Annotated in this window: 50 protein-coding genes and 3 pseudogenes (1 of these 53 cut by a window edge); 29 read left to right on the forward strand and 24 right to left on the reverse strand. The window is 71.0% G+C overall.

Annotated elements, in window-relative coordinates; all coding sequences use genetic code 11:
* The coding region (locus SSOG_RS43345) for a PucR family transcriptional regulator ligand-binding domain-containing protein (RefSeq protein WP_039940156.1) at positions 1-381 on the reverse strand (381 nt) is incomplete at its 3' end.
* A 213-nt stretch (positions 382-594) separates the two neighbouring features.
* On the opposite strand from SSOG_RS43345, the gene SSOG_RS43350 reads away from it, so the two are divergent.
* From SSOG_RS43350 to SSOG_RS43365, 4 genes and pseudogenes are all read left to right on the forward strand, one after another.
* A complete protein-coding gene (locus SSOG_RS43350) occupies positions 595-1,857 on the forward strand; it encodes an aspartate aminotransferase family protein (RefSeq protein WP_009720673.1) in 1,263 nt (420 codons plus the stop codon).
* Between the two features lie 107 nt (positions 1,858-1,964).
* Positions 1,965-3,446: an NAD-dependent succinate-semialdehyde dehydrogenase gene (locus SSOG_RS43355; protein WP_050800191.1), complete on the forward strand. Its 1,482-nt coding sequence runs from the start codon at positions 1,965-1,967 to the stop codon at positions 3,444-3,446.
* Positions 3,447-3,561: 115 nt separating this feature from the next.
* Positions 3,562-4,161 carry a TIGR03086 family metal-binding protein gene (locus SSOG_RS43360; RefSeq protein ID WP_039940158.1) on the forward strand — a complete coding sequence of 200 codons (600 nt, stop codon included), beginning with the start codon at positions 3,562-3,564 and terminating at the stop codon, positions 4,159-4,161.
* Between the two features lie 308 nt (positions 4,162-4,469).
* Positions 4,470-5,762, forward strand: a pseudogene (locus SSOG_RS43365) (CAP domain-containing protein).
* Positions 5,763-5,819: 57 nt separating this feature from the next.
* Here SSOG_RS43365 and SSOG_RS50625 read toward each other — a convergent pair.
* Complete coding sequence (locus SSOG_RS50625; RefSeq protein WP_245606519.1) at positions 5,820-6,557, reverse strand: peptidoglycan-binding domain-containing protein; 738 nt, start codon at positions 6,555-6,557, stop codon at positions 5,820-5,822.
* Positions 6,558-6,742: 185 nt separating this feature from the next.
* Between SSOG_RS50625 and SSOG_RS43375 the strand changes: the two genes are divergently transcribed.
* Complete coding sequence (locus SSOG_RS43375) at positions 6,743-7,984, forward strand: FAD-dependent oxidoreductase (protein WP_009720678.1); 1,242 nt, start codon at positions 6,743-6,745, stop codon at positions 7,982-7,984.
* A 104-nt stretch (positions 7,985-8,088) separates the two neighbouring features.
* On the opposite strand, the gene SSOG_RS43380 is transcribed toward SSOG_RS43375, so the two are convergent.
* Positions 8,089-9,609: an amino acid permease gene (locus tag SSOG_RS43380; RefSeq protein ID WP_009720679.1), complete on the reverse strand. Its 1,521-nt coding sequence runs from the start codon at positions 9,607-9,609 to the stop codon at positions 8,089-8,091.
* A gap of 81 nt (positions 9,610-9,690) precedes the next feature.
* Positions 9,691-10,698: a hypothetical protein gene (locus SSOG_RS43385; RefSeq protein ID WP_009720680.1), complete on the reverse strand. Its 1,008-nt coding sequence runs from the start codon at positions 10,696-10,698 to the stop codon at positions 9,691-9,693.
* Positions 10,699-10,993: 295 nt separating this feature from the next.
* Between SSOG_RS43385 and SSOG_RS43390 the strand changes: the two genes are divergently transcribed.
* From SSOG_RS43390 to SSOG_RS43400, 3 genes are read left to right on the forward strand one after another with little or no spacing between them, the layout of a single operon-like run.
* Positions 10,994-12,469 carry an FGGY family carbohydrate kinase gene (locus SSOG_RS43390; RefSeq protein WP_050800192.1) on the forward strand — a complete coding sequence of 492 codons (1,476 nt, stop codon included), beginning with the start codon at positions 10,994-10,996 and terminating at the stop codon, positions 12,467-12,469.
* Between the two features lie 30 nt (positions 12,470-12,499).
* Positions 12,500-13,930 (forward strand): NAD(P)/FAD-dependent oxidoreductase, encoded by a 1,431-nt coding sequence (locus SSOG_RS43395; RefSeq protein WP_009720682.1) that lies wholly within the window; start codon positions 12,500-12,502, stop codon positions 13,928-13,930.
* Positions 13,927-15,180, forward strand: a complete 1,254-nt coding sequence (locus SSOG_RS43400) for an NAD(P)/FAD-dependent oxidoreductase (RefSeq protein ID WP_009720683.1) — start codon at positions 13,927-13,929, stop codon at positions 15,178-15,180. The genes SSOG_RS43395 and SSOG_RS43400 overlap by 4 nt, the downstream gene beginning before the upstream one ends.
* Positions 15,181-15,205: 25 nt before the next feature.
* Here the strand turns inward: SSOG_RS43400 and SSOG_RS43405 are convergent, their stop codons facing one another.
* A complete protein-coding gene (locus SSOG_RS43405; RefSeq protein ID WP_009720684.1) occupies positions 15,206-15,580 on the reverse strand; it encodes an RNA-binding S4 domain-containing protein in 375 nt (124 codons plus the stop codon).
* A gap of 30 nt (positions 15,581-15,610) precedes the next feature.
* Between SSOG_RS43405 and lpdA the strand changes: the two genes are divergently transcribed.
* Positions 15,611-17,011: a dihydrolipoyl dehydrogenase gene (gene lpdA, locus SSOG_RS43410; protein ID WP_039940161.1), complete on the forward strand. Its 1,401-nt coding sequence runs from the start codon at positions 15,611-15,613 to the stop codon at positions 17,009-17,011.
* A gap of 426 nt (positions 17,012-17,437) precedes the next feature.
* On the opposite strand, the gene SSOG_RS43415 is transcribed toward lpdA, so the two are convergent.
* Positions 17,438-17,968, reverse strand: a complete 531-nt coding sequence (locus SSOG_RS43415) for a GNAT family N-acetyltransferase (protein WP_039940162.1) — start codon at positions 17,966-17,968, stop codon at positions 17,438-17,440.
* Between the two features lie 480 nt (positions 17,969-18,448).
* On the opposite strand from SSOG_RS43415, the gene SSOG_RS43420 reads away from it, so the two are divergent.
* On the forward strand, positions 18,449-19,054 hold the full coding sequence (locus tag SSOG_RS43420) for a dihydrofolate reductase family protein (protein ID WP_039940164.1): 606 nt from the start codon (positions 18,449-18,451) through the stop codon (positions 19,052-19,054).
* Positions 19,055-19,171: 117 nt separating this feature from the next.
* Here the strand turns inward: SSOG_RS43420 and SSOG_RS43425 are convergent, their stop codons facing one another.
* Positions 19,172-19,690, reverse strand: coding sequence for a winged helix-turn-helix transcriptional regulator (locus SSOG_RS43425; RefSeq protein WP_208867452.1), 519 nt, complete (start codon positions 19,688-19,690; stop codon positions 19,172-19,174).
* Between the two features lie 99 nt (positions 19,691-19,789).
* Here SSOG_RS43425 and SSOG_RS43430 point away from each other — a divergent pair, with 99 nt between their 5' ends.
* Positions 19,790-20,575 (forward strand): SDR family oxidoreductase, encoded by a 786-nt coding sequence (locus tag SSOG_RS43430; RefSeq protein WP_009720689.1) that lies wholly within the window; start codon positions 19,790-19,792, stop codon positions 20,573-20,575.
* Between the two features lie 761 nt (positions 20,576-21,336).
* Here the strand turns inward: SSOG_RS43430 and SSOG_RS43435 are convergent.
* The 3 genes from SSOG_RS43435 to SSOG_RS55230 are packed head-to-tail and all read right to left on the reverse strand — an operon-like array spanning position 21,337 to position 22,449.
* Positions 21,337-22,083: a phosphotransferase family protein gene (locus tag SSOG_RS43435; protein WP_009720691.1), complete on the reverse strand. Its 747-nt coding sequence runs from the start codon at positions 22,081-22,083 to the stop codon at positions 21,337-21,339.
* Positions 22,076-22,285, reverse strand: coding sequence for a DUF1349 domain-containing protein (locus tag SSOG_RS55225; protein ID WP_009720692.1), 210 nt, complete (start codon positions 22,283-22,285; stop codon positions 22,076-22,078). Before SSOG_RS55225 ends, SSOG_RS43435 begins: the two co-directional genes overlap by 8 nt.
* Positions 22,282-22,449, reverse strand: a complete 168-nt coding sequence (locus SSOG_RS55230; protein WP_208867453.1) for a DUF1349 domain-containing protein — start codon at positions 22,447-22,449, stop codon at positions 22,282-22,284. Before SSOG_RS55230 ends, SSOG_RS55225 begins: the two co-directional genes overlap by 4 nt.
* 294 nt (positions 22,450-22,743) lie before the next feature.
* Between SSOG_RS55230 and SSOG_RS43445 the strand changes: the two genes are divergently transcribed.
* Complete coding sequence (locus tag SSOG_RS43445) at positions 22,744-22,935, forward strand: hypothetical protein (protein WP_009720693.1); 192 nt, start codon at positions 22,744-22,746, stop codon at positions 22,933-22,935.
* Positions 22,936-22,992: 57 nt separating this feature from the next.
* On the opposite strand, the gene SSOG_RS43450 is transcribed toward SSOG_RS43445, so the two are convergent.
* On the reverse strand, positions 22,993-23,673 hold the full coding sequence (locus tag SSOG_RS43450) for a TetR/AcrR family transcriptional regulator (RefSeq protein WP_009720694.1): 681 nt from the start codon (positions 23,671-23,673) through the stop codon (positions 22,993-22,995).
* Between the two features lie 101 nt (positions 23,674-23,774).
* Here SSOG_RS43450 and SSOG_RS43455 point away from each other — a divergent pair, with 101 nt between their 5' ends.
* A complete protein-coding gene (locus tag SSOG_RS43455; protein ID WP_039940166.1) occupies positions 23,775-24,740 on the forward strand; it encodes an NAD(P)-dependent alcohol dehydrogenase in 966 nt (321 codons plus the stop codon).
* A 160-nt stretch (positions 24,741-24,900) separates the two neighbouring features.
* On the opposite strand, the pseudogene SSOG_RS58805 reads toward SSOG_RS43455, so the two are convergent.
* Together SSOG_RS58805 and SSOG_RS43460 are read right to left on the reverse strand one after the other, a co-directional pair.
* Positions 24,901-24,969 (reverse strand): annotated as a pseudogene (locus SSOG_RS58805) (transposase); the annotation flags it as partial.
* Between the two features lie 139 nt (positions 24,970-25,108).
* Positions 25,109-25,720 carry a DUF4232 domain-containing protein gene (locus tag SSOG_RS43460; protein WP_009720696.1) on the reverse strand — a complete coding sequence of 204 codons (612 nt, stop codon included), beginning with the start codon at positions 25,718-25,720 and terminating at the stop codon, positions 25,109-25,111.
* A gap of 297 nt (positions 25,721-26,017) precedes the next feature.
* Here SSOG_RS43460 and SSOG_RS43465 point away from each other — a divergent pair, with 297 nt between their 5' ends.
* Positions 26,018-28,468: an ABC transporter ATP-binding protein/permease gene (locus SSOG_RS43465; protein ID WP_039940167.1), complete on the forward strand. Its 2,451-nt coding sequence runs from the start codon at positions 26,018-26,020 to the stop codon at positions 28,466-28,468.
* A 22-nt stretch (positions 28,469-28,490) separates the two neighbouring features.
* On the opposite strand, the gene SSOG_RS43470 is transcribed toward SSOG_RS43465, so the two are convergent.
* Positions 28,491-29,504 (reverse strand): phosphotransferase family protein, encoded by a 1,014-nt coding sequence (locus SSOG_RS43470; RefSeq protein ID WP_009720698.1) that lies wholly within the window; start codon positions 29,502-29,504, stop codon positions 28,491-28,493.
* A gap of 463 nt (positions 29,505-29,967) precedes the next feature.
* Here SSOG_RS43470 and SSOG_RS43475 point away from each other — a divergent pair, with 463 nt between their 5' ends.
* The 4 genes from SSOG_RS43475 to SSOG_RS43490 all read left to right on the forward strand — a co-directional run bounded on the left by SSOG_RS43475 (position 29,968) and on the right by SSOG_RS43490 (position 33,933).
* On the forward strand, positions 29,968-30,672 hold the full coding sequence (locus SSOG_RS43475; protein ID WP_039940169.1) for a FadR/GntR family transcriptional regulator: 705 nt from the start codon (positions 29,968-29,970) through the stop codon (positions 30,670-30,672).
* 173 nt (positions 30,673-30,845) lie between these two features.
* The gene (locus SSOG_RS43480; RefSeq protein ID WP_009720700.1) at positions 30,846-31,715 is read left to right on the forward strand and encodes a sugar phosphate isomerase/epimerase family protein; all 870 of its coding nucleotides are present in this window, start codon (positions 30,846-30,848) and stop codon (positions 31,713-31,715) included.
* Positions 31,712-33,460: a dihydroxyacetone kinase family protein gene (locus SSOG_RS43485; RefSeq protein ID WP_009720701.1), complete on the forward strand. Its 1,749-nt coding sequence runs from the start codon at positions 31,712-31,714 to the stop codon at positions 33,458-33,460. The genes SSOG_RS43480 and SSOG_RS43485 overlap by 4 nt, the downstream gene beginning before the upstream one ends.
* Positions 33,457-33,933: a ribose-5-phosphate isomerase gene (locus SSOG_RS43490; RefSeq protein ID WP_009720702.1), complete on the forward strand. Its 477-nt coding sequence runs from the start codon at positions 33,457-33,459 to the stop codon at positions 33,931-33,933. The genes SSOG_RS43485 and SSOG_RS43490 overlap by 4 nt, the downstream gene beginning before the upstream one ends.
* Positions 33,934-33,959: 26 nt before the next feature.
* Here SSOG_RS43490 and SSOG_RS43495 read toward each other — a convergent pair whose 3' ends face one another.
* Entirely contained in the window at positions 33,960-34,637 is a 678-nt protein-coding gene (locus SSOG_RS43495) for a GntR family transcriptional regulator (protein WP_009720703.1), read from the reverse strand.
* Positions 34,638-34,896: 259 nt separating this feature from the next.
* Between SSOG_RS43495 and SSOG_RS43500 the strand changes: the two genes are divergently transcribed.
* From SSOG_RS43500 to SSOG_RS43515, 4 genes are all read left to right on the forward strand, one after another.
* The gene (locus tag SSOG_RS43500) at positions 34,897-36,261 is read left to right on the forward strand and encodes an MFS transporter (protein WP_009720704.1); all 1,365 of its coding nucleotides are present in this window, start codon (positions 34,897-34,899) and stop codon (positions 36,259-36,261) included.
* Positions 36,262-36,281: 20 nt separating this feature from the next.
* Positions 36,282-37,235 carry a transketolase gene (locus SSOG_RS43505; RefSeq protein ID WP_078510544.1) on the forward strand — a complete coding sequence of 318 codons (954 nt, stop codon included), beginning with the start codon at positions 36,282-36,284 and terminating at the stop codon, positions 37,233-37,235.
* Positions 37,232-38,257: a transketolase family protein gene (locus SSOG_RS43510; protein ID WP_009720706.1), complete on the forward strand. Its 1,026-nt coding sequence runs from the start codon at positions 37,232-37,234 to the stop codon at positions 38,255-38,257. The genes SSOG_RS43505 and SSOG_RS43510 overlap by 4 nt, the downstream gene beginning before the upstream one ends.
* Positions 38,258-38,318: 61 nt before the next feature.
* A complete protein-coding gene (locus tag SSOG_RS43515; protein WP_009720707.1) occupies positions 38,319-39,086 on the forward strand; it encodes an SDR family NAD(P)-dependent oxidoreductase in 768 nt (255 codons plus the stop codon).
* A gap of 164 nt (positions 39,087-39,250) precedes the next feature.
* Here SSOG_RS43515 and SSOG_RS57100 read toward each other — a convergent pair whose 3' ends face one another.
* The 5 genes from SSOG_RS57100 to SSOG_RS43540 all read right to left on the reverse strand — a co-directional run bounded on the left by SSOG_RS57100 (position 39,251) and on the right by SSOG_RS43540 (position 42,872).
* Positions 39,251-39,535: a putative citrate lyase, beta subunit gene (locus SSOG_RS57100; protein WP_009720708.1), complete on the reverse strand. Its 285-nt coding sequence runs from the start codon at positions 39,533-39,535 to the stop codon at positions 39,251-39,253.
* 243 nt (positions 39,536-39,778) lie between these two features.
* Entirely contained in the window at positions 39,779-40,993 is a 1,215-nt protein-coding gene (locus tag SSOG_RS43525; protein ID WP_110092159.1) for a hypothetical protein, read from the reverse strand.
* Positions 40,993-41,358, reverse strand: a complete 366-nt coding sequence (locus SSOG_RS43530; protein WP_208867454.1) for a thiamine pyrophosphate-dependent enzyme — start codon at positions 41,356-41,358, stop codon at positions 40,993-40,995. Before SSOG_RS43530 ends, SSOG_RS43525 begins: the two co-directional genes overlap by 1 nt.
* Positions 41,358-41,852 (reverse strand): sulfopyruvate decarboxylase subunit alpha, encoded by a 495-nt coding sequence (locus SSOG_RS43535; protein WP_009720711.1) that lies wholly within the window; start codon positions 41,850-41,852, stop codon positions 41,358-41,360. The genes SSOG_RS43530 and SSOG_RS43535 overlap by 1 nt, the downstream gene beginning before the upstream one ends.
* Before the next feature lie 66 nt (positions 41,853-41,918).
* Positions 41,919-42,872, reverse strand: a complete 954-nt coding sequence (locus tag SSOG_RS43540; RefSeq protein WP_009720712.1) for a LysR family transcriptional regulator — start codon at positions 42,870-42,872, stop codon at positions 41,919-41,921.
* A gap of 130 nt (positions 42,873-43,002) precedes the next feature.
* On the opposite strand from SSOG_RS43540, the pseudogene SSOG_RS43545 reads away from it, so the two are divergent.
* Positions 43,003-43,863 (forward strand): annotated as a pseudogene (locus SSOG_RS43545) (CaiB/BaiF CoA transferase family protein).
* A 45-nt stretch (positions 43,864-43,908) separates the two neighbouring features.
* Complete coding sequence (locus SSOG_RS43550) at positions 43,909-45,075, forward strand: acyl-CoA dehydrogenase family protein (protein ID WP_009720713.1); 1,167 nt, start codon at positions 43,909-43,911, stop codon at positions 45,073-45,075.
* 12 nt (positions 45,076-45,087) lie between these two features.
* On the opposite strand, the gene SSOG_RS43555 is transcribed toward SSOG_RS43550, so the two are convergent.
* Complete coding sequence (locus SSOG_RS43555; RefSeq protein WP_009720714.1) at positions 45,088-46,050, reverse strand: LLM class flavin-dependent oxidoreductase; 963 nt, start codon at positions 46,048-46,050, stop codon at positions 45,088-45,090.
* Between the two features lie 165 nt (positions 46,051-46,215).
* Between SSOG_RS43555 and SSOG_RS43560 the strand changes: the two genes are divergently transcribed.
* The 5 genes from SSOG_RS43560 (at position 46,216) to SSOG_RS43580 (ending at position 53,790) form a co-directional block, all read left to right on the forward strand.
* A complete protein-coding gene (locus SSOG_RS43560; RefSeq protein WP_009720715.1) occupies positions 46,216-47,739 on the forward strand; it encodes a sulfatase family protein in 1,524 nt (507 codons plus the stop codon).
* 32 nt (positions 47,740-47,771) lie between these two features.
* Positions 47,772-48,890, forward strand: a complete 1,119-nt coding sequence (locus SSOG_RS43565) for an ROK family transcriptional regulator (RefSeq protein ID WP_245606521.1) — start codon at positions 47,772-47,774, stop codon at positions 48,888-48,890.
* A gap of 50 nt (positions 48,891-48,940) precedes the next feature.
* A complete protein-coding gene (locus SSOG_RS43570; RefSeq protein WP_039940171.1) occupies positions 48,941-49,666 on the forward strand; it encodes a response regulator transcription factor in 726 nt (241 codons plus the stop codon).
* The gene (locus SSOG_RS43575; protein WP_050800195.1) at positions 49,663-51,171 is read left to right on the forward strand and encodes a sensor histidine kinase; all 1,509 of its coding nucleotides are present in this window, start codon (positions 49,663-49,665) and stop codon (positions 51,169-51,171) included. The genes SSOG_RS43570 and SSOG_RS43575 overlap by 4 nt, the downstream gene beginning before the upstream one ends.
* Positions 51,172-51,267: 96 nt before the next feature.
* On the forward strand, positions 51,268-53,790 hold the full coding sequence (locus tag SSOG_RS43580) for a SpoIIE family protein phosphatase (RefSeq protein WP_009720718.1): 2,523 nt from the start codon (positions 51,268-51,270) through the stop codon (positions 53,788-53,790).
* Here the strand turns inward: SSOG_RS43580 and SSOG_RS43585 are convergent.
* The 3 genes from SSOG_RS43585 to SSOG_RS43595 all read right to left on the reverse strand — a co-directional run.
* Entirely contained in the window at positions 53,783-55,042 is a 1,260-nt protein-coding gene (locus SSOG_RS43585) for a hypothetical protein (RefSeq protein ID WP_039940173.1), read from the reverse strand. The genes SSOG_RS43580 and SSOG_RS43585 overlap by 8 nt on opposite strands.
* A 66-nt stretch (positions 55,043-55,108) precedes the next feature.
* Complete coding sequence (locus SSOG_RS43590) at positions 55,109-56,446, reverse strand: hypothetical protein (RefSeq protein WP_009720720.1); 1,338 nt, start codon at positions 56,444-56,446, stop codon at positions 55,109-55,111.
* Between the two features lie 79 nt (positions 56,447-56,525).
* Positions 56,526-56,643, reverse strand: the final stretch of a protein-coding gene (locus SSOG_RS43595) for an ATP-binding protein (protein WP_050800422.1). 1,778 nt of this gene lie beyond the right edge of the window; the window shows 118 of its 1,896 coding nt (coding positions 1,779-1,896); the start codon falls outside the window, past its right edge; the stop codon is at positions 56,526-56,528.

The raw sequence follows: 56,643 nt of genomic DNA on the forward strand, positions 1-56,643 counted from the left end.
GATCTGGGTGACCTCCACGAAGTTCACGTTCCGGGACAGCAGAACGAGCGGGAAATCCCGCGCCCGGCAGGCGTCCACCAGCTCCGACGGCGGCTCGTGGTACCGCCGGACCAGCTCGATGACCAGGCCCGCGGCACCGATGTCCGCCAGCTCCTCCACGTACCGGCGCACCAGCGCGGGGTCCTCGGGCAGCGGCATCCCGGTGGTGAGGACCAGCTCCCCGCCCTTGAGGAAGGACGCCGGGTCGAGCAGTTCGGTGATGTGGACCCAGCGGACCGGACGGGACAGCTGATCATGGCCGGACACCACCTCCGGTTGCCCGGCGGCCAGCACCGGCAGCCGCAGCGCGTCGCCGAGGGTGAGCGGAGCGGAGCCGTTCATGCAGGCCACTCTGGCAAGCCGGCCGACCGGGCGCAACCATCGGTCACGGGTCTCCTTGACAAAGTGTCCACCCGGTTCCGGTTGACACAACGTCCATCCCGATCAGCTGCCCGCGACACAATGATCATTGTCTTTCCCCGGTCCGCTCCCGCACGCTCGTATAAGCCCGAAGCAGTCCGGTCCACCGCCGTTCCGTGGGTGTTGGGAGAGATCATGACCAATCTGTCGCCGCAGCTCCGCCAAGCCACTCCGGTGGTCGCCGTCCGCGGAGAGGGGGCCTACCTCCACGGCGAGGACGGACGGCGCTATCTGGACTTCACCGCGGGCATCGGCGTCACCAGCACCGGGCACTGCCACCCGAAGGTCGTCGCCGCCGCCCAGGAGCAGGTCGGCACCCTCATCCACGGTCAGTACACGACCGTCATGCACAAGCCGCTCCAGCGGCTGACCGCCAAGCTCGGCGAGGTGCTGCCCGAGGGCCTCGACAGCCTGTTCTTCAACAACTCCGGCTCCGAGGCCGTCGAGTCCGCGCTGCGCCTCGCCCGCCAGGCCACCGGCCGCCCGAACGTCCTGGTCTGCCACGGCGGCTTCCACGGCCGCACCGTCGCCGCCGCGTCCATGACCACCTCCGGGACCCGCTTCCGCTCCGGCTTCTCGCCCCTGATGAGCGGCGCCATCGTGACCCCGTTCCCCACCGCCTACCGGTACGGCTGGGACGAGGAGACCGCGACCCGGTTCGCGCTGAAGGAACTGGACTACGTCCTCCAGACCATCTCCTCGCCCGACGACACCGCGGCGATCATCGTCGAGCCGGTGCTGGGCGAGGGCGGCTACGTACCCGCCACCGAGGGCTTCCTCCAGGGGCTGCGCGAGCGGGCCGACCGCCATGGCTTCCTGCTCATCCTGGACGAGGTCCAGACCGGCGTCGGCCGCACCGGGCGGTTCTGGGGCCATGACCACTTCGGGGTCCGCCCCGACATCCTGATCACCGCCAAGGGCCTGGCCAGCGGCTTCCCGCTGTCCGGCATCGCCGCCTCCGAGGAACTGATGGCCAAGGCCTGGCCCGGCTCCCAGGGCGGCACCTACGGCGCCAACGCGGTCGCCTGCGCCGCCGCCGCGGCCACCCTCGACGTCGTACGCGAGGAGAACCTCGTCGCCAACGCCGACGCCATGGGCGCCCGGCTGCGCTCCGGCCTGGAGGACGTCGCCGCGAAGACCCCCGCCATCGGCGACGTACGCGGCCTCGGCCTCATGCTGGCCAGCGAATTCGTCACCGAGGACGGCGAACCCGACCCGGCGACCGCGGGCCGCGTGCAGCGCGCCGCCGTGGACGAGGGACTGTTGCTGCTCCTGTGCGGCGCCTGGAACCATGTGGTCCGGATGATCCCCGCGCTGGTCGTCGACGAAGCGGCGATCGACGAGGGACTGCGCGCCTGGTCCGCCGCCGTGAGCGCCGGTACCTCCGGCACGGCCTGACGCGGCCGCGCGCCGCCCCTCAGCGGCCGCGCCGCCCATCACCCTCGGGAACCCCGGCCGCCGCCCGCCACCTGCGCGGGCGGCGGCCACAGAAGGAGAATGCCGCCATGTCTGCCCAGCCCACCCCTTCGTTCCCCGCAGCGGGCGACGTCCTCGCGACGGTGCCCAAGAAGCTGTACATCGCCGGATCGTGGTCCGACGCGGCCGGCGGCCTGACCATGCCGGTCGACGACCCGGCCACCGGCGAGGTGCTGTGCGAGGTCGCCGACGCCAGCCCCGCCGACGGACAGCGCGCGCTCGACGCCGCCCTGGACGCCCAGGAGAAGTGGGCCGCCACCGCGCCCCGCGCCCGCAGTGAGATCTTGCGCCGCGCCTACGAACTCATCATGGAGCGCGCCGACGCGCTCGCCGCCCTGATGACGGCCGAGATGGGCAAGCCGCTGGCCGAGGCGCGCGGCGAGGCCGCGTACGCCGCCGAGTTCTTCCGCTGGTTCTCCGAAGAGGCCGTCCGCATCGACGGCGGATACGCCACCATGCCCGACGGCAAGAACCGCATGCTGCTCATGCGCCGCCCCGTCGGCCCCTGTCTCCTCGTCACCCCGTGGAACTTCCCGCTGGCCATGGGCACCCGCAAGATCGGCCCGGCGATCGCCGCCGGCTGCACCATGGTGCTCAAGCCCGCCCCGCAGACACCCCTGTCCTCGCTCGCCCTCGCGGGCATCCTGGAGGAAGCCGGGCTGCCCGCCGGGGTGCTCAACGTCGTCACCACCTCCCGGGCCGGTGAGGTCGTCGAACCACTGCTGACCGGCGGCCACATCCGCAAGCTGTCCTTCACCGGCTCCACCCAGGTCGGCCGCGTCCTGCTCGGCCAGTGCGCGCCCGCCGTGGTCCGCACCTCCATGGAGCTCGGCGGCAACGCCCCCTTCATCGTCTTCGACGACGCGGACCTCGACGTCGCGGTCGAGGGCGCCATGACCGCCAAGATGCGCAACATGGGCGAGGCCTGCACCGCCGCCAACCGCTTCTTCGTCCACTCCTCCGTCGCCGCCGACTTCGCCGACCGCCTCGCCCGGCGCATGGGCGCCCTCGAGGTCGGCCCCGGCAGCCGCCCCGGCGTCGACGTCGGCCCGCTGATCGACCGGACGGGCCGCGGCAAGGTCGAGGAACTGGTCGCCGACGCCGTCGCGCGCGGCGCCGAGGTCCTGGTCGGCGGCAGCACTCCCGAAGGCCCCGGCTGCTTCTACCCGCCGACCGTGCTCACCGGCGTCTCGCCCGCCAGCCGGCTGATGGAGACCGAGATCTTCGGCCCGGTCGCCGCCGTCCTCACCTTCGAGGACGAGGACGAAGTCGTCGCCACGGCCAACAGCACCGAATGGGGCCTGGTGGGCTACGTCTTCACCCGCGACCTCAACCGCTCACTGCGGGTGAGCGAACGGCTGGAGGTCGGCATGGTCGGCCTCAACACCGGCCTGGTCTCCAACCCGGCCGCCCCCTTCGGCGGCGTCAAGCAGTCCGGCCTCGGCCGCGAGGGCGGGCGCGTCGGCATCGACGAGTTCCTCGAGTACAAGTACATCGCCACCCCGGCCTGACCTGTCCTCCATCGCCGCCGGGCGGGCCGTACACCGGCCCGCCCGGGCCCCCGGCACGAGCTCGGCGGCCGATTCCCGCCAGCACACCGCCTCCGGTGCCCAGCATGCTGGGGCCATGTCTCACCCCTTCGTCGGCATCATCGACCGCTATCTGCTCTCCGGTTCCGAGTTCGCCCGCAGGCTGCGCACGGTACGGTCGGACCAGTGGACGGCGCCCACCCCCTGCGCGGAATGGGACGTCCGGCACCTCGTCAACCACATGACCCGGGGCAACCTCAACTACATCGCCCTGCTGGACGGCGGCTCGGCCGCCGATTTCCTCCGGCTCCGGGACGAGGACGCCCTGGGCGGCGATCCGGTGGGCGCGTACACCCGCTCGGTGCGGGACTGCGCCGAGGCGTTCCGCAGGCCCGGCGCCCTCCAGCAGATCCTGGACTACCCCCTCGGCCCGGTGACCGGTGATCAGGCCCTCGCCGTCCGGACCACGGATTCGCTCATTCACACCTGGGATCTGGCCCGGGCCCTCGACGCTCCCGAGGGACTCGAACCGGGGCTCGTCGCCTGGGTCGAGGACCACCTCGCCGAGATCTACGCCGGTTTTGCGGAGTCGCCCGTCTCCGCCGACACCACCCACCGCTTCTTCGCCGCCCCAGGGTCCCCGCCCCCGGCCGGGGAGACCCGGCAGGCCCGATTGCTGCGGCTGATGGGCCGCTGAGCCGTGCCCGTACCTGCGAATCCGGATGATCGTGCCGCCCCGGCCCATCGGCGCGCTGACTCGACGGGTCGTGACCCTCGTCTACCGGGCAGCTCAGCGCGGCCTGGCTGCGGTGCGCGGCCAGCTGCTGTTCCGGGCGACCACGCGTCAGCCCGTCCGGCGATTGAGGACCGGGGTCCGGGGCGGAGCCTCGGTTGCGGGAAGGGGCGGGTAGGGGAAAAGCCCCCGCCCGGAACACCGGGACAGCCCGGGAACCGCCGCCGGGGGCGGGCCGTTGGCCTGGTGGGTACGGCACGAGGAGGGGACCCATGGCCGAGTTGGTGCCCGGCGGTCAACCAACCGCTGCCGGACGGCACGCTGACCATCCGCGTCCCAGGCCCCTTCGACCTGTCCGCACTGATCACCGGCGACGACGGAAAGGTCGCGGGCGACGCCGACTTCGTCTTCTTCAACCAGCCCACCGCCCCCGGCACCCGGGTCGACGGAGACACCATCACCGTGCGGCCCGGGCAGCTGCGCCCCGGCGCCAGCCGGGTCACCGTCGTCGTCAGCCCCGCCGACCCCGGCACCCCGCTGGGGCGGCTGCCCGTGCCCGTCATGAGCGTCACCGGAAGCGGCGGCGGCGCTCCGCTGGCCCGCTTCGCCCCGCCGCGCCCCGGGGCGGAGACGGTGCTGCTGCTCGCCGAGATCTACCGGCGCGGCACCCGGTGGAAGGTGCGGGCGATCGCCAGGGGTACGCGGACGGGCTGGCCGGGGTGGCGCGCGACTTCGGCGTGGACGTAGCGGACGACGGCACCGCGGAGCACCCGCCCGCGCCACCGCCCGGCGACGACGGATTCCTCGGGCTCGTCAACGCCGCCCGGTCCCGGCACGGCGTACCACCCGTGACCCTCGACCCGCGGCTCATCCGCGCCGCCGAGGCCCATGCGGCGGCCATGGCCGCCCACGGCGCGCTCGGCGCCGAGTGCCCCGACGGCACGTCGCTCTTCCACCGGATCGCCGCACACGGCTACGCACCGCTCACGGTCGCCGAGCACCTCGTCTCCGGGCCGCGCACCCCGGACGCGTTCGTCGACTACTGCCTGTCCGGTGAGGAGCGCCGCGGCCCGTTGCGGGACCCGGCGGTCACCCATGTGGGCATCGGCCGGGCATCCGGCGCCGGAGACGTGTTCTGGACGGCGGTGTGGGCGCAGCCCTTCACCCCGGACGGGCTGCGCCGCTTCGCGTCCGAGGTGATCACGCTCACCAACGCCGAGCGCGCCGCCGCCCGGCTGGCGCCGCTGGCCCCCGACCCGCGGCTGACGGCTGCGGCGCAGGCGCACAGCGACGACATGGTCGCCCGCGACTTCTACGACCACACCAGCCCCGAGGGCCGTCAGCCCTGGGACCGGGCGGCCACCGCCGGGGCCACCCACCGCGGTATCGGCGAGAACATCGCGTGCGGGCAGCGCGGCCCGGCGGAGGTGGTCCGCGGCTGGATGAACAGCCCCGGCCACCGTGCCAACATCCTCAAGCCCGCCTTCACCCACATAGGCGTCGGCTACGCCACGGGCAGCCGCGCCGGTACGTACTGGACCCAGGTCTTCGGCGCGAGCCGATAGAGCCGATAGAGCCGAGAGAGCCGATAGAACCGACGGAACCGAGAGGACCGACGGCCGTCAGGTGATGGCGCCGGTCCGGGACTCCAGGTCGCGGCGCGTGGCATCGCCGTACACCCCGTCCTCGTCGCCGCGGATCCCGTACCACAGCTGGAAGCGGGCCACGGCCTCGGTGAGGGTCTGGTCGTACCGGCCGTTGACCTGTCCGTCCCGATAGACGTCGGGAATCTTCAGCAGCCGCGTCTGGAGCTCGGAGACCTGCGGACCGCTGTCCCCCTGGCTCAGCACACCGGCCTGGCTCCCCGGCGGCGCGGGGACCGCCGTCGTGGGAGCGGCGGACGCGGTCGGCGAACGGCCGGGATCCGACGCCGTGGGGCCGCCGCCCGGCGAGGCGACGTTGATGGCCGCGCCGCCGGGGAGGAGCAGGACGAGCGCGAGGGCGACGCCCAGCCCGACCCCCGCGACGATCAGCACCGCGGTGCGGGGATGGCGCCGTACGGTCGCGGACGGCGGGACAGCGGGCTCGGGCGGCGGGTTCGCGGCGCCCCAGGAGTCGGACGCCGAGACGCGGGCGGGATCGATCTCCTGGGTTTCGTCCTCGGCGAACCGGTCCGCCTCCGGAGGAGGCACGTCACCCGTTTCCCCCGGGGGCCGGAACAGATGCAGGTCCTCCATCCATTCCTCCACCGGCCCGTCCGCGTCCTCGCCGGACTCCGGATCCGGCCCCGCACGGAAGATCGCGGTCGGCTCGATCACGTGACGCCCGCCCGTCCGGTCGGGATCGGTTTCGGCTGCCATACAGACCTCCTTGTGCCCCACGCCATTCAGCGGGGGATACGGACGGAAGTCCGGGAAGACTCAAGCCGATCGCCATTCAGCGATCGCGGAGCCGTGACGTTCACCCGACTGCCGCGCCCGGTGCCGGGCGCCCGGAGGGAATCGATACGGAGCGGCCCCGGAAGCACGCCGAAGGGAGCACATCGATGGAGCGGACCACATGTTGCGTGGTGGGCGGCGGTCCCGCCGGGATGGTCCTCGGGCTGCTGCTGGCCCGGGCGGGCGTGGACGTCACCGTCCTGGAGAAACACGGCGACTTCCTCCGCGACTTCCGCGGCGACACCGTGCATCCCAGCACCCTGGCACTGCTGGAGGACCTGGGCCTGGCCGAGCGGTTCGCCGCGCTGCCGCAGCGTCATGTCCACTCGGTCCAGCTGCCGATCGGCGTGGACGGGGAGCTGTTCACCGTCGGCGATCTGAGCGCGCTGCCGGGCCCGTACAACTACGTAGCGATGGTGCCGCAGTGGGATCTGCTGAACCTGCTGGCGGACGAGGCCGGGAAGGAGCCGTCGTTCCATCTGCGGATGAACACCGAGGCCACCTCCTTCATCGAGGAGCGCGGCCGGATCACCGGGGTGCGCTACCGCACCGCCGAGGGCGACGCCGGTGAGCTGCGGGCCGCCCTCACGGTGGCCTGCGACGGCCGTGGTTCGCTGGCCCGGCAGCTGCCCGAGCTGGGGCTGCGGGAGTTCACCTGCCCGATGGACGCCTGGTGGTTCCGGCTGCCGCGGCAGGAAGGCGATCCGAGGGGGCTGGTGGGCAACGTCGGCGACCGCTTCCTGACCGCCATGATCGACCGCGGTGACTACTGGCAGTGCGCCGTGCTGATCCCCAAGGGCGCCGACGCCACCCGCCGCGCGGGCGGTCTGGACCGGTTCCTGGCCGCGTTCGCGGACGCCACCCCGTGGATGGGCGACCGCGAGCCGGAGCTGCGCTCCTGGGACGAGGTGAAGCTGCTGGACGTACGGCTGGACCGGCTGCGCCGCTGGCACCGGCCCGGGCTGCTGTGCATCGGCGACGCGGCGCACGCCATGTCGCCCGTCTTCGGCATCGGCATCAACCTCGCCGTCGAGGACGCCGTCGCCGCCGCCCGGCATCTGGCCGGGCCGCTGCGCGACGGCACGGTGGGCCTGCACGCCGTCCGCGCCGTCCAGCGCCGCCGCTGGCCCACCGCCGCAGGCACCCAGGCGCTCCAGCGCATCGCCCACGCCCGGGTCATCGCGCCGCTGCTCGAGGGGCGGTCACCGCTCGGCGACGGCAGGAAGCCGCTGCGGCTGGCGGAGGTGCTGACGAAGGCGCCGTGGCTCAAGCGGGCCCCGGCGTACTTCCTCGCGTACGGCGCGAAGCGCGAGCGGCCGCCGGTCGCGTCGCTGCTGCGCGGGGATTAGGGGCCGCGTACGACGACGGGCCGCGTACGACGACGGGGCCGGGTGCGCAGAAACGTATCTGCACACCCGGCCCCGCGGCATCGCGGTTCCGACGAGCCCTCGGCTCAGACGATGCCCTCGGCGATCTCCGCCTCCTCCCGGGCGGACCCATAGGCGGAGGGCGTGTTGTACGAACGGCGGGCGACGAACCACCAGACGGTGGCCAGGATCAGCACCGCGGCCAGGGCGATCGACGCGTAGTTCATCGAACCGACCGTCACCGGGCTGGACTGCGGCAGGCAGAACAGCACCGTCACCAGCGCCACCCACACCACCGCCACCCAGCCGATCGGCTTGCTCCAGCGGCCCAGATGCCACGGCCCCTTTTCGAACCGGTCCCCGGCGCGCAGCCGCAGGAAGACCGGGATCGCGTAGGCGGGCGTGATGCCGATGACGTTGATGGCCGTCACGGCGCCGTACGCGGTCTCCGAGTACAGGGACGGCAGCGCCAGCAGACATGCCACCCCGACCGACAGCCACACCGCGAGCACCGGGGTCTGGGTACGGGTGCTGACCCGCTGCCACAGCCGCGAGCCCGGCAGCGCGCCGTCCCGGCTGAACGCGAACACCATCCGGCTGGCCGCGGCCACCTCCGCGTTGCCGCAGAACAGCTGCGCGGTGATGACGATGAGCAGCATGGCGGTGGCGCCGCTGGTGCCGAGGGCATCGATGAGGATCTGTGCGGGCGGGACACCGGTGGCGCTCTTCTGCGTCCCGGCGTAGTCCTGGATGGCGAACGTGAGCCCCGCCAGCAGCACGAAACCGGCCACCCAGGACACCCAGATGGCGCGCACGATGCCGCGGGCGGCGGACACGGATGCGTTGGAGGTCTCCTCGGACAGATGCGCCGAGGCGTCGTAGCCGGAAAAGGTGTACTGGGCGAGCAGCAGGCCGATGGCGGTGACATAAAGGGGATTCGACCAGCCGGTGTTGTTGACGAACTCGGTGAACACGAATTCCGGCGACTGATGGTGGGACGGAATGATCGCCAGCGCCCCGACGATGATCGCGACTCCCGCCAAGTGCCACCACACGCTGACCGAGTTGAGCAGACTGACCAATCGCACTCCGAAGAGATTCAGTGTGGCATGCACCAAAAGAATGCAGACGAAAATCACCATCGTCGAGCCCGGGGTGGGTTCGAATCCCCACTGCAAGTTGAGGAGCGCTCCGGTGAACTGGGCCGCGCCGTAGTCGATACCGGCGATCGCGCCCAGCAGCCCCAGCAGGTTGAGCCAGCCGGTGTACCAGCCCCAGGCGCGCCCGCCGAGCCGGTCGGCCATGTAGTAAAGGGCGCCCGAGGTCGGATACGCGCTGGTGACCTCCGCGAGCGCCAGGCCCACGCACAAGACGAACAGCCCCACACCGGCCCAGCCCCACATCATGACCGAGGGGCCGCCGGTGTCCAGCCCGAACCCGTACAGGGTCATGCAGCCGGACAGAATGGAGATGACGGAGAAGCTGATGGCGAAATTGCCGAAGCCGCCCATGCGGCGGGCCAGCACCGGCTGATATCCCAGCTCGCGCAGTCTCTGTTCTTCGTCCCGCTGCGGTGTGGACACCGGGCGCGACCAGGGCGTGGACATGAACGTACCTCCGAAAGGGAATGCGGGGACGGTCAGCAGAGGTGGGGAAAGCGGCGGCGATACGGGGGATGAGGGGGCGGCTCAGCCGTCGTAGCCGGGTCTGTTTCCGCGGGCGCCCGCGAGACAGCGGACCCGGGCGCGCAGGAACATCTCCTCGGCCTGGGTGCGGTCATTCGCGTCGGACGTGCGATAGGCCCAGGGGAGTGGGGTGAAATACGGACCCAGCGCGTCGAAGACCCGGGCCGCTTCGGTGAATTGCAGCGCGCCCCACAGGGCGTGCGCCAGATGGTTGAGGTCCAGCAGCGAGCTGGTTTCCCGCTCCGCGTGGTCGAACCACAGGCGCAGCGCCTTGTCGACGTCCCGCGCCGCGTCCTCGGTGGCCCAGTGCAGGTCCAGGGCCTTCTCGTAGCCCCGTTCCTCGCGGTACCGCTCGACGTGGACGTACAGCGGCAGTACGTGCAGCGGGGAGCCCTCGGGCGCCCCCGAGACCACCCACTGCACGAAGTTGACCGCCTCGGCCAGCGAACCGCCCGCCCGCCGTGCGTACACGAACTGGAGCATCCGGTGGTATGCCTCGCGGTTGTACGGATCGCGCCGGTCGGCCTCCGCCAGCAGCCCCCACGGGCCGGGGAAGAGCAACGGCCCCGGCGGGTTCGCCCGGTGCTCCGGCAGCCGCTGCTCCTTGTCGAGCTGGGCGAGCGCCAGCAGACACACCCAGGGGACCGGGTCCGCCGGGGAGTTGTGCGCGGCCAGCTGGCAGGACTCCCACGCCTCCCGCCACAGCTCGTGGGTGCGCTGGTGCCCGTCGCGATGGGCGCGCATCGTCCGCTCCACCACCACCCGGGTGTACATCACCAGCGCGGCGACGCATCGAGGCTCCTCGGTCCGCCACGCCTCCACCACGTTGGACCCCGCCGCCACCGCTGCCAGCACCTGGGTGCGCTGCGTCCACTGGGCCCAGGTCGGGGTCTCGGCCAGCAGGTCGCGCATGGATATCCAACGGCCCGTGCGCACGTCCTGAAGCGCGATGCGCAGTCCGCTGTCATAGCCCGCGGGGTGGTAGACGGGGCGGAACACTTCCTCGGGCATCGGATGACTTTCGGACGGAGCGTGATGGACCGGGCGCGACGGATTCCAGGGCCTGACGAGTGGATGCCCGGGATCCTATAGCCATCCCGTCATGACTCAAGGGGGCCAGGGTCCGCATCCGGCCCGGGGCCACGGGCGGTGTCCAGCAAGCGGACTCCGGACATGCGGTCTTGACGCGGCCTCGCCGCTGCACCACGCTTTCAGCCAAGATCTCCCACTACCGCCGAACCACCACCGAACGCCGCCCTGCCGACGACCGCCCCCACGCGGAACGCCCCCCACCGAAGAACCGGACATGCTGCCTGACGAGCGTCCCCACCACGCACCCGCCGGCCCCGCGACCGGAGCGGTGCTCGCCGTCGACCAAGGCACCTCGGGCACCAAGGCGCTGGTCCTCTGCCCGGAGCGCGGTGTGCTCGGCTCCGCCGAGGTGGCCGTCCATCCGCGCCACCTCGCCGGCGGGCTGGTCGAGGTCGATCCCGCCGAACTCCTCGCCTCGGTCGTCGACGCCGGACGCCAGGCCCTCGCGCGGGCCGGTGAGCCGGTCGTGGCGGTCGGCCTCGCCAACCAGGGCGAAACGGTGCTGGTGTGGGACCCCGCGACCGGAGCCCCGCTGACCGACGCCCTGGTGTGGCAGGACCGGCGGGCGGAGACGGTGTGCGCGGACCTCGGTGAACACGCCGACACCCTGCGCGAACTCACCGGGCTGCCCCTCGACCCGTACTTCGCGGCGCCCAAGATGGCCTGGCTGCGCCGCCACCAGACCCGCGAGGGCGTCGTCACCACCAGCGACGTCTGGCTGATCCACCAGCTCACCGGAGCGTTCGTCACCGACGCGGCCACCGCCGGGCGCACCGGGCTGCTCGACCTCGACCGCGTCGTCTGGTCCCCGGAGGCACTGGACATCTACGGCCTGACGGCCGAGCAGATGCCCAGGGTCGTCGACGCGGACACCATGGCCGGAACCACCACCGCCTTCGGCGGCGAGATCCCGCTCACCGGCCTCCTCGTCGACCAGCAGGCCGCCCTGCTGGCCCAGAGCGTCACCGAGCCCGGCGCCGCCAAATGCACCTACGGCACCGGCGCGTTCCTGCTCGCCCAGACCGGGCCGCGGCCCCGCCGTGGCACCAGCGGACTGGTGAGCTGCGTGGCCTGGCGGCTCGGCGGAAACACCAGCTACTGCCTCGACGGGCAGGTGTACACCGCCGCCTCCGCCGTGCGCTGGCTCACCGGTATGGGCGTGATCGGCGGCCCCCAGGACCTCGACCCGGTGGGCGGCTCGGTGGCGGACACCGGGGGAGTGACGTTCGTACCGGCCCTTGCCGGACTCGCCGCCCCCTGGTGGCGCGGCGACCTCCGGGGCTCGGTGACCGGCCTCGGCCTCGACACCACCCCCGGCCATCTGGTGCGCGCCCTGTGCGAGGGCATCGCCGCGCAGGTGGCCGAGATCGCCGACGCGGCCGCCGCCGACCTCGGCGCACCGCTCACCACCCTCCGCGCCGACGGGGGCCTCACCCGCTCCGCGCTGCTCATGCAGGCCCAGGCCGATCTGTTGCAACTGCCCGTCGAAGTGTCCGCCCTGCCCGATGTCACCGCCCTCGGCGTGGGCGCCGTCGCCCGGCTGGGACTGGACCCCGGGCTGCCGGTCGCCAGGGCCGTCCCGGAGTGGAAACCTGCCGCCGTGTACACACCGCGGATCAGCGCGGACGAGGCCGCCGAGCGCCGGGCCGGATTCCGGTCGGCCGTGGACGCGCTGCTGACCCGTCACTGAGCAACCCCACCAGGAGCCAAGGAACCCAGCATGACCGTAACGACCACGGGTGACCTTCCCGGCGAGGTCTACGACGTGGCCATCATCGGCGCCGGAGTGGTCGGCACCGCCATCGCCCGCGAACTCGCCGCCCACCGGCTGCGCATCGCCCTCGTGGAAGCCTCCGACGACGTCGGTGACGGTACGTCCAAGGCCAACACCGCGATCCTGCACACCGGTTTCGACGCCACTCCCGGCACCCTGGAGGCCCGGCTGGTGCGCGAGGGCTACCGGCGGCTGAACACCTTCGCCGCAGAGGCGGGCATCCCGGTGGAACCGCTCGGCGCCCTGCTCGTCGCCTGGGACTCCGAACAGCTCGCCGCGCTGCCCGCCCTCGCGGAGAAGGCCGTACGCAACGACTGCCACGACACCCGGATCCTCGACGCGGACGAGGTGTACGCGCGCGAACCGCATCTGGGACCCGGTGCGCTCGGCGCCCTCGAAGTCCCCGGCGAGAGCATCATCTGCCCGTGGACGACCACCCTCGCCTACGCCACCCAGGCGGTGCGCGCCGGAGCCGACCTGCACCTCAACTGCACCGCCGGAGCCATTACCACAGGCAGTCACCATGAAATCGCCACCAACCGTGGCCCGTTGCGCGCCCGCCACCTAGTCAACGCCGCCGGACTGCATTCGGACGAGATCGACCGGCGGCTCGGCCACACCGAGTTCAGCGTCACTCCGCGGCGCGGCCAGCTCATCGTCTTCGACAAGTTCGCCCGTGGCCTGGTCGGCCACATCCTGCTGCCGGTGCCGACGGCAGCGGGCAAGGGCGTGCTGGTGTCGCCGACCGTCTTCGGCAACGTCATGCTCGGCCCCACCGCCGAGGACCTCGACGACAAGCACGCCACCGGCTCCTCGGCCGCCGGGCTGTCCCTGCTCCTCGACAAGGGCGCCCGCATCATGCCGGAGCTGCTGGACGAGGAGGTCACCGCGGTCTACGCGGGGCTGCGCGCCGCCACCGAACACGCCGACTTCCAGATCCGCGCCCACCCCGAACAGCGGTACGTGGCCGTCGGCGGCATCCGCTCCACCGGGCTGACCGCCTCGATGGCCATCGCCGCCCACGTCCGGGACCTGCTCGCCGACTGCGGCCTCGACCCGGGCCCCGCGCGGGAACTCGAACCGCCCCGCATGCCGAACCTCGGCGAGGCCTTCCGCCGCCCCTACCAGCGCGCCGACCTCATCGCCGCCGACCCCGCCTACGGCACCGTCGTCTGCCACTGCGAGCGCGTCACCCGCGGCGAGATCCGCGACGCCCTGCGGGCCACCGTGCCCCCGGGCTCACTCGACGGACTGCGACGCCGCACCCGTGCGCAAAGCGGCCGCTGCCAGGGCTTCTACTGCGGAGCCGCCGTACGCGCCCAGTTCGACGAGGCCCGCGCCACCCCCGCCGCCGCACGGGCGGAGGCCCGCCGATGACCACCGCAGACCGCACCCCTCGCACCGTGGACGTCCTGGTCATCGGCGCCGGACCCGCCGGACTCGCCGCCGCCACCCGGCTGGCCGAGGCCGGAGTGGACACCGTCCAGGTCATCGACCGCGAGCAGCACGCCGGTGGCATCCCCCGCCACTGCCACCACACCGGATTCGGGCTGCGCGATCTGCACCGGGTGCTCAGCGGCCCCGAGTACGCCCGCCGCCACATCGCCGCCGCGCTGCGCGCCGGGGTCAGCCTGCGCACCGGCGTCACCGCCACCGGATGGGCCGGACCGCGCACCGTGGACGTCACCGCGCCGACCGGGCTGGAGCGCATCACGGCCGGGGCCGTGGTCCTCGCCACCGGCGCCCGCGAACGCCCCCGCAGCGCCCGACTGGTGCCCGGCACCCGGCCCGCGGGCGTCTACACCACCGGGCAGCTCCAGCAAGCCGTCCACGTACACCACCAGAGCATCGGCCGCCGGGCCGTCGTCGTGGGCGCCGAACGCGTCGGCTACTCCGCCGTCGACACCCTCCGCGGCGCCGGAGTCGAGGTCGCCGCCATGGTCACCGGGCTGCCCCGCCACCAGGCCCACCCGGCACATGCCCTCGGTGCCCGGCTGCGCCACGAGGTTCCGCTGCTCACCGACACCACCGTGACCGGGCTGACCGGCCGCGGCCGGCTGACGGGCGTCCGCGTCGGGCACCGGGACGGCCGGACCGCGACCATCGGCTGCGACACCGTGGTGTTCACCGGCGACTGGATCCCCGACCACGAACTGGCCCGCAGCGCCGGAATCCCCCTCGACCCCGGCACCCGGGGGCCGGAGACCGACCCCGCGTTCCGTACCGGCGAACCCGGGGTCTTCGCCGTGGGAAATTTGCTGCACCCCGTCGAGACGGCCGCCACGGCCGCGCTGGACGGCCGGTTCGCCGCCGGGCCCGTGCTGCGCCATCTGGCCGGTGAACCGTGGCCGCGGGCCCCGTTGCCGGTCCGCGCGGACGCGCCCCTGCGCTGGGTGGCGCCGGGCCGGATCGCCCCGGACGGGCCGCCCCCGCCGTACGGCCGCTTCACCCTGCGCACCGCCGCGTTCCTCACCCGGCCGGTGCTCGTGGTCCGCCAGGACGGCCGTACGCTGCACCGGCAGCGCGTCCCGCGCACCGTGGCCCCGGGCCGCCCGCTCCAGCTGTCCGCCGACTGGATCGCCCGGGCCGACGCGCACGGCGGCCCGGTACGGATCGGCGTGGAGTGACCGGGGCGGGCTGCCCCCCTCGGTGTCACAGCCCGCGCAGCCGCTCCATATCGCGCCGGTCGCGCTTGGTCGGGCGGCCCGCACCACGGTCGCGCAGCCCGATGGGCACGGTCTGCTCCCGCGGCGGCGGAGGCGGGCTGTTGTCCACGTAGCACTCCACGGCCACCGGCGCCCCGACCCGCTTGCGCACGATCCGCGACACCACCACGACCCGCTCCCGCCCCGCGTGGCGCAGCCGCACCTCGTCACCCGCCCGCACCGCCTGCGCGGGCTTGACGCGCTCCCCGTTGACACGGACGTGCCCGGCCCGGCAGGCCGAGGCGGCGAGCGAACGCGTCTTGGTGAGCCGCACCGACCAGATCCAGCTGTCGACCCGAACGGACCCCTCGTCTGAAGCCATACCCCGACTCTAATGTCTAAGGTGCGACGCATGAGCGCACATTTTGACGTCGTGGTCCTGGGGGCGGGGTCGGGCGGCTATGTGGCGGCGATCCGCGCCGCGCAGCTGGGCTTGCGCACGGCCGTCGTCGAGGAGCGGTTCTGGGGCGGCGTCTGCCTGAACGTGGGATGCATCCCGTCCAAGGCCCTGCTGCGCAACGCCGAGCTGGCCCATCTGCTCACCCATGAGGCGCAGACCTTCGGCATCCGGGTGAACGGCGAGCTGAGCCTCGACTACCGGGTGGCGTACGAACGCAGCCGGAAGGTCGCGGACGGCCGGGTCAAAGGCATCCACTACCTGATGAAGAAGAACCAGATCACGCAGTACGACGGGCGGGGCACCTTCACCGACCCCCATACGCTGCGGGTCACGCTCTCCGACGGCCGCGTGGAGGCCCTCACCTTCGACCACTGCGTCATCGCGACCGGAGCCGGTGCCAATCTGCTGCCCGGCACCTCGCTCAGCCAGCGGGTGGTCACCTACGAGGAGCAGATCCTCGCACCGGACCTGCCCGGCAGCGTCCTGATCGCGGGCGCGGGCGCCATCGGCGTCGAGTTCGCGTACATCATGCACAGCTACGGGGTGCAGGTGACGCTCGTGGAGTTCCTGGACCGGATCGTCCCCCTGGAGGACGAGGACGTCTCCGCCGAGCTGACCCGCCGCTACCGCAGGCTCGGCATCAACATCCTCACCTCCACCCGGGTCGAGGCGGTCAACGACACGGGCGCCGCCGTCAAGGTCATGGTGACCACCGGCGGCCAACGCCAGACCCTCCAGGCCGGGCGGGTCCTCCAGGCGCTCGGCTTCCGGCCGCGGGTGCAGGGGTACGGGCTGGACCGGGCCGGGGTCCGGCTGACCGACCGGGGCGCCATCGACGTCGACGGCCGGTGCCGCACCAGCGTGCCGCACATCTTCGCGGTCGGCGACGTGACTGCCAAGCTGATGCTCGCCCACGCCGCCGAGGCGATGGGCATCGTCGCGGCGGAGACCATCGCCGACGCGGAGACCATGGAACTCGACTACGTGATGATCCCGCGGGCCACCTTCTGCCAGCCGCAGATTGCCAGCTTCGGCTGGACCGAGGCCCAGGCGCGCGAACGCGGCTTCGACGTCAAGGTGGCCACCTTCCCGTTCACCGCCAACGGCAAGGCTCACGGCCTCGGCGACTCCAGCGGTTTCGTGAAGCTCATCAGCGACGGACGCCACGGCGAACTGCTCGGCGGCCACCTCATCGGCCCCGAGGTCACCGAACTCCTGCCGGAACTCACCCTCGCCCAGCAATGGGACCTGACGGTCCACGAGGTGGCCCGCAACATCCACGCCCACCCCACGCTCAGCGAGGCGGTCAAGGAGGCCGTCCACGGCCTCGCGGGGCACATGGTCAACCTGTGACAGTTCAACCCCGTGCCCAAGAAGGCCGCGGAGCACGCAGAATCAGCAGGCAGCGGATCCAGGCGTTGGATGACCCACACCCACGGTGTGACGACCCACCGCTGATCGTCGTCACGGCAGCTGACCTCATGCCACTTTGCTGACGACGCGTCAGGAAGCGTGTAACGACACTTGCGAGTTTGGTGGACGTGGGGCCGGTCGGTCGGCGAGCCGAACGGTCCGAAACCAACGAAGCGATCGCCTGGTGGGCTGCGGCGTAGTCCTTCGGCGATACCCTCGGTGCGCATCGCGGTCTGGTCGTGTATACGGCCAGGGCGGCCCGCACCCGACCACAGCAGACGTCTTCTTGCCGGAGAGGCTGCCGCTCGGCGCGACGCCGATCACGAAGCCCCGACCCCCACCGGGCGAGCCGGCACCGGCCGGGCATCAGGGCCTCAGCAGTCCGCCCACCCACCAGTCGTGCGGCTTGCCATCGTTGGCGATGCCGCGATTGCGCAGTGTCCCTTCGACGGTGAAGCCGAGTTTCTCGGCGACGGCACGCGAGCCGGTGTTCCCGGTCATGGCCCACCACTCGATGCGGTGGACGTCGAGGGTGGCCCAGCCCCAGTCACACAGGGCCCGAGCGGCCTCCACGGAGTACCCGCGTCCGCGCTGTTCCTTGACTGCCCAGTAACCCAGCTCCCAGACGCCGCGGCTGACGAGGGTCAGGCAGTACGAGCCGACCAGGGCGCCGGTGTCCTTGCGGAACGCGCCGAGGGTGTAGTCCCTGTCCTCGGCCCAGTGAGCGGGCAGCTTCTCGCCGACGAGCTTCTCCGCGTCCGCACGCCGGTACGGCACCGGCACCGGGGTGTAGAACTGGATGTCCTCGTCCTGGCAGGCTTCGTACACCGCATCCACGTCGGCAGGTGTGAAGGCCCGCAGCACCAGATGGTCGGTTTCAAGGGTCACTGGATCCATCGCGGCAGTATGACCACCATAAACAAGCGGCGACCAGCGAATATCCCGACCGGGAACCGCCCTCACAGCACCCCCGGGCTGGTCAACGGTCGTCGCACACCCCAGATCAGCTGCCCCCGAGACCTCTCGCTGGAGTCGCCGCCGGGCATGCGGAACGGGCGTCTCATTGTTGCGTCCAGCCCATGGCCCCAAGCTCCTGTCTGCGAAGCGCCGCCGCCAAGATGCGCCGCAGAGCCGCAAGGTGGCAGTGCCGCGGGCACGCTGAGTGACCCGCTGTGGGCCGGACGCTTGGAGGGGTCGGCCTTGAGACAGAGGCGTTTCGGTGCTTGTCGTTTGGATCAGCCCCCTCGGGTCGGCCAAGAGGTACCGCGCTTCACAGCCGGGCTGATCCAGACGACGGCCCTGGTGCTGCGCCGTGGAAGTTCCGCCGATGAGTTTCCGGCGGTTGTGCGGTCTACCCGTCAACGAAGGGAGCGCACCATGCGCAAGATCATCGTTTGCACGTTCCTGACGCTGGACGGCGTCATGCAGGCGCCGGGCGGTCCGGACGAGGATACTCAGAGCGGCTTCGAGTACGGCGGCTGGCAGAAGCCGGTGTCCGACGACGAGGTCGGCGCGGCCATCGCCGGTTGGTACGAGGTCTCCGACGCGATGCTGCTCGGCCGCAAGACGTACGAGATCTTCGCGTCGTACTGGCCGACCGCCGACCCGGACAACCCGTTCACCCATCGGATGAACAGCATGCACAAGTACGTGGCGTCTCGGACCCTGACGTCCGTCGAGTGGCAGAACTCCACGCTGCTGGAGGGCGACATCGTCGATGCCGTACGCCAGCTCAAAGCGTCCGACGGCGGCGACATCAACGTCGTGGGCAGTGGCGACCTCGCCCAGACCCTCATTCGGCACGGTCTCGTCGACGAGTACCGGCTGACCATCCATCCGGTGATCATCGGCACCGGCAAGCGGCTGTTCGCCGACGGAGCGATCCCCACTGCGCTGGAGCCGGTCAGCGTCTCGACGACGAAGGGCGGCACCATCGTCGGCGTCTACCGGCCGAACGGTAAGCCCAGCTACGACAGCTATTAGGCGGCTTCGGGCACCTGGGTATGATCGTATGGCGGTCGCCCTTCCGGGCGACCGCATCGTGTTCTCCGAGCTGGTGCCTGCCCTGCTCAAGGCCGTACGAGGCGCTTCCGGGCAGCCCTACGCCTTTTCCGCGGGAACGGCCGGCCGCGTCGCGTAGCGGATGCGCATCGCGTCGCTGGCTGCGGGGCCTGCGGTGAAGACGTAGGCGGCGCTGTCGTCGAGTCGGCGGCCGGTCTTGGCGTCGACGACGACGGGCTCGACTTCCTCGCCGCTGTGCGCATCGACGAGGATCATGCTGCGCTCCGTCTGCGTGAGGCGGGAGTTGCCCCACGCCGCCAGGGCGACGATCACCGGGCGCAAGGAGCGCCCGAGTTCGGTCAGGACGTACTCGTGCCGGACGGGACTGGTCTGGTAGGGCCGACGCTCCAGCAGGCCGTCCGCGACCAGGGTCTTCAGCCGGGTGGTGAGCATGCTGGAGGAGATGCCCAGGCTCTCCTGGAACTGGTCGAAGCGGGTGTAGCCGTCGAAGGCGTCGTGGAGGATCAGCAGCGTCCACCACTCGCCGACGTGTTGCACCGTCGTGGACAGCGGGCACTCCCGGTCCTCCAGCCTGATCCGGCTTGCCACGGCGACCATCCCCTCGGTTACTGCTAAAGTCGAAGTTAGTAGATTCTAATTTAGCACTCGAGGCGGGAGCGGAGTCTCGCGTGGCCGCGCCCGGAAACGGAACACACCGTGACCACATCCATCAGTGAATCCCTTGAAGGGCGAAGCGCTCTGGTCACCGGCGGTACCAAGGGCACCGGAGCCGCCATCGCCCGACGCCTGGCCCAGGCCGGTGCGACCGTGCTCGTCACAGCCCGCAGCCGCCCCGACGGCGTCGAGGAGAAGACCTTCATCGCCGCCGACCTGTCCTTGGTCGAAGGCGCCGCCCGCGTGGCCGCCGAGGTGGATGCCCGCGCGGGAGGCGTCGACATCCTGGTCAACACCCTCGGCGGTTCCGAGGCGCCGGCCGGAGGGTTCGCGGCGCTGGGCGAGGACGACTGGGCCAGGGAGCTGAATACGAATCTGCTGGCCGCCGTCCGCCTGGACCGGGCCCTCCTCCCGTACATGATCGTCAAGGGCAGGGGCGCGATCGTGCACGTCACCTCGATCCAGCGCCGCATGCCGCTGTGGAACGGAACCCTGGCCTACGCCGCCGCCAAAGCCGCCCTGACGACGTACAGCAAAGGACTGGCCAACGAGGTCGCCCCCCACGGCGTTCGCGTCAACACCGTCTCACCCGGCTTCATCCAGACCTCGGCCGCCGACGACCTCGTATCCCGGATCGCCCGCGACGCCGACATCACCCAGGAAGCGGCGCTGGGCCGGCTCATGGACTCCCTGGGAGGCATCCCGCTCGGCCGCCCCAACCAGCCCGAGGAAGTCGCCGAACTCGTCGCCTTCCTCGTCTCCGACCGCGCCTCGGCCATCGTCGGCGCCGAACACGTCATCGACGGCGGCACCACGCCCACCGTCTGAACCCGCCACCGTGCACCAGCGCGGTGGGGAACTGATCCGGGTGCTTCCCGTCTGCTTGCCGTACAGCACTTTCGACGCCGGTGGTGCGGCCGGTGATACCGGGCACGTGTGGGGACTCATGGGAGTGTTCACCTTCCTCGAAGCAAGGGTGCGGTGACGCGGTCGTTGCGCCGCACCGCCACGGAAGCTGAACAACGTCATGCTGTGGCGACAATCAAAGTTGTTCTCACAGCACGGGCACAGGTTGTGCTGCGCCCGTGCAGGTTGAACCGAAGGGTGTCACACGCCGGGTGTCAGGGCGCTGGTCGACACGGAAGAGACCGCCACGACAACGCGGCGGCGGACACGTGCCGCTCTCAGGGGCGTTGGGTGCGGGTCTGGGCCGTGGCGAGCCGCCGCGCCGCGGCCTTGACCGCGGTGCTGTAGGCGTCGAGGGAGCGGAGCGCCCAGGTCACCCTCGACGAGATCACAGACCTGATCACTCGTGCTGTCGAGCAGGAGGGCGCGACCGGATGCCGTGACGTGCAGGGGCGAGGTGCGGCCCACCCAGCCGTCGGCCTGGGGGAGTGCGTCGACCGCTCCCGGAGGATGGTGAAGGAGCGGTTCCCCTGCGGGACGGACAGCAGGGCCGTCTCATGGATCTCCGCCACCAGGGCCCGCATCACAACGTGTACGGATCCGGGCTTGCAGACCGGTGAGGTGCCCGCCCGGGATGACGCCGCGGGCGATGAGATCCCGTTCGCATCCGGGTCCGCGCCGCCTCACATCCGGGATCTCAGCACGTCGACCTCACAGCCGGGCGCGAAGGGGTCGAAGCCGTGCTCGATCAGCCAGCGAACTGCCAGCAGGCTTCGCAACGACCACCACGCGTGGATCACGTCGAGGTCGATATCGGTGCCATAGCCGGCAATGACGTCGTCGAGGTGCTCCCCGTGTCCGAGCGTGAAGGTGGCGAGGTCGTACAGGGCATCACCCTGGCCCGCCTCGGACCAGTCGATGACGCCGGTGACCTCGTCGCCGTCGACGAAGACGTGCGCGATCTGCAGGTCGCCGTGTGTGAACGCCGGAGTCCACGGCCGGAGCGCGGCCTCGGCGACCTGGCGGTTGCGGGTGACCAGGTCAGCGGGCAGGAGGCTGTTCGTCACGAGCAACTCGCACTCGTCGTCGAGTTCCTGCGCCAGCGCGACGATGCTCCGGCCGGCCCGGCCCGGCCGCGGCGGCAGGGGCGCTTCGTGCAGCTTCCGGATGGCGGCGCCCGCCGCGGCCCACGCCGCCGGCGCCCCGGTCGACGGCCCGCCGAGGCGCCCAAGCGTCGTCCCCGGGAGTGCGGCGATCGCGAGCACGGGCGGCTTGCGCCACAGGACCTCCGGGGTCGGGACCGGCGCGAGGGACATCGCCTCGACCTCGCCGTCGATGCGAGCCTGATCGGCGTCCACCTTCAAGAACACGTCACCGACGCGCAGAGTCGCGCGCTCGGAATGGGCGACGACGACTTTGACCTCATCCATGGGCGACCAGTATCCCGGGGACGATAGCGGACGTCGCCAGGTTTGTCGGGCGTACTTGGGTGTGTCTGACGTTCGTGAGGAGGTCCTGGGTGAAGCGCACTTCGTCGAACGTGACGGCACACCCTTCCCCGGTCGGCGACTGGGCCTCGAAGCTGATCAGGGCCCGGCGGGCGGGGCCGTCGAGGACGAAGAAGCGGATCATGTGCCACGTGGTGCGGCCGCCCCTGCGGGGAGTACTCGAAGCAGCTTGGCCCAGTGACGTTCGTCGATCCACAGCAGCAGGACCCCGGCATCGAAGGTCGAGGAGAAGCCGACGCTCACCCGGGCGCTGAGCTGGAAGTCCCCGGCGGGCGGCTGTCCCAGCAACGTGGCGGCGTTGAGGTGCGTCTGCGACGTGGGCGGTCAGACGGGAGACGTGGTCTGCAGGCTGATCCAGAAGAAAACGGCCACTGTAGCCAGGCCCGGGGAGACCTTGTTGGATCGCACCGAGGGCGCATGAAGCGAGGCAGTCTCCCGGTCCGTAGACGACGAAGGCGGCCATGTGCGTGCCGTTCGCCAAGCCCTCGGCGAGATGCTGTTCCAGTGCTGCGAACCAGGGGTCTTCCGGCGCTTCGTTGATCAATTCGGCGCGTGCGTGGGCCAGCGCGGTGGCATCGGCCGGTGGAGATCCTCCCGCTGGGCACCGAGACGGATAACGCGGTCGCGGATACGGGGCAGGGCCGGGCGTTCGTGAAGGCGTACCCGCGGAGCGCGGACCTGGTGGTGAGGGAGGGGCGCATCTCCCTGATGGAGCTCGGCCGTGCGGCGGGCAGCCCCTTTCCGGCGGTGCGTCGGACCGTGATGGGCATCTGATCGCCCGCCCCGGAGAGGTGACGCTGTCGGTGTGGGAGTGGGTGGATGCCGCTTCGCTCAGGCTCTGGGGGCCCGCTGCCGCTGGGGACTGTCAGCTGCAATCGGGAGACTGCGCAGTGCCAGCGCAGTCGGCGGAGGCAGCGGCTCGTTGGCCGTGTCGGCGCGGAACGACTGGAGCAGGTAGGCCACCAGACGCCGGGACGCTGCACCGTCGCCCGGTAGGGTGGCCACCAGACCGCAGTGTGCCAACAGGACCACGGCGAGGTCGGAAGGGTGAAAATCGGCGCGCAGAGCGCCCGACGCCTGAGCCCTGCGTACCAAAGTTGTGAAGTCCCGCTCGGCTCGTTGCCGGGACTGCGCGTGTTCCGACGTGCTTTCCGGGAAGGCCGCGACGAACGCGGCCGGGAACCCGCGTTCCTCCCGTTGCAGAGCGCAGACCGTCTCGATCAGCTGCTGGAATCCCTGCCACGGGTCAGGGGCGGCCAGAGCCTCGGTGAGCGCCCGCACACAGGTGTCCATCTGCTGCGCGAACGCGTCCCGCACCAGGGCGTCCCGGGTCGGGAAATGCCGGTACAGCGTCGCCACGCCGACTCCGGCCCGACGCGCCACGGTCGCCATCGGGGCGTCGATCCCGTGCTCCGCGAAGACCGCACGGGCGGCGGCGAGGACGCGCTCCCGGTTGCGTCGGGCGTCGGCCCGCAGCCCGTCCTGGGCTGCGATCCGAGAGGATTCCACCATCACTGCCTCTCGCTTCGGGGCCAAACGGACGATTGCGTCCACTTAGGAGCCTACCGTCGGTGTTAATTCCTTGTACGACCACCGGCGGCAAAGGCGGAACAATGAACGACCGCATGATGAAAGCTGTGCTCTACGACCGCTACGGCGGCCCCGATGTGCTGTACCTGGGCCGCGTGCCGCGCCCTGAGCCGACCGTCGGCGAGGTTCTGGTGAAGGTGCAGGCGTTCAGCGTCAACGGTGGAGAACTGGCAGCCCGTGCCGGCCATCTCCGTCTCGTGGACGGCCGGAGATTCCCCAAGCGTGTCGGCTTGGACTTCACCGGCGAGGTCGCCGCGATGGGGGCCGGAGTCACACGGCTCGCGGTCGGCGACCGCGTATGGGGGGTCTTGGGCCGCACCTCGGGGTTCGGCAGCGCCGCCGAATACGCGACCGTGCCCGCCGAGCGGGTCGGCAGGCTCCCCGACGGCCTTGACCTGGTGGAAGCCGCCGCGCTGCCGGTGGCCACCACGGCCATTACCGCGCTGCGGGACAAAGCCGGGCTGCGCCCCGGTGAACGACTCCTCGTCCGGGGCGCGGCGGGCGGCGTCGGCAACGCCGCCGTCCAGCTCGGACGGGCGTACGGCGCCGAGGTCACGGCCCTCGCCCGTGCAGCCAACCTCGACTTCGTCCGCGGGCTCGGCGCCCACAAAGCCGTCGACCACCGGACCGTGCGGTCGGCGGAACTGGGAGACTTCGACGTGGTATTGGACACTGTCGGGACCGATGTGCGGGCCTACCGGCGCCAACTGAATCCCGGCGGGCGCATGGTGACCATCGCCTTCGACGTGAAACGGCCCGCTGCGTCGCTCGGCTACGTCGCGGCCAGCATGGTCCACGGACACGGCCGGGTGCGCTTGTTCAGCGGCAACCCCACGCGGGCGCACTTCGACGACCTCGCCCGCCATGTGGTCGAGGGAAAGCTGAGCCCCGCGGTGGACACGGTCTTCCCCCTGGAGGAGACCGCGGCGGCCCACCGGGCGCTGGAGGCGGGCGGCGTCCAGGGCAAGTACGTGGTCAGGGTCGCGTAGGCCCCCTGTGGAGGTGCTGCCACCGCGGGAGCCGAGTTTCCTGCGATTCCGGGCCTGGTCGGCCCTGTCTGGGATGGTGCAGCGGATTCCGCGGCGACGCAGGTAGGCGCGGGACATGGGCTTCTGGCCGTGCTCGACGGCGAAGTTCCTTCTGCGAGTCACCCCGCTTCCGGGCGCTGGCCGCATGCTGATGGGCGCGGCACACTGTGGAGTCGACGCTCAGGTCCCACGTGATCGCACCTTCGCGTCGGCCAGGTTCTGGAGCCGGGTGAGGACTCGGTGCCAAGTGCCGTCCCGCTGCCATCGGCGGCACTGGCGGGTGCTCGGGCAGCGGTGTGGTGCGACCCGAGCACCCTGGGACGTGCGGGTCAGCCGCCCTGACCGATGCCCCCGATCGGTCCGACCTTCACCGGGGAGCCGGAACCGTCCGTGACGGGCAGTGTGCTGGCACCCGGCCAGTCGAGGGTGACCGACTTCGTCTCGTTCGGCGGGGTCACCACGAGCCCCGTGATGCGGACGCCGGAGCCGCCCGAGTCGTTGATCGGGTAGTTGACGCCGAAGTACGTCGACTCCCCGTCCTTGAGGGTGTGCGGGTCGGCCGACTGGCCACTGCGCTTCGCGGACAGCGACCCCTCGCTGGTCTTCAGGTCGACGCCCGCGAACCCGGAGATCGCGCAGTCCCGGCCGCCGCCGTTCTTCAGCGTCACGGCGACGGTGCCCTCGCCGTCGCCGTCGATGGTGCGGTCCGCCGCCGTGATCTCCAGCTCGTCGGTGCGGCACTTGCCGACCTGGCCGTTCTCGTCGGAGCCGGTCCCGGCGGATTCCTTCCCACCGCCCTGCCCCGAACCGCCGCCCGAGGAAGACGCGGAGGATGCGGAGGACGGGTCGCTCTTTTCCGTGCCGTCGTCGTTCTGGCAGGCCGTGAGTGAGAGACCCGCGGCAACGGCAAGAGCGACGAAGGTGAGCTTGTGAACGCGCATCGTTTCTTCCTCAGTATCGGTTGGGGGTGCCGGCCGCTCGTACGAGTCGGTACGAGCGGGCGTTTCTGAGCACCAAGATCGAACCGGCCGGTGAACCGTTCAGTCCAACCGCCCCCTAATACAGTCCTGTTACACGCACCGCCTCGGTGGCGCGGTACGCGGTACGGATTCCCGGATCCGTGTCATGACGCGCAACCTCCGCATGTCCCGAGCCCTCTTCCACAGCGGCCATGATCGACGTGCTGATGTGCCCCGGACCGGGCCGCACACCGGCTGACCGACTCCACGAGGACAGACGTGCCGGAACTTGTACTGCATGCCCATGGACGCACCTGGACCCTGGACGCGTCCCGGAGCTACACCATCGGGCGCGATCAGCAGGCCGACATCTCGTGCGTCGACCGCCGGGTTTCCCGGCGCCACCTCGTGATCCGTTGCGACGGCGGAACGTGGGTCATCGAAGATCTCGACAGTGCGAATGGCACGTTCGCCGAAGGGCGCCGTATTCAGCGGATCGAGATCGGCCACGGTTCGATCGTCCGGCTGGGCGACGTCTCCACCGGCACGCGGCTGGACTTCACCGGAGCGTCGGCGGCGGTGAGCGACGATCAGGCGCGTGCTGATGTTCGGCCGGCCGCGGGGCCGCCCCAGGGAGAGGCCCGGGACACCCACCGGCCCGAGGGACCCACAGCCGAGCCCCGTGGAGCCGCTGCGACCCTTTCCATCGACCGGGAACCCTCGGGCGTCCACCGATTCGTCCTGGGACAACGGCTGCGTATCGGTCGAGCGCAGGACAACGAACTCGTGGTGGAGGGCCCGTATGTCTCCCGCTACCACGCGGAGTTCCGGCCCCTGCCCGGTGGCCGCTTCGAAATCGTCGACCTCGGCAGTCACAACGGCACCTATGTCAATGGGCAGCCCGTGGACCGCCGCCGGGTCATCGGCCCGCATGACATCGTCGGGGTCGGCCACTCCACTTTCCGTCTCGCCGGGGACCGGCTGGAGGAGTTCGTCGATACCGGGGAGGTCACCTTCACCGCCCGCGACCTGACAGTGACCGTCGGGGGCGGCAAGACCATCCTGGACGACGTTTCCTTCGGCGTCCCCGAGAAGTCGCTGGTCGCGGTGATCGGGCCGTCGGGTTCCGGGAAGTCCACCCTGCTGCGCGCCCTCACCGGCTACCGGCCCGCGGACCGTGGCCAGGTGTTCTACGACCACCGTGATCTCTACGCCCAGTTCGCCGAGTTGCGCCACCGTATCGGCCTCGTCCCGCAGGACGACATCCTGCACAAGGAGCTGACCGTCGACGTCGCTCTGAAGTATGCCGCCAGGCTCCGCTTTCCCGGTGACACCAAGGCGGCCGAGCGCAAGGCCCGTATCGACGAGGTGCTCCAGGAGCTCAAACTCGACGTTCACCGGGGCAAGAAGGTCGCCTCGCTCTCCGGCGGGCAGCGCAAACGGGTGTCCGTCGCCCTGGAACTGCTGACCAAGCCCTCCCTGCTCTTCCTCGACGAGCCCACCTCCGGTCTGGACCCGGGCCTGGACCGTGATGTCATGAAGTTGCTGCGGGAGCTCGCCGATGACGGCCGCACCGTGCTGGTGGTGACGCACTCGGTCGCCGAACTGGCCCTGTGCGACCGGGTGTTGGTGATGGCTCCCGGTGGCTCCGTGGCGTACTTCGGTGCCCCGGGCGAGGCCCTGGACTTCTTCGGTCACGAAAGCTGGGCCGATGTGTTCTCCGCCTTCGAGAACCATCGCGACGACGACTGGGGCGGGCGCTGGCTGGCGTCCCGGCAGTACGACCGGTGCGTCGCGGAGATCGACTCGGCCGAACCGCCGCAACAGCCGGGCGCGCCTGCGGCCCAGCCGGCCGCGCGAGCCCTGAAGCCCAAACCACAGGGCTGGATCGGTCAGTTGTGGACGCTGATGCGCCGCTATGTGTCGGTCATCGCCTCCGACAAGGGCTTCATGGCGCTGATGCTGCTGCTCCCGGCCGTGCTGGGCGGGGTGAGCTGTCTGATCCCGGCGCCATACGGACTCGCCCCACCACCGCCCGACAGCCGTTACCGCTACAACCAGGAGTCCGGAACCATTCTGCTGGTGTTGGTCGTCGGAATGTGCTTCTCCGGCGCGGCCAACTCCGTACGTGAATTGATCAAAGAACGGGTGATCTACGAACGCGAGAGGGCCACGGGGCTGTCCCGATCCGCGTATCTGATGTCGAAGGTGATCGTCCTCGGGCTGATCACCGCGATGCAGGGTGTCGTCATCTGCGTGATCGGGTTCTCCGTCCGTCAGCTGCCTGCCCAGGGGCTGCTCATGCCCACTGCGGTCGAGGTCTGCGTGGTCATCAGCGCGCTGGGCTTCACCACGATGATGTTCGGCCTGGTCATCTCCGCGCTGGTGAGGACAGCGGAAAAGACCATGCCGCTGCTCGTGATGTTCGCCGTCGTCCAGGTCGTCTTCACCGGGGTCCTCTTCAAGCTGTTCGCCTCTCCGGGCATCGAACAGATCGGCTGGCTGATGCCCGCCCGCTGGGCGGTCGCGGGCGCCGGGACGACGCTCGACCTCGCGCACACCATGCCGCCCTGGGATCTCAACAAGCCGGACGATATCGACCCGCTGTGGGCCCACACCGTCACCCAGTGGGGCATCGACCTCGGTGTGCTCCTGGCGATCGGGCTGGTCTGCGGCTTCACGGTGGCCCGCCTGCTGCGCCGGCACGAACCCGAGGTCATGCGGGACTGAGAGGTCGCACGGTGAGCGGCGATCACGCTCGGCCCGACACGGCCGAGCCCACCGCGTCGAGGGCCGCCACGAGTGCCCGTCCCGCGTGCGTCCAGGTCCACGCCCGCTGCTCGCGCGAGTACCGGCGGGGCACGGTCTCGACCAGCATGATCAAATACAGGTAGCAGCGGTAGAGGTCAAGCCTCAGGCGTGCGGAATCGGTGAACTCCACGGCGCCGCCCGCCGCCGCGCATCCGGTGAGGAAGGCTTCGTCCCGTTCGATGTCCCCGAACAGGGCGAGGGACACGAACTCGGCGACCGGGTCGCCCCAGAACATCCGCTCGCCGTCGATGATCCCGCCGATGGTCCGCTCTCCCGGTGGGCCGTCGAGCAGCAGATTGCCCTGCCACAGGTCGAAGTGGACGAGCGCGGGACGGGTGACGTCATCCAGGACGTCCGCGGCCGAGGCGAGCACCGTGCGCACGGTCGCCACGGGCCGGGGCAGCCGGGCGCCGTAGCGCTCGGCGTCGTCCAGGACGGCGTCGGTCATGTCCGTGAAGGCCCGCCGCCACGAGGAAGCGGGGAACTCGAACGGCCGGGAAGGGTAACCGAATCCAGGACCTGTCACCGTGTGCAGCCGGGCGACGAGGTACCCCAACTCCTCGCGAAGTCCGGCCCGGTTGTCCGGAGCCAATCTCTCGTCGGTCTCGTGCCAGGGAGTTCCGGGACACTCGGCCATGATGAGACTCGATACGAGCGGTGGCTCGGGGCCGAGCCCCGTGTGCACCACGTGCGGTACCGGTACGCCGGAGACCTCGGTCGCGGCGCGGTAGTAGACGCTCTCCCCGTACAGCAGATTGTGCTCGTACGTCAGCGTCGTTCCGCTGTTCCCGGGCGGCGGCAGCTTCACCACCCAGCGCCGCCCGTCGCGCAGCACCACCCTCGTCACCGCGTTGTACGTGCCTCCGGTCAGCGGCACGCACTCGACGACGTCGTCGGGCGTGACCGAGACCGCGGCCAACGCGTCGGCCATCGACGGATCCAGGGCCAGACTCATGTGTACTCCGGCTTGCGCGTCGCCAAGGGGGTCTTGGACCAGTGGGGCCTCACGGTAATCGACCGATGCCGGCAGGGCGAAGACGGCGACCAGGACGGACACGACGCACCAGGCCGTAGCCGACCAGCAGTGGCAGCCGGGCGCCGTAGCGGTCCGCGAGTACGCCGCCCCGGACGCTGGGCACCGGAGCGAGCTTCGTCGCCGTCAACAACATCGAGGCGTCCCGGCTGGCGGTGAACCATCTGACCGGCCACCCGGCTGCTGCCCGCGCGGCTGGTCACCAGGGACTCCACCGCGCCTCCGGACCACACCGGCTGACGCCGAGGTTTGGTTGGACCAATTCGCGGTCTGCCTCTTCGGGGCAGCGCAAGCGTACATTGGTACAACCAATACACTGCTGCGTGCCCCAGCACGACTGGCTGGGCGCCGCGTCGAAGCCCGCCAGGGCGAGGAGGGGTCGGGCATGGACTCGGAGACCGAGCTTCTGGTGAACCTGTTGACCCAGGCCACCATGGACGGGACCTCCGGGCGACTGCCTACGGAGCGTGAACTGGGGGCCAGCCTGGGGGTGAGCCGTGGCGCTCTGCGTGAGCGGCTGGCCACCCTTGAGGCGATGGGCATGGTGCGGCGCAGGCAGGGCAGCGGGACCTATGTCGAGGCGCCCGACCCGGCGTTCGCCCGGCTGTATTTCAGTCTGGCCGTGCGGTTCGGCCAGATCTCCACGGCCGAGCTGGAGCGGGCCAGGGAGATGCTGGAACTGGCGGTCGTCCGTAGTGCCGCGGAGCGTGCCACAGCCCAGGACGTCGGGGGACTGCGCGCCCAGATCGACGAGATGTACGCGGCATCATCGGCGAACGACGTCGAACGCGGCGACAACGCCGACTACGAGTTCCATCGCCTGCTCTACCGGATCGCCGACAACCCGGTGCTGGACCTGCTCACCGACGGCCTGTCGGCGGCGCTGCGCGGACTGCTGCACAATCGGCGCCGCACCGCCTGGGAGGCTGAGGACCTGAGGGTCGGCAGTACACCGCGTCGCCGGGAAACGGACGTGATCCACGAGGAGATCGCGGACGCGATCGCCGCGAGCGACCCTGACGCGGCGATGGTTGCCGTGAAGCGCCACTACGAAGTGTGGCGACGGGTCACCGGCGAGACCGCGGACTGACATCCTTCGCGCTCTGCGGAACTGAGAGTCGGTGCGGAGCTGCTGTGTGCGCCGGCCTCTGGAATTTGTTGGACCAATTCGTTGACAGGTCTTCTTCGGGGTACCTACGTTCGTTCCGTCGCTGACCGCCGCGGCACGTCCCATCCCGAGGACCCGTTCCGGAAGGACCTGTCATGTCTGTCGTAGCGCCGACAGGGCGCACCATCGCCGAGCGCCTCGGTGTGTCCACCGTCTGCTTCCGGCACCTTGAGCTGGCTCCCGCCCTGGAACGGATCGCCGAGCTCGGCGCGGGCGCCGTCGACCTCGTCGCGCTGCGCGGGCTGTGCGAACACATCTGCCCCGACGGCGAAACCGGGAAGTTGCGGAGGGCCGCGGCCACGGTGCGGGCCAGCGGCCTGAAGCCGCTCGCGCTGAACGCGGACCCCCAGTCCTTCGACGAGCAGGACGCCGCCGTGGTCCTGAGCCGTACAGCAAGGCTGGCCGAGTTCTGCGCCACGGTCGGTGCACCTCTGCTCATCCTGCCCGGCGGTGCTTTCGAGGCCGGGGCCGAAAGCAGCAGTGCCGGTGACGTCACGACACGGCTCGCCCAGGTCGTCGAGGGCTCCCTCGAGGCGGCGACCGTCGCACAGCGATGCGGGGTGCGGGTCGCCGTCGAGGCACCGCACTACCTCCGGCTGGCCGCCACGCTCGACCTGGCCGACCGATTGGGCGCCCAACTGCCGCTGGTGTTCGACACCTCGCACGTCGCAGCAGGCGGCGTCGATCCGGCAGAGGCGTTCTCGCCACGCGCCCACCAGATAGCACATGTGCAGTTGCGCGACGCTGTAGCCGGTGACATACGGCGTGCGATCGGCCACGGCGGTATCGACTTCGCCCGGTTCTTCGACGCCGCGGAATCCTCCGGCTACCAAGGCCCGTACGTCCTGGAGCTGGAGACCCACAACAGCCCGTTCGCCAGCAAGGATGCCGAAGTGACGGCAGCCCGTACCGCGCTGCTGCACGCAGCCACCGGAAACGGGCACGGCGGCGAGGAGGACCAGTGACCCGTCTGTTCAACGATCCGGCGACCTTTACCGAGGACATGCTCGCCGGATTCCTCGACGCCAACTCCGGCTACGTCGCCGGTGTGCCCGGTGGCGTGGTGCGTGCCCGGGAGACTCCACCGGGCAAAGTGGCCGTCGTCGTCGGAGGCGGCTCCGGGCACTACCCGGCCTTCTGCGGCGTCGTCGGCCGTGGCTTCGCCGACGGCGCTGTGGTCGGGAACATCTTCACCTCGCCCTCCGCGCAGGAGGCCTACACCGTGGCGAAGGCCGCCGCCGGTGATGCCGGGGTGCTGATCCTCTCCGGCAACTACGCGGGCGACGTCCTGAACTTCACCAGCGCCGCCCAGCGGCTGACCGCCGAAGGCACCGCGGCCCGGGTGCTGTTCGTCACCGACGATCTCGCCAGCGCGCCGGCCGCCGAGCTCGACCGCCGCCGCGGGGTCGCCGGGGACTTCGTGGTGTTCCGCGTGGCGGGCGCCGCGGCCGAGGCCGGTTACGACCTTGACGCGGTCGAGAAGGTGGCGCGCCGCGCCAACGACTGCACCCGCACCCTCGGTGTGGCTTTCTCCGGCTGCACCCTGCCAGGTGCACAGACGCCCCTCTTCACCGTCCCCGACCGGCGCATGGGCGTCGGGCTGGGGATCCACGGTGAACCGGGGGTGTCCGAGGCTGCCCTGCCGTCCGCTGCCGACCTGGCGGCCCAGCTCGTCGATGGTGTCCTCGCCGAACGGCCCGCCAACTGCGCGGGCCGGATCGCCGTGGTCCTCAATGGCCTCGGTGCCACCAAGTACGAGGAACTCTTCGTCCTGTGGGCCACGGTCTCGAAGCTGCTGGCCGAACGGGGTCTCACCGTCGTCGAACCGGAGGTGGGCGAGTTGGTGACCAGCCTCGACATGGCCGGTGTCTCCCTCACGGTGACGTTCCTCGACGAGGAGCTGGAATCGCTGTGGCGCGCACCGGCGGACACCCCGGCCTACCGCAAGGGGCTCGTCGGCCTTGCCCAGGAGGAAGGCGGGAGCCGACTGCGCTCTCAGGCAGTACAGGACGACGCGCCCGTCGAGGTCGCACAGGTCCCGCACGCGACGCCCGCATCCCGGCACGCTGCTGCCGCTGTCGTGGCCGCCCTGAACAGCATGCGGACCGCACTGACTCGCTCCGCGGAGGAGCTGGGACGCATCGACGCGGTCGCCGGCGACGGCGACCACGGCCGGGGCATGGTCAAGGGCGTGACCGCCGCCGTCGAGGCGGCCACGTCACGTGCCGAGCACGGAGCCGGCGTGGCCACCGTGCTGACCGCCGCGGGCGATGCCTGGGCCGCGAAAGCCGGTGGCACCTCCGGCGCCCTGTGGGGTGCCGGACTGCGCGCGGCCGGGGAACGCCTGACCGACGTCGTGCCCACCATCACCGCACAGGATGTGTCCGACGCCGTTCGATGCGGGCTCGACACCATCGTCACCATCGGCAAGGCGGCCCTTGGCGACAAGACCTTGCTGGACGCGGCCCTGCCGTTCGCCGATGTCCTGGAGGCCGCCATCGGCCGTGGCACGGACTTGCGGAGCGCGTGGAACGAGGCGGCGACAGCAGCCCACACCGCTGCCCTGGCCACCGCGGATCTCGTGCCGAAGACGGGACGGGCGCGCCCGCTGGCGGCCCGCAGCGTCGGCACACCCGACGCCGGTGCGGTGTCCTACGCCCTGTGCGTCCAATCAGTCCTTTCCACGCGTACGAAGGAGCAGGTGGGATGACCGGACAGCAGCAGCCACTGCGACTGATCGTCGGCTGTGATGACGCGGGCCTGGAGTACAAGGAGGCTCTGAAGAGCGATCTGCTCGCTGACGGCCGGATCGCCGAGGTCGTCGACGTGGGGGTGAGCGTCGGGGATACCACCGCGTATCCGCACGTGGCGGTCACCGCGGCCAGGCTGGTGGCCGAAGGGAAGGCGGAGCGGGCGCTCCTCGTCTGTGGCACCGGGCTCGGGATGGCCATATCCGCGAACAAGGTGCCGGGTGTCCGGGCTGTGACCGCTCACGACAGCTTCTCCGTCGAGCGGGCCGTACTGTCCAATGACGCCCAGGTGCTGTGCTTCGGCCAACGGGTGGTGGGCTTGGAACTCGCTCGCCGTCTTGCCCGCGAGTGGCTCGACTACCGGTTCGACACCAGCTCGGCCTCCGCGGCCAAGGTCGCGGCAATCTGCGGATACGAGGAGCGCGGCGGTTGACGACGAGGCGGAGATGTCGCCCAGGTCTATGAGGGAGTGGCGTGCATGCCCATCTGTTCGACCGCCAAGGCCATGTGCGCGTGCAGGATCTGCTGGGCCGCCGCGGCGTCTCCGCGGGCGATCGCGTCGGCGATGGGCTCGTGAGCTGTTGCGGACATGGCCACGTCGCGGCGTTCGCCCGCGGCGCTCATGATCACCACGCGCATCGGCCCCTCGAGCTGCCGCCAGGTCTTGAGGAGCATCGAGTTGCCGGACAGCTCGCACAACAGGAGGTGGAAGCCGAGATCGGCCTCGACCCTCGTGGCCAGATCCGCGCCTGACTCGAAGGCGTCCTGGAGCTTTTTCAGGGCCTTGCGCAGAGCCTCCGCCGCGTCCTTTCGACGCGGTGACGCGATGATCTGCGCTATCGCGAGTCCCTCCAGCGCTTCCCGGACCTGGAAGAGTTCCCGCGTCTCGGTCGGGGTCAGCTGGGAGACGCGCAGCATGCCGCGCGCGCCCGCGGTGACCAGCCCTTCCTGCTGAAGGTGGCGCAGGGCTTCGCGCACCGTGCCGCGGCTCACCGACAGGTGCTCGGCGATCTCCACTTCCCCGAGGTGGTCGCCGGGGCGGTACAGGCCGGTGGTGATGGCCGTCCGCAGTGCTACGAGCGCGCGCTCCCGGAGGGTTGTGGAGCGGGTGAGACTGGAGAGCGCCTGAACGGACACCGTTGGATCCTCCTCAACTGCACGAGTGATCATAATAGCCCGAAATGCTGTCGTCTGTTGACAGTCGGCATGACTGAGCAGCCCGGACGGCCGGATTGCCGTGCCTCTGGGCGCTACTCGAGTAGACCCCGGATCTCCGGTCGAGGCTCTTGACACCGTCTCGCCGACAGGCCCAGCATCTCTCTCGACTGTTAACAGTCGGCAGACAACAGCCGAAACCCGGGACGGCTGCACCCGCCTACGATCAAGGAGGATCGGCATGGCTGAGTTCGAAGGGCCGCAGCGGGCGCCGGAGCAGGCGGCCCATGGGTCGCCGGAGCGTCTGAGAGTCGCCGTCGGGTGCGGAGTCGGCGCGACCATCGAGACGTACGACTTCATCGGCTTCGGAACGGCCGCGGCGCTCTACTTCGGCGACGTGTTCTTCCCCGACTCCGACCCGTTGTCGGCCACCTTGCTGTCCTTCGCGACGCTGGGGATCGGCTTCGCCGCGCGGCCGCTGGGCGGTGTGATCGCCGGTCATCTCGGGGACCGGGTCGGCCGCAAACCCGTACTGGTCGGCTCCCTGCTCGTGATGGGCATCGCGACGGTGCTGATCGGCTGCCTGCCCACCTACCAGATGGTCGGGGTCTGGGCACCGGTCCTGCTGGTGGCCGTCCGCGTGCTCCAGGGGCTCGCCTTCGGCGCCGAGTGGGGCGGTGCCATCCTGATGACCTTCGAGCACGCCCCCTGGCGACGACGCGGCCTGTACACGGGCATCACCCAGGCCGGTTTCCCGGTGGGTCTGCTGCTCGCCAATCTCGCTTTCCTGTTCAGCCGGCACACCCTGGACGACACCTGGGCCTGGCGCGTGCCGTTCCTGCTCAGTGCCGTACTGATCGCCGTGGGCATCTTCATCCGGCTCAAGATCGACGAGTCTCCCCAGTTCGAGGCGCTCAAGGAGTCCGGTGAGGTCGTCAAGAACCCGCTGCTCGCGGTGATCCGGGAGGACTGGCGCAACGTTCTGCGGGCCTTCTGCCTGCGGATCACGGAGACCGCGGGGTACGCCGTCTCGGTCACCTTCGTGCTGTCCTACCTGGGTGACGACGACGCTCCCGACGTCTCCAGCACGACCAGCCTCATCGCCCTGGTGACCGCCGCGGCTCTCGGTGTCGCCGCCACCACGCTCTGGGGCCGCCTGTCGGACCGGATCGGCCGCCGCCCGGTCTACCTGCTGGGCTGCGCGGTGAGCGTCGTATGGGGCATCCCGCTCTTCCTGCTCGTCAACACCGAAGCCGCGGTACTCGTCCTGATCGCCTTCGTGATCAGCTATGCCGTCTGCCAGAACTCGCTGGCCGGTGTCCAAGGGGCCTGGTTCTGCGAGCTGTTCGCCACCAAGACCCGCACCGCCGGAACATCCCTGGCCTACCAGCTGTCCGCGGTCGTCTCCGGCTTCACTCCCATGATCGCCACCGCGCTCTACTCCGCCACCGGATGGACCGGGCCCGCGGTTCTCTTCAGTGCTTACGGGCTCCTGGGGTTCGTGGCGACGTTGGTGACGCGCGAAACGTGGGGTGCCGACGAGCGCCGGGAAGCCGACCGAGCCGTGACCGCGTCGGCCGAACCCGCCCTGCCCGCAGTCCACTGACAGAAACGAGGACCACCACGATGTCCGCTCAGTCCACATCGGCGCCCAGCCGCGCTACCCCCGAAGGCGCCCCGCAGGACGCATCGCAAGCGCCGCACAGCCGACGCGTCAGCGCCCTTAAGGACTCCGCCCACCGCATCCGCATGCACGCACTGGACATGGGGGAGATCCAGGGGCAGGGCTACATCGGACAGGCGCTGGGCGTGGCGGACATCCTGGCCGTCGTGTACAAGGACGCTCTCAACCACCGTGCCGACGAGCCGGAGTGGCCGCGGCGCGACAGGTTCCTGCTGTCGATCGGCCACTACGCGATCGCCCTGTACGCGGCGCTCGCCGAGGCCGGTGTGCTGGATGCCGGCGAACTCGCCACCTACGGAAGTGACGACTCGCGCCTTCCCATGTCGGGCATGGCCTCCTACACACCCGGCATGGAGATCTCCGGCGGCTCCCTCGGACACGGCCTGGGCGTAGCCACCGGAATGGCGCTCGGACTGCGTCACCAGGGCAGCGACGCACACGTGTACAACCTGCTGTCGGACGGTGAGCTGGACGAGGGATCCACCTGGGAGGCGGCGCTCGCCTGCGCCCACCACGGTCTGGACAACGTCACCGCCATCGTTGACGTCAACGCCCTCCAAGCGGACGGCCCGACCAGCGGTGTGCTGCGCACCGAGCCGGTCACGGCCAAGTGGGAGGCGTTCGGCTGGCACGCGATCCGCGTGGACGGCAACGACATCGACGCGCTCGTCGCGGCCTTCGACAGTCTGCGCGAGCACCGCGGATCACCGGCGGTACTCGTGTGCGACACCAGGATCGGGTGCGGCGTACCGATGCTGGAGACCCGGGAGAAGGCGCACTTCATGCGGGTCGAAGAGCACGAATGGCAGCTCGCGCGCGAGCAGCTGGCACAACGCCACCGGACGCATTCCGGCTCCGGCCGCGCAACCGACCAGGGAGAAGGACCCGTTCGATGAACACCTCAGCGCCGACTCAGGCGGCACACCCGCCGCCCGGGGCCTTGGGACGCAAGCTCACCACGTCCGCCATGATCGCCTCCATCGCCGAAGAGGGGCAGCGCACCACCCGGGCCCCCTTCGGGCACGCGCTGGCCCGGCTCGCGGGCGAACGTCCCGACGTGGTCGGGCTCTCGGCGGACCTGGCGAAGTACACCGACATGCACGTGTTCCGGGAGGCCCACCCCGACCGCTTCTTCCAGATGGGGATGGCGGAACAGGTGATGCTGGGCGCGGCCGCGGGGCTGGCCGAGGTGGGCCTGACCCCGTTCGCCTCCACCTACTCCGTCTTCGCCACCCGGCGCGCGTACGACTTCCTGTGCCTCGACATCGCCGAGCCGCAGCTGAACGTCAACGTCGTCGGCGCCCTGCCCGGCCTGACCACCGGCTACGGCCCCAGCCACCAGGCGACCGAGGACCTGGCCATCCTGCGGGGCATGCCCGGTTTGACGATCGTGGACCCCGCGGACTCGGTGGACATCGAACAGGCCGTGCCGGCCCTGGCCGCCCACCCGGGCCCCACCTACCTGCGGCTGCTGCGCGGAGCCGTGCCCACGGTCCTCGACGAGTACGACTACCGGTTCGAACTCGGCAAGGCGGCGGAACTGCGCGGTGGGCGCGATGTCCTGTTCATCTCCACCGGTCTGATGACGGTACGTGCCCTGACCGCGGCCCGGGAACTCGCGGACGACCATGTGGACGCCGCCGTCCTCCACGTACCGACGATCAAGCCGTTCGACCGCGAGACGGTACTGCGGGAGGCCGCCAAGGGGCGCCTCGTGGTGACACTCGAGAACCACAGCGTCGTCGGGGGCCTCGCCGAGTCCGTGGCGTCCTGCCTGGCCTTCGCCCAGCAGACGGCACGCATCGTCCCGGTCGGACTGCCCGATGAGTTCCTCGCCGCGGGCGCTCTGCCCACGCTCCACGACCGCTACGGCCTGTCCGTCGCAGCGATCAAGGAGCGCGTCCGCCGCGAACTCTGATCGGCGCGGACCAAGGCCCCGAGCACGACACCGTCTTCACCCTCTTCCTCAGGAGAACCGCATGGCCACCGAGCACACCCCCCGCACCGCCGTCGTCACCGGGGCGGGATCGCGCCGCGGCATAGGGCGCGCCACCGCGCACGCCCTGGCCGCCGCCGGCTACCACATCGCCATCCTCGACCTGGACAAGGAGGCGGCCGAGGACACCGCCCGGGAAGTCGCCGCCCGGCACGGCGTGGAAGCCCTGGGCCTCAGGGCGGACGTCACCGACGCCGACGCGGTCGACGCGGCCATCGGGGAGGTCGAGGCGGCACTCCCGCCGATCGGCGCCCTCGTGAACAACGCGGGCATCACGTCCCCGATCCGCTTCGTCGATGTCACGCCCGCGGAGTGGGACCGGGTCTTCGAGGTCAACGTCCGCGGGAGCTTCCTGGTCACCCACCGCGTGGCTGCCGGGATGGCCGAGCGGAACTTCGGCCGCATCGTCTTCCTGTCGTCCGTCTCGGCCGAGCGCGGGGGCGGGGTGTTCGGGGGAGTGGCCTACTCGGCGGCCAAGGCCGCCCTCCTGGGCTTCGCCCGCTCGCTCGCCCGCGAGCTAGGCCCCTCCGGAGTCACGGTCAACTCCGTGGCCCCGGGCCTGATCGACACCGACATCACGCAGGGGAAGCTGAGCGAGGAGCGCAAGGCAGCCATGATCGCGGAAGTTCCGGCACGCCGCATCGGCGATGTCGAGGACGTGGCCGACGTCATCGCCTTCCTGGCCCGGCCCGAGTCGAGCTACCTGACCGGAGCGACGTACGACGTCAATGGCGGGTCGCACATTCACTGAGCAGGGCGTCGGCGAAGTCGTGCACCGCCACGGGCACCTGCACCGTACGCGTCGGGTGCTGCTCTCGCCCTTCGCAGGGATCATGCGTCGCGGTAATCGCAGTGGCGCGCGATTGAGCTTGTCGGTGCCGGTCCCCGGTGCGGATCGGGTCCGGACGGGCGCGTCTATGGAGCGGTGTGCGGCTTGGCGGCGCGCGCCAGAAGGTTTCGGGCCCGCTCCAGTACCGGCTTGTCGACCATGTGGCCGTCCACCGTTGTGACGGCTTCTCCGGTGCCCAGGACGGCTCGGGCCCAGCGGAGTTCGCTCTCGGAGGGGGCGAAACCGTCGGTGACAGGGCCTATTTGCGCCGGGTGGATGCAGAGCTTGCCCGCGTAGCCCAGTCGGCGGGCATGGGCGGTGTCGGCGGCGAGAGCCTGTGGGTCCCGTACGGCGGTGGTGACGCCGTCCACTGGCGGGCGGATGCCCGCTTTTGCGGGCGGCTATGCCGGCCAGGGCGGTGGAGTCCTCGGCCTTCGGGACCATCACCGGGCAGCCGTGGTCGGCGGCCATCCGCAGGTCCGCCTCGAACCACGGGGTGCCGGGCGCGTTGACGCGTACGACGGTCCGGTTGCCGAGGCCGGGCCAGTCGGCGGCGGCCTTGTCGAAGCGGTCCGGGCGGTGGCCCGGCACGAAGAGCAGGGCGAGCTTGAGTTCTAGTGGTCGTCGCAACACCCCAGCTCAGGGGATGCGAAGGTCACCTCCGCGGTGGCGTGCTGTGCGTCGCGGTGGGTGGCGGTACGCAGTTGGGCGCCGGTGCCGGAGGGGGTGCCCTCGGCGAGGAGGTGTTCGCCCGCGAACACCGGTCGGCGGAGTCGGAACGAGAGTGAGCGCACTCGGCGCTCGGGGGCGTTGCGGCGCACCACGTCGAGCATGAGCAGGGCGAGCAGCGGGCCGTGGACGACGAGGTCGGGGTAGCCCTCGGTGTCGTGGCAGTAGGGGGCGTCGTAGTGGATGCGGTGGGCGTTCGCGGTGAGGGCGCTGAGGCGGAACAGGAGGGTCGGGTCGGGCCGGAGGCCCAGATACCACGGGCCCTCGGGACCGGGGGCGGGGCGGTCGTCGATGGTGGCCGGATGCTGTCCGCCGGCGCTGCGGCCGGAGCGGTAGACGATGTCCTGCTCCTCGACCATGCACACCTGGCCCGCCTGGCGGAACTCCTGGCGCTCGGTCACGAACAGCAGCTCTCCGCTGCGGCCGTGCTTCGGTGTCACGGCGCCCAGACTGCTGACCCGCTCGGCCGGTTCGCCCAGGCGCAGCGGCTCGGTGATCTCGCAGCGTCCGCCCGCGAACATGCGCTGCCGGTCGGGAATGGGCGGGAGGAAGCGAGCGTCACGCAGGTGGCCGTCCGGGCCCAACTCGTGTTGGGCGGGCCAGCGCAGGAAGTGGAACCACTGCCACAGTGGAGGGAGCGGGTCACCGGTGCGCGCGGCGGGTTCGGGCAGGTCCAGGAGGGCGGAGATGGCGGCGGCGGGGCCCGGGTCCATGGGGTCGTGAGCGGTGACCGCCTCGGGGTGCCACGTTTCGACGTAGGAGCTGAGGGGCGTGGTGGCGGGCTGCATGGTGGTGTGACCTCGTGGTTCAGGTGAGTGGGGCGGGGATTCCTGGCCGGTGTCCTTCAGCGCCAGTGCGATCGGCTCGGTGAGGCCGCCGAAAGTGGCGGTGACCAGAGCGTGGGGGAGGCCCACGCCCAGGGCCCGGACCTTGGTGGGGAAAATCTCGGCCTTGATGACGGCGGCAAGGGCGGAATAGCCGGTGACGAACGTCAGGGCGGCGGTCATGAGGAGGAACGCGAGCCAGGGGTTGCCGGTGCGGCCGAGGAGTGTCATCAGGGGCACGGTCAGCAGCATGCAGCCGCCGGAGAAGGCGAACATCACCGGACGGCGGCCGATGCGGTCGGACAGAGCGCCGACGGCCGCAGTTCTCCGTGGGGGGCGGGTGGCTCTCTCCGTCGATGAACATGTCGTAGCGCTGCATAGGGGTTACTCGATTCGGCGAGGACCGGACGGTCGGGCTTGGCGAGGGCGACTCCCAGGGCGAGCGGCGCGGCGGCCCCCATCGCACCCCACAGGTAGAAGGTGCCCGGACGGTCACCGGCCGCGCAGACGTCGTAGCTCGGCGAGCCGAGGCCGGTGACGACGAGGGCGTCCTCGGGGAGGCGGGCGACCAGGTCGGCGACGAACCGTCGCCGGTCGAGCCGGGCGTCCGGCGCGGTGGGCGAGGCGGTGGCGGTGGCCATCAGTCGCGCCCCCACTTCTTGCGGCCGATCAGCTTCTGCCCGAGGAGTACGGCGACGCGTTCACCGGCGCCGAAGGCCGACTCCAGGGCGGCGTCGACGGTCTCCCCGACGTCTTCGGGGGCATCGGCGCGCAGGACGGTGATGCCCATGAGCTCCAGTGCCTGCTGGGTGGTGCGGCCCATGGGGCTCTGCCACGGGTTGAACTCGGCGTGCTCCCCGCGCATCGTCACCAGCGCGAGAGAGGGGAACTGGCCCATCTGTAGCAGCGAGAACATGTTGACGCAGTTGCCGACGCCGCTGCTCTGCATCAGCAGTACGGCGCGCTGCCCGCCCAGCCACGCTCCGCTGACGACGGCGACGCCCTCCTCCTCGGTGGTGAGCACGACGTCGTGAATGGCGGGATCCCGCTGTGCCTCACGGATGGCGTGGGGGTGGCCCGCGTCCGGGACGTAGGCGATCTGCTGGATGTCGTGTTTCTTCAATGCGGTGAACACGTCCTCCTGCCAGGAGGGGGGTGCGGTTTCCGCATGGTTGAAGGCGGCGGCGCAGCGGTGCCGGCGTCACATGTCTGGGTCCGGTGCGTGCGACGAGTGCGACTGGGCGGACGGCCACCGCCCCTGCGACACGGCCGTATCGATGTGGCGGACCAGCTCGTGTGCGACGACCTCGACGGCCGGTGGCACGCGTCCGTAGCGCGGGGTCCCCAGGACGATCGACCGCCAGATGTCGGGCTCGGACAGGGGAGCGGCGCTGAGGGTGCCGTTCGTGATGTCCTCGGCGATGCCGAGGCCGGGCAGGATGGTCCAGCCGTGTCCGGCCAGGACGAGCTGTTTCTGCACGTCCATGGAGTTGGTCTGCACCGTCACGTCCATCGTCTCTCCGGACCGGGTCGCCGCGGCGTCGATCAGGGTGCGCAGAGCGTGGCCGGAGGCAGGCATCACCAGGGGGTGTGCCGCCACCTCCGCGAAGGCGACCGGACGGGCGGCGCGCAGCCCGGCGGCCACCGGGGCCACCGCCCACAGGCGCTCCCGCACCAGTGGCCGGGCGTTGAGGGACGGCGTGCTGTCCAGGTTGTACAGCAAGGACAGGTCCAGGTCGCCGTCGTCGAGCCACTGCTGGAGATGACCGGAGTAGCCGGTCATCAGACGCAGCTCCACCCCCGGATGGGCCTCGCCGACAGCCGAGACCAGCGGTTCGGCGAGCAGGTCGAGCGTGCTCTCCAGCAGGCCGAGGGTGACGATGCCGGTCACCTCACCGGGGCTGGGCTGCACCTCGGCGCGGGCCCGCTCCAGTTCGTTCAGGGCGCGGCGCGCCCGTTCGATCATGATCTCGCCGGCCTCGGTGGGCCGCATGCCCTGTCGCGTGCGCTGGAAGAGGGGGACACCGAGCTCCTCCTCCAGGGTGCGGATCTGCCGGGTGACGGCGGGCTGCACCAAGTGCAACAGCTCCGCAGCACGGGTCACGCTGCCCACCTCGGCGACCGTGATGAGCGCCTTCAGCTGCTTGACGTCCATCGGGGCCTTTCCTTTCCTCGCCATCCGCAGCCCGCATGGTGACATTACGGATTGCTATTTCACTCAGCGACTCATGAGTGCTCATGATGTTACTCCGGCTCGGGTCACCCACATCTCCGGAGGGCAACACATGGCCGAACACACAGTGCCCGCCGATGGCCTGCCACTGTCGGGCATCACCACGTGAGCATCGAGCAGGCGGTGGCCGCTCCCTTCGCCACCCGTCAGCTCGCCGACCTCGGAGCACGGATCTCCCGCCTCCAGAACCTGGCCCCCGGTGCTGCCGCCCGCATGGGCCTGGGCGCCGAAGACCTGGCGGCGCGGTTCCCGTCGCTGGTCCCGTGCTCGATCTCCGGCTATGGGACAAGCGGGCCATGGGCGGACCGCAAGACGTACGACCTGCTCGTGCAGTGCCCGATCGGCCTGGTCTCCCTGACCGGCAGTGCTCAGGAAGCGGCGCGGGTGGGTGTGTCCATCGCAGACATCGCAGCCGGTATGTACGCCTACAGCGGCATCCTCACCGCGCTGTTCACAAGGGCCACCCGCGGTTCGGTCCGGGCGGTCGAGGTCTCGCTGTTCGAGGGGCTGGCCGAGTGGATGAGTCAGTCCGCCTACTACACGGCCTACAGCGGTACGCAGCCGCCCAGGGCCGGCACTCAGCACGCCACCATCGCCCCCTACGGCACCTACACCGCGGCCGATGGCAAGGACGTACTGCTCTCCGTCCAGAACGAACGCGAATGGGCCGCCCTGTGCGAGCACTTCCTCAACACCCCCGGCCTGACCGGCGACACCCCGCGACCGCTGGCGCCAGGTGCGGATACCCGGCGGAGAGACGGTGGCCGCCCTGCTGCCGCCAGTGGACCTGGCAGGCACCACTCCGCGCAACGACGCCGTCCCCGCCCTCGGCGAGCACACCGAGCAGATTCTTGCCCAACTGGGCCACGACACCACCCGTATCGCAGCTCTTCGGGCCGAGGGCGCCCTCTGACCCCTCGGCGTCCCCACCAGAGACCGAAACAAGGAGATCTCCTTCATGAGCACTCTCGACACCGTGTCCGAGGACGAGCAGTTCATCGTCCGGACGGTGCACGACTTCGTCGACAAGGACATCAAGCCCGTCGCGCAAGGACTCGACCACGCCAACACCTATCCCGAGGCCCTCATCGAGCAGATGAAGGAACTCGGCATCTTCGGCCTCGCCATCCCGGAGGAGTACGGCGGTACGCCGGTGTCGACCCCCTGCTATGTCCTCGTCACCGAGGAACTCGCCCGGGGCTGGATGAGCCTGGCCGGAGCCATGGGCGGCCACACCGTCGTCGCCAAGCTGCTGCTGCACTTCGGCACCGAGGAGCAGAGGCGCCGCTACCTGCCGAGGATGGCCACCGGCGAGATCCGCGCCACCATGGCCCTGACCGAGCCGGGCGGAGGCTCGGACCTGCAAGCGATGCGCACGGTCGCCCGGCGGGACGGCGATGATTTCGTGGTCAACGGCACGAAGACATGGATCACCAACTCCCGCCGCTCGCAGCTGATCGCGCTGCTGTGCAAGACCGACCCGGACGCCAGCCCTGCGCACAAGGGCATCTCGATCCTGCTGGTCGAGCACGGTCCGGGACTGACGGTCTCCCGCGACCTGCCCAAGCTCGGCTACAAGGGTGTGGAGAGCTGCGAGTTGTCCTTCGAGGACTACCGCGCCCCGGCGGACGCGGTGCTCGGCGGAGCCGAGGGCAAGGGCTTCGCCCAGATGATGAAGGGCCTGGAGACCGGCCGGCTCCAGGTCGCCGCCCGGGCGCTGGGAGTCGGGCGGGCGGCGCTGGAGGACGCGCTGGCGTACGCGCAGGAGCGGGAGTCGTTCGGCAAGCCGATCTGGCAGCACCAGTCGATCGGCAACTACCTGGCGGACATGGCCACGTCGCTCACCGCGGCGCGCCAGCTGACCCTGTACGCGGCGCGCGAGGCGGATGCGGGCCGCCGGGTGGACATGGAGGCGGGCATGGCGAAACTCTTCGCATCCGAGACGGCCATGCAGATCGCGCTCAACGCCGTCCGTATCCATGGTGGTTACGGCTACTCGACCGAGTTCGACGTCGAACGCTACTTCCGGGACGCACCGCTGATGATCGTCGGTGAGGGCACCAACGAGATCCAGCGCAACGTGATCGCGAGCCAGCTCGTGAAGCGCGGAGGTCTCGACGCATGAACGCTAGGCTGTTCACAGCACCGCCGCCAGCGAGTCCAATGACGCCAGGTAGTCGGGGCCCACCGGCGTGAGGACGGCGCTGTTGACACCGGCGTCGAACAAGTCTGCCAGCCTGGATCGTGCCTGGTCCGGCGTGCCTGCCACGGCCAGCTGCCGCACCCATTCGTCGGGCATGGTGCGGGTGAACTCTTGCGGGCTGTCGCAGCGCGAGCGCAGGGCGGCGAGATCTTCGTGGAAGGGCAGCGGAGCGACGTGGGGCTGCCAGTCCGGTTCTCCGACCACGTCGAGGGCGGGGCGGACAGCTGTCAGCGCCATGCTGGGGTCGTCATCGACTGCCGCGATGTTGTAGGCGACCAGACGGTGCGGACGGGCGGGGGCGATGTGCTCGAGAGCTTCTCGTACGTAGGCGGGTGCCACCGGTTCCGCGAGGAGGGTTCCGTCGGCCACCTGACCTGAAACGGCCAGAGACTTGGGGCCGCGTACACCGGCCAAAACTGGTGGCGCTGCCGCTGGTGTGGCGCTTTCGTGCAGTTGCACCCCGTCGATGCGCACGTACTGCCCTTCGTGATCGACGAGTTGACCGCTGAGCAGTGACCTCAGGACGGTGATGTACTCGCTCAGAAGGGTGAGCGGACTCTTGGGCCATGCTCCGACGCTGCGCATCCAGGACGGCATGCCGTGGCCGACGGCGATGTCGATGCGGCCGGGATGCAACTGGGCGAGGCTTGCGATCTCCATCGCGGTGAACGCCACGTTGCGGGCGGAGGCCGGCAGCAGCCCGACGCCGACGCGGACCCGGGCAGTGGCGGCGAGGACGGTGGCTGCCTGGACCAGCCCTCCTCGATAGCCGAGGTCTTCCACTACCCACAGCTCGTCGAAGCCGTGTGCCTCCGCACGTTGGGCGAAGGCGACGATGTGTCGCGCCGCGATGTCGCGTGGCATGAGGACGCCGATGGCGCCTTCCCGTGTCGTCATGGGGCTTTCATTCCCAGGAGGTTCACGTTCAATGGCTGCTGTCGCAGTTGCGCGTTCCTCGACTTGCTTCGCGGCCGCACGCGGCCGTGGCATCACAAGAAACCCACAAAGTCGTTCCCTACGGTGCCTGGCTCCGGAGTCCCGCAGCTCATGGAGGTTCGCCCCGTGTCCGGCAACCGCTACCCACGCACCGTGCGCACCGCGTTGTGCGCGTCCCTGGCCGTCGTATTGCTGGCTTCTTGTTCGAGAGCATCGGACACGGCCACCGAGAGCGCCCCGTCCGCCGACGATGCCTCGGGTTCCGCGAAGAAGCCCAACATCGTGTACGTCCTCACCGACGACCTGGACTGGAACCTCGTGAAGTACATGCCGCACGTGCGGCAGATGCAGGACACGGGAGCGACCTTCACGAACTACTTGGCCACGGACTCGCTGTGCTGTCCGGCGCGCTCCTCCGTCCTCACCGGCCAGTACCCCCACAACACCGGTGTCTTCACCAACAACGGGGACGACGGCGGCTACGGCGCGTTCATGAGGAACGGCAACGAAAAGAAGACCTTCGGGCCCGCGCTGCAACGCGCCGGGTACCGGACCGGATTCATGGGGAAGTACCTGAACGGGTACCAGCCCGGCGACAAGAACGGTACGTCCCGGCCGTACGTTCCCTCCGGCTGGGACGAGTGGAACGTCGCCGGTGACGGGTACCAGGAGTTCGACTACGACCTGAACGAGAACGGCAAGGTCGTGCCCTACGGGGACGACCCCGAGGACTACCTGACGGATGTGCTGTCGAGGAAGGCCACGTCGTTCGTCGACTCCTCGGCGAAGGCGAAGAAGCCGTTCATGCTGGAAGTGGCGACGTTCGCCCCCCACGGCCCGTCCACTCCCGCACCGCGCGACGAAGACACGTTCCCCGGGCTCAAGGCCCCGCGGACCGACGCCTACGACGAGGCGACCCGCAACGCGCCCGAGTGGCAGCAGGCGCTGAGCCCGCTGACGTCGAAGGAGAAGAAGCGGATCGACCGGAAGTTCGCCCAGCGGGTGCGGTCCGTCCAGGCCGTCGACAAGATGATCGGGCGGCTGAAGAGCACGCTGGAGGCGAAGGGCCTGGCGGACGACACCTACATCATGTTCGGGTCGGACAACGGCTTCCACATGGGCGAGCACCGGCTCAGGCCGGGGAAGCAGACGGCCTACGACACCGACGTCAGGGTGCCGATGATGGTCACCGGCCCCGGCGTACCGTCCGGCGAGAAGGTGTCGCGGCTCGCGGCGAACGTCGACCTCAACCCGACCTTCCTCGAACTCGCGGGCTTGGAGCCCCCGTCGACCGTGGACGGGCAGAGCCTCACCGGCCTGATGCGCGGCAGGCCGGAGGACGACTGGCGCCAGGCCGTGCTGATCGAGCACCATCGTGCGGCGTCCAAGAAGGGCGATCCCGACGCGGCGCCCGAGGACAGCGGCGACCCCCCGACCTACGGGGCGATGCGCACCGCGGACTCCCTCTATGTCGAGTACGCCGACGGGGAACGCGAGTTCTATGCGCTGGATTCCGACCCCGGCCAGCTGACCAACAGGGCATCGTCCCTGTCGGCGGACCAGCGCGCCTCCCTGCACCGCACTCTGGTGGCGCTACAGCGCTGCAAGGGCGCGGAGAGCTGCCGGACCGCTTCCCGGCCCCACTCCTGAGGGCCCTCATGGTGGCAGTGACGGAGAAGTGGATGCGTTCTTCCCTGAGAAAGCACGAGAGCCTGGTCCTGGGGATGTTGCGCAGGCACGGTCCGCTGACCCGGGGCGAGTTGGGGGATCTCTCCGGCCTGTCGCGCACCACGATCTACACCGTGGTCGGCGCGCTCCTGGACAGCGGTGCCGTGCGCGCTTCGGTGCCGACAGTGGGCGGACGGGGGCGGGGCCGTGGCCGCCCGGCGGAGCAGCTGTCCTTGAACCTCCGGGTCGCCGACCTGCTCGGCATCGACTTCGCGCGGCAGACGGTACGGGTGGCGACGATGACCGCGGCGCACGGGAGGATCAGCAGCGCGAGCCGGCAGCACGGCCCCGACGCATCGTGGGAGGAGCGCATCGACATCGCGCGGTGGCTGACCGGCAGGCTGACCGGGGGAACACCGCGGCTGGACACGCTGGGTGGCATCGGCGTGGGGCTGACCGGCCCGGTCGGCCCACCGGGGGAGGCGTTACCCGGCTCGGTCCACCGGGACGCCGTGTCGGCGCTGGTGAGCGAGAGGTTCGGCATGCCGGCGTGCCTCGACAGCAACACACGCCTGGCCACCTTGGCCGAGAGGACCTGGGGCGCGGCCGTCGACGAGCAGGACGTCCTGTACCTGTGCCTGTCGCACAGCGTCGGGGGCGGCCTCGTAGTGGGCGGAACGCTGCATCGAGGTGCCCACGGGGTGTCGGGGCAGTTCGGCCACATCACCGTCGATCCCGAGGGCGAATCCTGCCCATGCGGCCGCGTGGGGTGCCTGGAGACCGTGGCGTCGATCGGGGCCGTGCTCGGCGCCCACGGTTCCGCCACGGATGTGCCGCAACTGGTGGCCGCACTGGACGCGGGTGACGAGGCCGCGTACGCGGCGCTGGCCCGGGCCGGAACATTTACCGGCAAGGTCCTGGCCGACCTGTGCAACGCCGTCGGCCCCGGCGTCATCGTCCTGGGCGGCGAGCTGACCGGCGCCGGTCCGGCCCTGATGGAGCCGTTGCGGCGCGAGCTGGACGCGAACGCGACCTGCCGGGGCTCGCGGCCGCCGCCACGTGTGCGTCCGGCCGAACTCGGCGACGCGGGCGCCGCGCTCGGCGCCCTCGCCCTGCTGCTGCACCGGCCCTAGCATGACCCGGGGCTTCGGCCGGGGACCACCCACGACCAGCGGAGGTGCGCATGACCGGCAGTGCCGGACGGGTGCTCGTGGCCGACGACGACGATGCCACCCGGCGCTCACTGAGGAGGGGGCTGCGGCTCAGCGGTTATGACGTGACGCTGGCCGACGGCGGCCACGCCGCGCTGGACGTGATGCGCACCGACCATCCCGACATCGTCGTCCTGGACATCTGCATGCCCGACGTCAGCGGCATCGACGTGTGCCGCGCCCTGCGCGAGGGCGGCGACGACGTACCGGTGCTGATGCTCTCCGCCCTCGACGAGGTCGACGACCGGGTCGCCGGGCTACAAGCCGGGGGAGACGACTATCTGGTCAAGCCGTTCGCCCTGCGCGAGCTGGAGCTGCGCCTTCGCGCACTGCTGCGGCGCCGCCCGCCGACCGCCCTCGACCGGGTGCGGGTCGGCGGCCTCGTCCTCGAACCGGCCACCCGCCAGACGTCCGTGGACGGGAGGCCGATGAACCTGACGCGGCGCGAGTTCGAGCTGCTGGAGATCCTGGCCCGCAACGCGGGCATCGTCCTGACCCGCGACCAGTTGATGGACCGGGTGTGGGGGTACGACTTCCAGGTCCGCACGGACGTGGTGGACACCTTCGTCAGCTATCTGAGACGCAAGCTGGAGGCGGGCGGACGTCACCGGACACTCCACACCGTCCGCGGAGTCGGCTTCGTCCTGCGCGAGGAGCGTCCGGACCGGATGGGCCGGCCGGCCGGAGACGGGCGATGAGGCTGTCCACCCGGCTCGCGCTCGCGGTGGGCGTGAGCGTACCCCTCCTGGTCCTGGCCACGGGGTGGCTGCTGCTGCGCCTGGTCGCCGATGACCTGCGCGCACACCAGGAGGCGCAACTGAGCGCCAGGGCGACGGCCGTCTCCCAGAACGCCAACCGGTACCTCCACGCGAGAGAAGACGACCAGCCGGTCATCGCCGAGAAGTCCCGGCGGCGGCTGGAGGGCTCCGCACGGGACATGGGGATCCGGCTGACCGGACCGGACGACACGCTCTCGGCCGGTCCGCAGCCCGCCGCCGACACCCGGCTGCCCGCCCGCGCCCCGCACCCGGTCACCGTGCGCTCCGGCGACGAGACCTGGCATGTGCTCTCGCGACGCGTCTACACCGCGGGGCAGAAAGCTGAGCCGAATCTATGGATCTTCGCCCCGGACAGCGCCTACCAGGAGGAGGTCTCCTTGGTGCGCGAGCGGGTCGTGACGGTCACGCTGCTGGCCGCGCCGTTGGCCGGGGCCATCGCCTGGGCGATCTCCGCCCGGGCGGTCCTGCCGCTGCGGCGACTCCAGCGCCGTACGAGCGGTCTGGACCCCAGGAACAGCACCACGCGCCTGGAGCACACGCGGACCCGCATCACCGAAGTCGACGACCTGGCCCACACGGTGCAGACCGTGTTCGCCCGCTACGACCAACAAGCGGGCCGCACCAACGAGGCACTCGCCACGGCCCGCTCGTTCACCGCGGCCGCCTCCCATGAGCTGCGCACCCCCTTGATGAGCATGCGGACCAACCTCGACATCCTCACCGCCCACGCCGACCTCGACGCCGTCGACCGGGCCGAGGTCCTGGAGGACCTGGGGCGTGAACACGCCCGGCTGCTCGGGCTGGTGGTGATGCTCAAGACCCTCGGGCAGGGCGACCTGGTCGAGGCGGACTCATTCACGCCGGTGGACCTGGCGGAACTGGTCGAAGACGCGGCCGCCGATCTGCGCCGTGCCCACCCGGACGCCGCGGTGACCGTACGCGCCCCCGCGGGGCTGCTGGTCCACGGCTGGGAGCAGGGGCTGCGCTCCGCCGTGGGCAACCTGCTGACCAACGCTTCGACACACGGCCGCATGGAGGACGATCAGGCTCGTATCGAGATGGCGCTGCGCCCGTCCCGGGAGGAGGATCGCCCGGCGGCGGTGCTCACGGTGGACGACCACGGCCCCGGTATCCCCGCCGCACGGCGCGAAGAGGTCTTCGAACGCTTCCGCCGCGGCCCGAACAGCCCCGGCTCCGGCCTCGGCCTGACGCTGGTCGCCCAGCAGATCGCCCTCCACCGAGGCCGCATCACCGTACGGGACCGCCCCGACGGGCGTTCCGGCGCACGCTTCGAGATATGGCTGCCGCTCACCGACACGTCGGTCGTGGAAGACACCCTGCCGCTGGTGCGCCGGGATTGGCTGACGGCTGCCGCGGGGCGCCAGGACCCCCGTACGACCGTGGTCCAGCGGACACGGAGGTAGCCCCGGGACCGCGAGCCAGTCGGCGGACGCGTCCGTGCCCGTCAATGCCGCTGCCAGGTGTGCTGTATATCCATATGTTAGAAAAAGTCTGTGAAGGTGCGTTCTGCCCTGGGCTTGCGCAGCGTCGCCGGGCAGGTGTGCGCCCTGATGCTGGTGATCGTGACGCTGCTGGTGCTCGCCACAGGGACCACGCTGGTCCTTCAGGCCCGCAGCGGCCATGAGGCGCAGGCCCGGGGACGCGCCCTCGCCATCGCGGACACCCTCGCGGCCGCCCCCGGCGTCCGGCGGGCGCTGGAGTCGCGCGATCCCTCCGCGATCCTCCAGCCCTACGCGACGAGGCTCCGGCGCGAGTCCGGTGTCGGCTACATCGTGGTGACCAGCCCCCGGGGCATCCGGTACGCCCACCCCGACCCGAAGCTCATCGGCACCCGCGCCACCCTTCCCCTTCATCCGGCCACGGCCGGCCGGGCCTTCACGGACGAGAACCCGGCCGCCCCCCTCTCCGGGCCCTCGATCCGCGCGGCAGTCCCCGTCACCGGGACCGGGGGCCGGGTCGTCGGCATCGTCAACGTCGGGGTCGTCCTTCCCGAGGTGTCCGCGTCGGTGAGCCGTCAACTGCCGGTGCTCTACGGGGCCACGGCGCTCGCCCTCGTCCTCGGCGCAGCGGGCGCGGCGCTGGTCGGCCGACGGCTGCGACGCCTGACCCACCGGCTGGACCCCGCCGAGCTCACCAGGATGTACGAACACCACGACGCCGTACTGCGCGCCGTACGGGAGGGCGTGCTCATCCTCGACGGTCAGGGTCGGCTGGTGCTCGCCAACGACGAGGCCAGGCGGCTGCTCGGACTGCCGCCTGAGGTGCGTGACGGGCGGATCACCGAGGCCGGGCTGACCCCGGAGACCGCGGGGCTGCTCGCCTCTGGCCGCGCCGTCACCGACGAGGTGATCCAGGTCGGGGACCGGCTGCTGGCCGTCAACCAGCGCCCTGCCTCGCGCCGCGGACAGCTCTGGGGCAGCGTCGCCACCCTGCGCGACACCACCGAACTCCAGGCGCTGACCGACAAGGCCGACGCGGCATGGGCGCGCCTGGAACTGCTGTACGACGCGAGCGTCCGGGTGGGCACCAGTCTCGACATGACGCGCACCGCCGAGGAACTGGGCGACGTCGCGGTCCCGCGCTTCGCCGACTTCGCCACCGTCGACCTGCTGGAGTCCGTGCTGCGCGGTGAGGAGCCGGTCGACGCGCGGTCCCGCATGCGCCGGGTCGCGGTCAGCGCCGTACGGGAGGAGCGGCCCCGCCCGCCCTCCGGCCACACCCTGCTGGCCGTCCCGCTCAGCGCCCGGGGAGTGCTGCTGGGGCAGGTCGAGTTCCGGCGCCTGGAGGGGGCCGCGCCCTTCGATGACGAGGACCGGTCCTTCGCCGACGAACTGGTCGGCCAGGCGGCGGTCGCCATCGACAACGCCCGGCGGTACGCCCGCGAACACGCCACCGCGCTGGCGCTCCAGCAGAGCCTGCTGCCCCGCGGGCGGCCCGAACAGTACGCCGTCGAAGCCGCCTACCGCTATCTGCCCGCCCACGCCGGTGTGGGCGGCGACTGGTTCGACATCATCCCGCTGTCCGGCGCGCGGGTCGCCCTCGTCGTCGGCGACGTCGTCGGCCACGGGCTGCACGCCGCCGCCACCATGGGCCGGCTGCGCACCGCGGTCCACAACTTCTCCGTCGTCGACCTGCCGCCCGACGAACTCCTCACTCAGCTCGACGACGTGGTGGCCCAGCTCGACCAGGAGGAGGCCGCCAGGAACGGCGGAATCGGCGCGGTCGGGGCCAGCTGTCTGTACGCCGTCTACGATCCGGTCGCGCAGCGCTGCACCCTGGCACGGGCCGGTCATCCGCCGCCCGCCGTGGTCGACCCGGGCGGCACCGTGACCATCCCGGACCTGCCCGCCGGGCCGCCGCTGGGGCTCGGCGGGCGGCTCTTCGAGGTGGCCGCGATCCCGCTGCCCGCGGGCAGCCGTCTGGTCCTCTACACCAATGGACTCGTCCAGGACCGCGAACGGGACATCGACACCGGGCTCGATCTGCTGCGCCGGGCCCTCGGCCCCGCCGACCCCGACCCGGGGCGCACCTGCGACGCCGTGATGGGCGCCCTGCTGCCGCCGCGCCCCACCGACGACGTGGTCCTGCTCGTCGCCCGCACCACCGCCCTGGACGAGCGGCACGTCGCCTCCTGGGACCTGCCCCCGGACCCCTCCGTGGTCGCCGGAATGCGGGCCGCCGTCTCCCGCACGCTGGCCGACTGGAACCTGGACGAGGCGGTCTTCACTACCGAACTGGTCGTCAGCGAACTCCTCGGCAACGCCATCCGGCACGCCGACGGCCCCATCCGCCTGCGGCTGCTGCGCAACCGCACGCTGATCTGCGAGGTCGCCGACGGCAGCAGCACCTCCCCGCATCTGCGCCGCGCCGCCATCACCGACGAGGGCGGCCGGGGCCTGTTCCTGGTCGCCCAGATGGTCCAGCGCTGGGGCACCCGCTACACCAGCGAAGGAAAGATCATCTGGGCGGAGCAGGACCTGCCGCGCGGCCTGCCGGAGGATCTGCCGTCGGCGCTCAGCTGACGATGGCGGCCGCCGTGGTCAGCAACTCGGGGAGCGTGCCGGTGAAGTCGGGCAGCAGCCGCAGCGCCAGCGCCCATGCCTCCGGATCCTCGCCCAGATGGGCGGTGGCCAGCTCCAGGACCTTGCGGCTCGCCGCGAGCGCCGCCGGGTCCGGTCCGTCCTGCCGCGTGCGGTGGTGGCGGTACGCCAGATAGGCGGCCGCGTCCCCGGCGGGCCTCGCCTCGTGCAGCACGTCCAGCGGGGTCAGCATGCCGAGGCCGGCCGCCTTGTCCAGCCAGTCGTTCCGGCGGTGATGGGGGCGCGGCAGCGGATGGTGGCGCACCAGTTCCAGGGGGCTCGGCCGGGGCCCGGTGGACTTGTGCGGATGCGCCTGGTGCTGGAGCCGCAGATCCGCGACCCCGCACTCGGTGCGCAACTCCTCCGGGCAGTCGTCCTCGTCGGCGAGCACCACCAGCAGGGAGTCGGCGAGCGGATCGCGCTCGTGTTCCCGGGCCAGCTCCGCCCAGGGCAGCCCCGGCCCGGTCTCTTCGGCCAGCCGCTCCAGCGCCGTCGCGAAGAGGTCGCGGGTGCCGCTGTGGGCGCGCAGGAACGCCACCTGGCCCGCGGGCCCCCGGGAGCGGTCCAGCTCCGCGCGCAGCACGGCCAGACCGTCCGCCGCCTCCAGCGCGTCCCGGACGATGTCATGCGTCGCCTGCGGCAGCGGATGCTTGCGGCTGCGGCGCTCGGGGAACTCGGTCTCCTCCAGCAGCCCCCGCACCTCCTCGGCACCGTGCCGCTCCCACACCCGGACCAGCAGATACAGCTGTCCGGCGAGCGTATGCAGCTTGATCTTGCCGAGCAGGACGCGGGCCAGCCGCGGATCGCCCGACTCGCAGATCGGCAGCAGCCAGTGCCGGCGCCCACTGAGCCGCATCTGGTCGATCAGCTCATCCGTGATCGGCAGCGGTTCCGGATCCTCCGCGGCTTCCGTTGCCGGGCGGGGGCCGAACCGGCGGCCCGCGAGGATGCCCCGGCGCTGCTCGTCGGCGAGCGGCGTGTAGACGTACAGCTTGGTGTTGATCTCGGGGTCGTCGAGGACCACCAGCTCCCCGATCTTCTCCGCGGGCAGCTCCCAGTCGGAGGCGACGGAGGCCAGCACCGCTGTGCCGTGGAGGCTGACGAACAGGTCGCGCAGGGCGGGCGACGGCTGGTGGAAGACCAGCAGATGCTGGACGCAACGGCGGTCCAGATGCGGCGCCAGCGCCGTCTGCACCTCCTCGGGGGCCTGGGAGGAACAGCTGGAGGGAACCACCGGCGCGGAGCCCCGGGCGGACCGCTTTCACCGGAATACTCGGCTTCCAGCGGCCTCGGGCAGCTTCTGCCGCGGTGCTTGGCCTTTCTGCTCGACCGCGGCGGCGAACAGCTCCGTGCTCGAACCGGTGAACCGGGGGAGCAGTGAATACAGCGCGCGCCAGGCCGCGAAGTCGTCGCCCAGCGTCTCCAGCAGCCCGGCCATCGCCGGGCCGAGCGGCTCCTTGCCGTGCGGCAGCGAGGCCAGGACCCGGGAGGCGGGCCGTACCTCGGCCAGGACGCGGTCCACCGGGTACGCGCCGTCCCGGATGCCGCGCCGCAGCAGCTGCGCCAGACGGTCGTGGTGGTAGCCGTCCTTCCAGTCGGTCTCGGTGAGCAACCGCCAGGGCAGTGGGGAGGTGTCCGGGAGGCGCGAGGACCTCCGGTACGCGGCCAGCACCAGCTCGTCCGGACAGTCCGGGCGGGCCGCCAGCAGGCCGAGCTGGAGTCCGGGGAAGGGCTCGCGCTTGTGCTCGGCCAGCAGCAGTTCCCAGTCCACGCCGCCCAGCGGGAACTTCCCGTACCCGTACCTCAGCTCGCGGAGGCGACGCACCAGCTCATCGCCGGTCGGGGCCGGTGCGGTCTCCTCGGTCTCCCCGGCCGCCGCCTCACCGGCGGCTGCCTGCCCGGGGGCCGCCGTCTCGCCTGGGGAAGCCGCCTCGGCGGCCGCCCGTTCGGCCGCCTCCAGCACGGCGGCCGGGTCCTGCGCCGCCTCCGCCCGGCGCACCACCTCCGTCACCGCCGAGTGCAGGAAGGGCACTTCGGCCAGGGCTCCAAGCTCGTGCACCCCGCCGTGGGTGAGCGTCGCACGGCAGGCCCTCAGCTGCTGCTGCCTGTCCAGCGAGGTGCCGATCTTCTCGAGCACATGCCGCACCACCTCGGGGAAGGGTGCTTCCAGCGCCGGGAGCAGGTCGTACGACGCGGTGGCGGACAGCAGGAAGTCCACCAAGCCACCCGGGGCGCGCCAGCCGGGGTCGGCCGGGTGGACGGCCGCCGCGCCGAGCACGGTGCTCCGCAGGTGCTGCCGCCAGGAGCCGGGCAGCGGCTCGCTGTAGAGCGCCCGGGCCAGGCCGGGGTCGGCCAGCTCGGCGAGCCGGAGCAGCACGCCCTCGCGCTCGACGCCGACCCGCGCCCCGGCCAGGGCCTCCAGCAGCTCCCGGTCGCCTGAGGCGAACACCTCGTCCACCAGGTGGGCGGGCAGTCGCTCCCGGGACCGGAGCAGCGCCAGGGTCTCCTGCCGGAACCGGGGCAGCAGCGCCGAGGTGAGGGAGGGGCCGGCCAGCTGGAAGGCGGTGGACACCAGGGCGTCCCGTTCGTAGGTCACCACGCGGGGTGCGCTCCGTTCGTCGTTCGGTCCCGCTGCGGAAGCGGGGAGGGGGAGAGTACGGAAGGGGCGGGGGCCGGGATCATCCGGCGCCGGACAGCTCCGTCATCCGGGCCAGCGCGCCGATCCAGAACCGCTGCCGCTCCGGCGACTGGCCCACCATGTGGGCCGCGCGCAGCTTGGGTGGCACATGGCGCAGT

Origin of the sequence: Streptomyces himastatinicus ATCC 53653, from assembly GCF_000158915.1 — a bacterium.
GTDB classification, from domain to species: domain Bacteria; phylum Actinomycetota; class Actinomycetes; order Streptomycetales; family Streptomycetaceae; genus Streptomyces; species Streptomyces himastatinicus.

Excerpts from the sequence above, each read along its gene's own strand:
- SSOG_RS43415 (WP_039940162.1), bottom strand. The coding sequence starts at position 17,968 with ATGGATCCAGTGACCCTTGAAACCGACCATCTGGTGCTGCGGGCCTTC.
- SSOG_RS43425 (WP_208867452.1), bottom strand. The coding sequence starts at position 19,690 with ATGGTCGCCGTGGCAAGCCGGATCAGGCTGGAGGACCGGGAGTGCCCG.
- SSOG_RS43435 (WP_009720691.1), bottom strand. The coding sequence starts at position 22,083 with ATGGATGAGGTCAAAGTCGTCGTCGCCCATTCCGAGCGCGCGACTCTG.
- SSOG_RS43500 (WP_009720704.1), top strand. The coding sequence starts at position 34,897 with ATGGCTGAGTTCGAAGGGCCGCAGCGGGCGCCGGAGCAGGCGGCCCAT.
- SSOG_RS43385 (WP_009720680.1), bottom strand. The coding sequence starts at position 10,698 with ATGCCCGAGGAAGTGTTCCGCCCCGTCTACCACCCCGCGGGCTATGAC.
- SSOG_RS43380 (WP_009720679.1), bottom strand. The coding sequence starts at position 9,609 with ATGTCCACGCCCTGGTCGCGCCCGGTGTCCACACCGCAGCGGGACGAA.
- SSOG_RS43515 (WP_009720707.1), top strand. The coding sequence starts at position 38,319 with ATGGCCACCGAGCACACCCCCCGCACCGCCGTCGTCACCGGGGCGGGA.
- SSOG_RS43355 (WP_050800191.1), top strand. The coding sequence starts at position 1,965 with ATGTCTGCCCAGCCCACCCCTTCGTTCCCCGCAGCGGGCGACGTCCTC.
- SSOG_RS43350 (WP_009720673.1), top strand. The coding sequence starts at position 595 with ATGACCAATCTGTCGCCGCAGCTCCGCCAAGCCACTCCGGTGGTCGCC.
- SSOG_RS43575 (WP_050800195.1), top strand. The coding sequence starts at position 49,663 with ATGAGGCTGTCCACCCGGCTCGCGCTCGCGGTGGGCGTGAGCGTACCC.
- SSOG_RS43525 (WP_110092159.1), bottom strand. The coding sequence starts at position 40,993 with ATGTTCGCCTTCTCCGGCGGCTGCATGCTGCTGACCGTGCCCCTGATG.
- SSOG_RS43475 (WP_039940169.1), top strand. The coding sequence starts at position 29,968 with ATGGACTCGGAGACCGAGCTTCTGGTGAACCTGTTGACCCAGGCCACC.
- SSOG_RS43555 (WP_009720714.1), bottom strand. The coding sequence starts at position 46,050 with ATGACGACACGGGAAGGCGCCATCGGCGTCCTCATGCCACGCGACATC.
- SSOG_RS43530 (WP_208867454.1), bottom strand. The coding sequence starts at position 41,358 with ATGGCCACCGCCACCGCCTCGCCCACCGCGCCGGACGCCCGGCTCGAC.
- SSOG_RS43490 (WP_009720702.1), top strand. The coding sequence starts at position 33,457 with ATGACCGGACAGCAGCAGCCACTGCGACTGATCGTCGGCTGTGATGAC.
- SSOG_RS43460 (WP_009720696.1), bottom strand. The coding sequence starts at position 25,720 with ATGCGCGTTCACAAGCTCACCTTCGTCGCTCTTGCCGTTGCCGCGGGT.
- SSOG_RS43570 (WP_039940171.1), top strand. The coding sequence starts at position 48,941 with ATGACCGGCAGTGCCGGACGGGTGCTCGTGGCCGACGACGACGATGCC.
- lpdA (WP_039940161.1), top strand. The coding sequence starts at position 15,611 with ATGAGCGCACATTTTGACGTCGTGGTCCTGGGGGCGGGGTCGGGCGGC.
- SSOG_RS43470 (WP_009720698.1), bottom strand. The coding sequence starts at position 29,504 with ATGAGTCTGGCCCTGGATCCGTCGATGGCCGACGCGTTGGCCGCGGTC.
- SSOG_RS55225 (WP_009720692.1), bottom strand. The coding sequence starts at position 22,285 with ATGATCCGCTTCTTCGTCCTCGACGGCCCCGCCCGCCGGGCCCTGATC.
- SSOG_RS43405 (WP_009720684.1), bottom strand. The coding sequence starts at position 15,580 with ATGGCTTCAGACGAGGGGTCCGTTCGGGTCGACAGCTGGATCTGGTCG.
- SSOG_RS43510 (WP_009720706.1), top strand. The coding sequence starts at position 37,232 with ATGAACACCTCAGCGCCGACTCAGGCGGCACACCCGCCGCCCGGGGCC.
- SSOG_RS43550 (WP_009720713.1), top strand. The coding sequence starts at position 43,909 with ATGAGCACTCTCGACACCGTGTCCGAGGACGAGCAGTTCATCGTCCGG.
- SSOG_RS43450 (WP_009720694.1), bottom strand. The coding sequence starts at position 23,673 with ATGGTGGAATCCTCTCGGATCGCAGCCCAGGACGGGCTGCGGGCCGAC.
- SSOG_RS43565 (WP_245606521.1), top strand. The coding sequence starts at position 47,772 with ATGCGTTCTTCCCTGAGAAAGCACGAGAGCCTGGTCCTGGGGATGTTG.
- SSOG_RS43480 (WP_009720700.1), top strand. The coding sequence starts at position 30,846 with ATGTCTGTCGTAGCGCCGACAGGGCGCACCATCGCCGAGCGCCTCGGT.
- SSOG_RS50625 (WP_245606519.1), bottom strand. The coding sequence starts at position 6,557 with ATGGCAGCCGAAACCGATCCCGACCGGACGGGCGGGCGTCACGTGATC.
- SSOG_RS43455 (WP_039940166.1), top strand. The coding sequence starts at position 23,775 with ATGAACGACCGCATGATGAAAGCTGTGCTCTACGACCGCTACGGCGGC.
- SSOG_RS43505 (WP_078510544.1), top strand. The coding sequence starts at position 36,282 with ATGTCCGCTCAGTCCACATCGGCGCCCAGCCGCGCTACCCCCGAAGGC.
- SSOG_RS43375 (WP_009720678.1), top strand. The coding sequence starts at position 6,743 with ATGGAGCGGACCACATGTTGCGTGGTGGGCGGCGGTCCCGCCGGGATG.
- SSOG_RS43395 (WP_009720682.1), top strand. The coding sequence starts at position 12,500 with ATGACCGTAACGACCACGGGTGACCTTCCCGGCGAGGTCTACGACGTG.
- SSOG_RS43540 (WP_009720712.1), bottom strand. The coding sequence starts at position 42,872 with ATGGACGTCAAGCAGCTGAAGGCGCTCATCACGGTCGCCGAGGTGGGC.
- SSOG_RS43360 (WP_039940158.1), top strand. The coding sequence starts at position 3,562 with ATGTCTCACCCCTTCGTCGGCATCATCGACCGCTATCTGCTCTCCGGT.
- SSOG_RS43390 (WP_050800192.1), top strand. The coding sequence starts at position 10,994 with ATGCTGCCTGACGAGCGTCCCCACCACGCACCCGCCGGCCCCGCGACC.
- SSOG_RS43420 (WP_039940164.1), top strand. The coding sequence starts at position 18,449 with ATGCGCAAGATCATCGTTTGCACGTTCCTGACGCTGGACGGCGTCATG.
- SSOG_RS43400 (WP_009720683.1), top strand. The coding sequence starts at position 13,927 with ATGACCACCGCAGACCGCACCCCTCGCACCGTGGACGTCCTGGTCATC.